The sequence below is a fragment of the Streptomyces silvae genome, from assembly GCF_016745505.1.
GTDB lineage: Bacteria > Actinomycetota > Actinomycetes > Streptomycetales > Streptomycetaceae > Streptomyces > Streptomyces silvae.
This window is the reverse complement of the sequence record NZ_JAERUC010000072.1, coordinates 1-43,921: the sequence shown is the minus strand read 5'-3', so window position 1 is coordinate 43,921 and position 43,921 is coordinate 1. Positions and strand designations below refer to the sequence as shown.

The window sequence follows — 43,921 nt, the reverse complement described above, 5'->3', positions numbered from 1 at the left end:
TCTCCCAGCCGACGGTCTCCCATCACCTGAAGAAGCTGCGCGAGGCTGGCCTGCTTACCTCGGAGCGACGCGGGACCTGGGTCTACTACCAGGTAGCCCCGTCCGTCGTGGCGGCCATGGCCGCCATGCTTGACCTGCGCAGCTGACCTGCCCGCTCGCCCCTGCGGGTCAAGTAGCGCAGTCGGGAGGGCAGCAGTTCGCCAGGTACGCCTGGAGCGCGGAGAGGCGCTGGGCCATCGTGGCACCGTCGGCCCGGTAGTAGACCTGCTTGCCGTCCTTGCGGGAGATCACCAGGCCGCCGCGGCGCAGCAGGCTCAGATGCTCCGAGGCGGTTGAGGGCTTCAGTGCGCAGCGCTCGGCGACCTCGCTGACCGTCAGCTCGATGCCGCCGGTGAACTGCTGCAGTACCTTCTGGCGGGTTTCGCTGGCCAGGGCCTTGAGAAAGTCGGCCGTCGCCGGTTCCAGCGGGTGTGTACCAACGCCGTCTTCTGTCACAGCTTCCTGCCCAACATTTCGTCACTTCCCGAAATAACGACTCAATCGAAGGGTCCACGATCTCATGGAGCATGCCGATCTCATCGTCATCGGCGCTGGACAGTCCGGCTTGGCCACCGCGGCCCTTGCCCCGCGTCATGGCTTCACCCGCGTTCTGGTCCTGGAAGCCGCAGAGAAGCCGGGCGGGTCTTGGCCGCGTTACTACGACAGCCTCACGCTGTTCTCCCCGGCCCGGTACTCCTCCCTTCCCGGCATGCCGTTCCCCGGCGACCAGGACCGCTACCCGCGCCGGGACGAAGTCGTGGACTACCTGCGCGACTACGCCAAACGCCTGCCCGCCGACATCCGCACCTCGACCTCCGTCACCTCTGCAGCGCAGCAGGACGGTGCCTGGTCCGTGCTTGCCAGCGACGGGCGGAAGTTCACGGCCGGGGCGGTCGTCGCCGCGACCGGCGACTACGGCACGCCCTTCACTCCGGACCTCCCTGGCCGCCAGGACTTCGGCGGCCAGGCACTGCACGCCGCTGACTACCGCAGTCCCGACGTGTTCGCGGGGAAGCGGGTCGTCGTGGTCGGCGGAGGCAACTCCGCGATTCAGATTGCTGCGGACCTCGGCGTGGTCGCTGACACCACCCTGGCCAGCCGGCGCCCGATCGGCTGGTTGCCCCAGCGCCCCCTCGGCCGGGACCTGCACTGGTGGCTCAAGCACACCCGCCTCGATATCGCCCCGATCCGACGGCTACCGGCGAAGGTCCCCGTCTCTGTGGTCGATGACGGCCACTACCTGGCTGCACTGGACCGGCACGGCGTTGAACGCCGCGACATGTTCGCCCGGTACACGAACGAGGGCGTGGTGTGGGCCGACGGAACGAGAGAAGCCATCGATACAGTCCTGCTCGCCACCGGCTACCAGCTCACCTTTCCCTACCTGCACAGCAGCGGCGCCCTCGGCTCCGACGGCGCACCGCTCCACAAGGGCGGCATTGCCATCACCGTGCCGGGCTTCGGTTTCGTAGGCATGGAGTTCCAGCGCAGCTTCTCCTCCAAGACTCTGCGCGGCGTCGGCCGCGACGCGGGGTACGTGCTGTCCCGTCTGCAGAGGCGCTGAGCGACAGCGGCTCTGTGCGTGAGAACTGGTTCTGGCTCAACTTCTGTTTTAGCCGCGAGGCGCCTCAGGCTCCTTTTGCGAGGTGGCGAGCGCTGAGGGGGCGAACTTCTTGCGCCAGGCCAATGCGACGTACACCAGGCCGATCAGGACAGGGACCTCGATCAGCGGGCCGACGACGCCCGACAGCGCCTGGCCGGAGGTGACGCCGAAGGTGGCAATGGCGACGGCGATGGCCAGCTCGAAGTTGTTGCCCGCAGCGGTGAACGCGAGCGTGGCGGTGCGGTCGTACGCGAGGCCGAGGCCCTTGCCCAGGAGGAAGGTCCCGAAGAACATGATCGCGAAGTAGACCAAGAGCGGCAGCGCGATCCGCACGACGTCCAGCGGCTGGGAGGTGATGGTCTTCCCCTGGAGCGCGAAGAGGATGACGATCGTGAACAGCAGCCCGTACAGCGCCCAGGGGCCGATCTTCGGCAGGAACTTCGCCTCGTAGTTCTCGCGGCCCATCTTCTGCTCGCCGATGCGGCGGGTAAGGAAGCCGGCAAGCAGCGGGATGCCGAGGAAGATGACGACGTTCAGCGCGATATGCCAGACGGACACATCCAGGCCCTGGCCGTCGCCGAGGTTCATCCAGCGCGGCAGCAGGTCAAGGTAGAACCAGCCCAACAGGCCGAACGCGAACACCTGGAACACCGAGTTCAGAGCGACGAGAACAGCTGCGGCTTCGCGGTCACCGCAGGCGAGGTCGTTCCAGATGATGACCATGGCGATGCAGCGGGCGAGGCCGACGACGATCAGGCCGGTGCGGTACTCGGGCAGGTCGGGGAGGAAGATCCACGCCAGGGCGAACATGACCGCGGGGCCGACGACCCAGTTGATCACCAGCGAGGACACCATCAGCTTGCGGTCGCCGGTGACTGTGTCCAGCCGGTCGTAGCGGACCTTGGCCAGCACGGGGTACATCATCACCAGCAGACCGAGCGCGATCGGCAGGGAAATCCCGCCGACCTCGATCTTCGCGAGCGCGTCGTTCATCCCTGGGATGAGCCGGCCCAGCCCCAGGCCGACGGCCATGGCCAGCAGGATCCACACCGCCAGGTAGCGGTCGAGAGTGGAGAGCTTCTTGACGATCGAGTCGTCCCCCGCCGGGCCGGCACCCTGGGTGGAGACCGTGGTGGGCTCAGTGGAGGTCACGGGCAGGCCCTCTTGTTCTCGGCGGCTGTGCGGGCGGACTCGGCGAGTGCCGCGAATTGCTCGGAGAGCCCGGCGAGGACCTCGGGTCGCAGCTTGTAGTAGGTGAAGCGGCCACACGGCTCGGTCTCCACCACGCCGGCTTCGCGCAGGACCTTCATGTGGTTGGACAGGTTGGTCTGCTTCGCGCCGGTCTCCTCGACCAGGTGCGTCGTACAGAGCGTCTCGCGCGCCAGCAGGGTCACGATCTGGAGGCGGAGCGGATCGCCCAGCACCCGGATCAGATCAGGATCGACTGAAGTCAGCATGCACTGATACTCTCACATCACCACTCGCTGATACCAGCGGGGGCTGAAGTCATTGGCGACTGGTCCCGCCGTGCGACGAGAGAGAACGATCACCATGGCCGAGTCTTCCGGCAAGCCGTCCGTCCTGTTCGTCTGTGTCCACAACGCCGGCCGCTCCCAGATGGCCGCTGCCTGGCTGACTCACCTTGCCGGGGACGGCGTCGAGGTCCGCTCCGCCGGCTCGAACCCGGGCGCCTGCGTCAACCCTGCTGCCGTCGAGGCGATGGCCGAGGTCGGCATCGACATCTCCGCCGAGACCCCCAAGGTCCTCACCACCGACGCGGTCCGCGAGTCCGATGTCTGCATCACGATGGGCTGCGGTGACACCTGCCCTGTCTTCCCCGGTAAGCGCTACCTCGACTGGAAGCTCGAGGACCCCGCAGGCCAGGGCGTGGAAGCCGTCCGCCCCATCCGCGACGAGATCAGGACCCTCGTGGAGGGCCTGATCGCCGAGATCGCCCCGGAGGCCACGGCGTGAGCGTGATACGTGACGTCGTCATCATCGGCTCCGGCCCTGCCGGCTACACCGCTGCCCTCTACACCGCCCGTGCTCAGCTCAGGCCCGTTCTCTTCGGGAGCAGCATCTTCGTCGGTGGTTCCCTGACCACTACCACGGAGGTCGAGAACTTCCCTGGCTTTCCTGAGGGCGTCGACGGCCCCGAACTCATGGCAAAGATGCGGGCCCAGGCCGAGAAGTTCGGCGCCGAATGATCGACGACGACATCACCGACGTCGACCTCACCGGCCCTTCAAACTCCTCACCGACTCGAACGGCACCGTCCACCAGGCCCGGACGGTGATCGTCGCGACCGGCTCCGGCTACCGCAAGCTCGGCGTCCCAGGTGAAGAAGAGTTCTCCGGCCGAGGAGTGTCCTGGTGCGCCACCTGCGACGGCTTCCTTTTCCGTGACCGCGACATCGTCGTGGTCGGCGGCGGCGACACCGCTATGGAGGAATCCACCTTCCTGACTCGTTTCGCCAGGTCCGTGGCCGTCGTCCACCGCCGTTCCGCCCTTCGCGCTTCGCGCTTCGAAGGTCATGCAGAACCGCGCCTTCGCCGACGACAAGATCTCCTTCGTCTTCGACACCGAGGTCGCCGAACTCCGGCAGGAGGGGACCATGCTCGGTGGCATCGTTCTCCGGGACGTCCTCAGCGGCGCCACGCGAGAAGTAGCGGCCACCGGACTGTTCATTGCGATCGGACACGACCCGCGCACCGAGCTCTTCCGTGGTCAGCTCGACTTGGACGAGGAGGGCTACCTCAAGGTCTCCTCACCCACGACCCGGACGAACCTCCCTGGCGTCTTTGGTGCAGGCGATGTCGTCGACCACACCTATCGGCAGGCCGTCACCGCTGCCGGCAGTGGGGCCTCGGCCGCCCTGGATGCCGAGCGCTATCTGGCAGGGCTCCCCTCCGGCGACCTGGCTGACGCATCCATAGCCTCTGTCGCGGTCGCCTGATCCTGAACCGCAGGACGTCTGCGGGATCAATGCCCTGTCGCCCCGCCCTCGAAGGGAAGGCTAGGCGGGTCCCGAGCCGCCTGCTGGCCCTCGCCAGTCAGTCAGTGATGTGACCTGCCCGTTCACGAAGTTGCTGAGCCTCGGGAACCGCGCTGTACCGGCGCAGGCGTACGCGCATGTCCCGCAGTGCGGCCTGGACGCTGACCGAACGGATGCCGTCGGCGCAGCCAAGGAAGTCGCGCCAGGTGGCCATGGCGCCGTCGATGTCTCCTTGGCGTAGGCGGACCTCCCTCGACTGAACCTCACCGCGCACTACCGCGCCTGCCACGCGGTGGCCCCCGGCATGGTCGAAAGGCGCTGGGGCCGCATCGTGAACATCAGCAGCGTCAACGCCCGCGCCGGCCGGACCAATCTCGTCGCGTACAGCACCGCGAAGGCAGGGCTCCTGGGCCTCACCCGATCCCGCGCCCGTGAGCTGGGCCCGTACGGAGTCTGCGTCAACACGGTCCTGCCCGGCGCCATCCAGGTCGACGCCGAGACCGCGATCCCCGCCCGCCATCGCGCCAGCCCGGAGGACCAGATCAAGCGCCAGTGTGTTCCCCGCCGGGGGCGGCCCGAAGACGTGGCGGCGCTCGTGGCGTTCCTCGTCGGGCCCTCCGCATCGTTCGTCACTGGGCAATCGGTCCACGTCGATGGCGGCTGGCTGATGCACTGAGACCGTCAACAAGCAAGGAGACAGAACCGAATGATCGAACGGGTCCGAGCCGTCCTCGTCACCGAGCACGACACGATGCTGGTCATCCGCCGTACCAAGCCCAAAGTCCCCGTGTACTGGGTGCTTCCCGGTGGAGGTGTCGAAGCCGAAGACGAATCCCGGGAGGCTGCCCTTCACCGGGAGATCCACGAGGAGATCGCAGGGAAGGCGGACATCGTCCGCCTCCTCCACACGATGGAGTCCGACGACGAGCGTCAGCTGTTCTACCTCACCCGCATTGCGACCTGGTCCTTCGACGACCGCAGCGGGCCCGAGTTCAGTGCCCAGGGCCGGGGCGAATACGCACTGGAGGAGGTCCCGCTGACCATGGAGGGGATCGACAGCATCGATCTCAAGCCCGAGGAGATCACCCACGTTCTCCGAGGTGCCCTCGGTGACGGCTCTCTCTCGGATGCTGCTCCAGCTTGAGCGATGAATCGTGGCGTGCCAGTGGGGTCAGTGCTCTATGTGCTGGTCTCGCTGGCAGGTGCATGTGGCCTACGCCCCGACCGCCAGGGTGCTCATGGGGCGACGTCCGGGCGAGCAACGTCCCATCCGCTCACGCAAACGGCCCCGGACGAGAAGTCCGAGGCCGAGCAAGACCCCTCCCTGGGGGAGAAACCCCAGGTCAGAGCGGTAATGCGCTGTGCCCCCGGCAGGATTCGAACCTGCGACACCCGCTTTAGGAGAGCGGTGCTCTATCCCCTGAGCTACGAAGGCGGGGATCTGTCGGAAAACGTGTCTGAAAGTCTGCCGAGGTAGGCGGACTGCTTCAGGCTTGCTTGGCGACAGGTCGCGGTGGAAGCCGGTGAGGGCTTAGCCACCGCGGTCAGTGTAGCGGGTGGTGCGTGATCCGCAGGCGGATGTGTGCGCCCTGGCTCAGGCGGCGACGGTGGAGTTGATCTTGGCGCGCGCGACGGAGTTACTGAGCCAGGCGTAGCCGATGTAGATCAACATGCCCGCGTTGGCCCCGTATGCCGGGACCCTCTTATGGGGGTAGCTCTGGTCGAAGCGGGAGTGCTGGGACTCGCTGTCTTGGCGGAAACCTTTGAGGCGTCGGCCCGCGTGGGTGTCCGGTGGGACCTGCCGCAGATGTTCTGTCCGGTTGAAACGCTGTCGCTTGGTCGACGGGTCAATCTGGCGGTCCTCTGGGGTTTCGTCGACTCGGACGCGGGTGGTGTGGTTCGTCACCCGGCAGGGGATGGTCAGGCGGTGGTAGAAGCGGGTCCGTGTCCCCTGCCGGTATTCGAGCTCTTCGACGGGTAGCGGGGTGTAGTGCGTGGTGCCGTCGACGGTGATGTGGCGTTCGCAGACGCGCCCCTCGGCGACGTAGAGATCGTGGCGGCAGGGCCCGTCCTCGTAGCGGTGCAGGGATTCGGGTGTGAGTCCGCCGTGCTGGGTGGTGAAGACGACGAGGCCGTCGGCGATGAGCGGGGCCCGGTGGACTCCGCGGAGGGCGTTGTCGTAGGTGATGGCACGAAGGCCACCGGCTCGGCTCAGGATGTACTGGGCGAGCTTGACGAAGGCGGTGCCTTCGTCGCCGCGCTGGGGGTCGTGTTTGGCCGACTTGTGGCGGATGGATTCGATGCCCAGGATGACGCGGCTGTGCGGGGTATTCGCGAGACGGATGGCCGCAGAGAGGAATTTGTTGCCGTAGACGCGAGCGCCACCGCCCTCGACGGTATTGCCGGCGTCGGGATCGACACGGTGGTGGCGGATCTCTCCGGTCACCTTGTTAACGGTCGTGCGGTGCCGCTGAGAGGACGGCGGGCAGGCGACGGTTGCGTCGGCGTGGATGACCTGGTGGCGTTCGGGGCAGCTCCGGCTGACTCGCGTGCTGGTCTCGCTCATCATTCCGTGGTCGAGAGCCTGCTGGATCCACAGGTCGCGGCTGATATCGCGTACGTCAGCGAAGGCGGGCTTGAGTTTCGTGTGGAAGAAGTAGTTCCACTGGCCCCTGCTGGGGCCGACAGGCTGAAGAGAGTCGGCGAGCTCGTCGCCCATGTGGGTACGGATGCCTGCGCGGACGAGGTCCCACCAGATGGGACGCTGAAGGTGACACGAGGTGGCTCGGGCGGAGCCGAACAAGGAGATCGCGCAGAGGAAGACTAGATAGACGACAGGCGGGTGATGGGCAGGCCGGCCAACGCGGCCAGGCCCGGGGAGGGCACGGGCGGCGGCGTATAGGTCGGGGTTGTCCAGGAGGTACTCGAACCGCTCGTCGGCGGTCAGCGGTGGGGCCTCTGGACTCTTGGCCGGCAGGGGGTCGGTTGCCGCTCCGAACGTGTCGTCGGGGATGGTGGCCAGGACGTAGTCAGGCTTCTTCTTCACAGGCTTGCGCCTGGCGCGCTTCTTGGGGGCGGTCATGCGGCATCGCCTCCCGTGTGCCACTGCAGATCGGCCAGGGCGGCAGCGACATCGAGGGAGGACAGGCCCAGGCGGCGGGCGACTTCGGAGAGCTGCCCGGTTTCATTGAGGATCTTGCGGGCTACATAGCGGGTGACATCGCGGGGCTCGACCTTGCGGGATTGAGTGGACAGGCCGCTGCGGCGCGCGATGTCACCGAAGCCCGAGCCGACGCTGGACTGCACGACGCTGGGCGCGGAGGTGGCACTGGCCACGAGCTGGTGCGGCTGCGGACCTCGCTTGCCTAGATGGGCGGCGCGCAGTCCCAGGACATGGACGCTCCACTCGTCGAGCTGGCAGGTCCGGGCGAGCGTCCGGGTCGAGCCGCTGGTGTGTACTGAGCCCGCGTCGAGTTCTAGGTCGGCGGTGGACGCGGCGCCAGTCTCGGCGCTGGAGAATCCAGCGAGCAGGAGGGCAAGCAGGGCTGCGTGCCGTGTAGCGGGCATGCCCCGTTCGGAGTGGAACTGCAGTTGGGCGACTTCATGTAATTGCAGGTCGGCCCCAGGCCGACGGGGGCTGCGGGCAATGGGCGCGGAGTCGACCATCGGCGCCGCCTTGGTCAGTCCGAGAGCGCGGGCGTGCGCGAACAGGGATGTGACCGCGGAGCGCCGTTGTCGGCGGGTTCCTCCTGCCGGGGTGGCGATGATCCCTCGGTGCCGGTCGTGTCCCGGGGCATTGACGAAGGCTTCGGCCAGGGCTGGGGTGATGTCATCGAGATGGGTGATCTGGTGAGCTCGGGCGAAGTCGAGCAGGCGTTCGCTGACTTCGATGTACTCGTCGACGGTGTCGATGCTCATCACCCCGTCCCACGCGAGTTGCTTCCAGACGTGGGAGACCTGCAGCAGTGCCTCCTTGGTCGTCGGCCTAGCCATGGAGGTTTCCCGCCGTGACCGTGTGCCGTGCGGGTGAATCCCACCCGCTGTATTGCGAGGTCGCGCTACCGTGGGCAGCGTTCCTCTCCTTGCGTGAGGGCATGCCGAAGCCCCTTCCGTGCGGCCGTGCCGCGTGGTCGATGGTGGAGGTGGGGTCCGGCAGCGCCAACCCGGCCAAGGGATGAAGGCGCTGCCGGACCATTTTTGAGAGGTCAGAGGACGGGCTGCCCCCTGAGCTTGGCTGTCAGGGCCGCAAGGCCACGAAGGTGCCCGTGCAGTTGCATCAGCTCCTCCGAGCTCAGCCGGACCAGGTCTGCGAGCAGGATGGGCGGGCACAGCAGAGCGAGGAGATCCAGCTCGGCGTATGTGGCCGAGCGGGAGTCCATGCCCAGCCCTGTTGATTCTTGCCGGGGCTGAGGGAACAAGGTGATCCCGGGACTTGGGGCGTGGCCTTCCTCAATTTCGTTCTGGAGAGAGGCGTCCTCTTCAGGCTCTGGGCCGGATCTGCGACCTAGCGTGTGACCGGGGGAGGCTCCAACCTGTGGTCCGGTCGGGGCGGCGCGCTGCGGGCGTTCCGGGGGAGTGAGGGCTGCTCCGCTGCCGTTTCCTCACCGACCTCCTTCGGTTGACTGCCATGAATTTCTTCGTGCCAGCTCATGTGGGATCTGTCGAAAACGCTCCAGGCCCAGGTCAGCGCCTTAACGCGGACGCCTCCAAAACGGCCCACCCGGGATTTCAAAACGCCCCCGGCTTGTACGCACGCGACCCAGCGCTGGGGTGCCCGCTGCGGGGACCGGCTCGAAGGCATCAGTACAGGACCTCGTCGTGCCATGCACCAATCGATAGCAGTTCGCGCTGCGCTGGCCGTCATGTGCACTGCGTGGCATGCGCCTTTCCGCACTGTGGGCCCTGTCCTCGATGCACCAAGTAGTGCGGGACGCCGGTCTCAGGGTCCTTGCGGAGCTTCATTGTGAGGTCCCGGTAGGCGAATCCCGCATCGATCAGATCGGTGGGGCGGGGGTGCCACAGGGAGGCGATCCAAGTCCTTCGCGAACCAGCCTTCCGCGGGCAACCCTAGTGATTGCGGCCGTCACGAGCGTGGCAGTGCCGGTAATCCACGCTCGGCGCATGGATGGCGAGCGGAGCCGGGAGCCGGGAGTGATGAGGGCGCTCCAACTCAGGCCCAAGGCGCCGGCTCCGTCGGGAGTCGACCCCTTGGACCTTCAGCGGGGAGGCCCTACTCCGACAGGTTTCTCCATCGGCGGGACAGCACGTCGGCTCGGCGGACCGAGTCCGGGGCCAGGTCGTGTCGGAGGTCCAGGCGCAGGCCGCTGTAGATCAGCTTCCACTCGTGGAGCAACTCGGCGATCGGCGTGGACCATTCCGGGACGTCGCACTCCGTGACGCTCTCCGCCAGCGACATCGCCCGGTCCGAGGCGAGCGCCACCTCGAAGTGCTTATTCCCGCGCTGGAGGAATTCCTGCCACCGGTTGTCGCTCTGGCTAGCGAAGAAATCGGCCTTGTGATCAGGATAGTGCCGCAGGCGGCCCGGGTGAACGCGTCGTCCAGCAGGTTAACGGCCCGTTCGGCGAACGACTCGGCGCGCGACCAGTCGTTCTGGTGTATTACCCCCGGGCAAGCAGCCATGAAGTCAGATGGCGTCCCAGGCCCCTGGCGTTCTCGACGGCCCATCGCCGCTCGAGCCACTGGCCGGCCCAGTCCAGCATGCGCTGGTACTCCTAGAGCGTCACGTCGATGCGGATCGATGCCAGATCACGGTTGGTCTCGGGATCGACGGCCGTGCCTGTGTGGGTCGACTTGTGCGGATCGATGCCGATCAGCATCAGCGGCGGTCCTCTTTCTCGGACGTCGGGTCAGTGGAATCCGCAGCTGACATCCCGACTTCGAGAAACGTGGGGTGGCCGATGCTCATGCCTCTGTTGAGTCAAGCCGCGAACGGACACCGGGCAGGTCGACACACCCAAAGAGAGCCAGCCCTCGCGGGCGGCAGGAAGTATTCGCGTCAGCCTGCCCGGCGTCCTGCGGCACGTTACGAGCGGCCAACCCGATCAGAGAGACCACGAATGGCGTGATCACGGCTAGCGTGAGTGAACGTCAACACAAGGGAGGGGCGGCGTGAGACGGCACAAATCACCCTGAGGTGGGCGACGATGGGTGGGCGGGTGCGAGCCTTCGGTGCGGTGGGCGGAGACCCTACTTCTCGTGATCGCAGACCGGATTGGCGTACCCGGGCGGGGTGACTGTCAGAGGTGCCGTTTACGCTTCAGCCTGCCGGATGTGAGCGCCCTGTGAAGGAAGTGTGATGTCAAGGCTGAGGGTGGGGAATTTTGTTCGCTTCTCCGGTTCTCCGGGGGTTGGGCGAGTCGCGGCAGTCGAGGGCGACAAGGCGAAGGTCGACTTCTTTGAATCGATAGCGGAACCAGTTGCGCAGACGCAGTGGGTAGCCGAGGGGCTGTGTACCCCGGTGAGCCTGCCAGATGAGACCCGCGTCTATCGGCGTGATCCGAGCACGGGCGTCTGGCTCGTGGGGCGGGTGCAGGGGAGCGACCCAGGCGTGTACTACGTTCGCTTCCCCAACCACCCGAATGTACATCCGCCTGTGCGAGCAGCGGAGTTGCACGTGCGCTGGGATCAACCGGTGAAGAACCCGGTGGCAACGTTGGGCGCTGGAGGCAACGAGTCCGGTTACTACCATGATGCCCGCCTGCCGATGCTGCACGGCCTCATCGCCCAGCGCGGCGCCAGCGGAAGCATTCCGGCGCTGCTGTCTTCTGCTGCCGAGATCTACCCCCACCAGATCCAGGCCGCGCTGACCGTTCTTTCCGACCCCGTGCAGCGCTACCTGCTGGCCGATGAGGTCGGGCTTGGGAAAACCGTCCAAGCGGGCTACATCCTTCGTCAGACGCTGATCGACAACCGGCGCGCGCGGGTTGTCGTACTCGCACCGGCGCCCTTGGTGAGGCAGTGGCGCAGCGAAATGCTGGAGAAGTTCTTCATCGATGACTTCCCCGAGGCACACATCACCTTCACTGCTCACGAAACCCCGGTCAAGTGGGCTACCTACCGCGACGCCGACCTGCTGATCGTCGATGAGGCGCATCTCCTCGTCCACAACATCAGGGAACCGATGCAGTCGCCCTACCGCGAACTGTGCGGCATCGCCCACTCGGCCACGCGCCTGCTGCTGTTGTCGGCCACCCCGGTGACCTCTCATTACGTCACCCACCTTGGCCTGCTGCACCTCCTGGACAAACACCTGTACCGCTGGGACGACCGCGCCGCCTTCGAAGAGCGCTACCGGCGGCGCAAAGACTTTGCCAACGGCGCCTTCCAGTTGGATGCCTACTTCCCGGCACTGCTGCCGATGACCATCCAAAACCTGCGCGAATTGGTGCCCCACGATGGCCACTTCGACCGTCTGGCCACCGAGGTGCTGGCGCTGCTCACCGACGACGACCAACTGGCGGACGAGGAGCAGGCTCCGGAACTGGAAGTGCGCGTCGAGGCACTGAGGGCTCATCTCAGTGAGACCTACCGCCTACATCGACGAGTGATCCGCCACCGCCGCGCCTCCGTGCTGCGCGACGACGAAGCATCGGCTCTGGTGCCCTATGAAGTGCGGGGGCGTACCCGCCCGCGCCTTCTCGCGGTGGAATCCGGGGAGCAGCAGTTGGCCCAGGCGCTGCTGCTGCAATGGCGCACCCTGATCGCTGATCACCGGCTGGACACCGAAGCCGACGAAACCCAGCACAGCGCCTACGGCATGGCGCTGGCGGTACTCGCCTCACGGGCCGGGGCCCTGTTCAAGGACGTGCTGTCTGCCTTGCGCTGGCGCGTGCACCACGATGGCCAAGCCGCCGACCAGGCAGGACTCACCGATCAGGAACGCGGCTACCTTGCCGCGCCGGCCCCGGTGCCCGGCGAGAGTGACCTGCTGGACGCCTACACCCAGGAGTACGCCGACCACTCCGGTGTACCGGCCAGTACGGTGCTGGCTAAGGCGTTGCTGTCGGTGGTCCGACCCGGAACGAGGGCGGTGATCTTCTGCGGCCCGGGAAGCCTGGCCGGGCAGGTCGCCGATGTGCTGCGCGAGCAGGCCCCCGCGGCCGTTGTGGGCCTGCACACCGTCGACATCGGATCGGACGCCTGCGAGCAGGCCGTGCTGGCCTGGCGCACGGCACGCGACACCACGCAGTCCCAGATCCTTGTCGTTGACGCATCCGCCGAGGACGGGCTGAACCTGCAACTCGCCGACACGGTGGTGCACGTGCGACTGCCGTGGTCTCCCAACCGGTTGGAGCAGCGGATCGGGCGCGTGGACCGCTACCGGGGAGTGGAATCGCTGCGCCAAAACCGACCGGCGCAGCAGTTCCGCGTGGGCGACCGCGAGGGCGATGAGGCGTTCTGCGGCGCGTGGGCCCGTGTGCTTCACGAGGGATACGACCTGTTCACCGCATCTGCCTCGACCCTGCAGGACACCATTGCCACTGCTCTGCCCGGTGTGTGGGCGCAAGCCCTCCTCGACGGTCCGGGGCGGCTGACCTCGCTGGCGCCCAGCATCCGCGAAGAACTGCGCCAGGCCAAGCGGGATATCGACACCATGGACATGCTGGAGTCCGTACATGGGGCGTCGGAGCAGACACGCCAGATTGCTGCCGCCCTGGATCGCCTGGAACAAGACTGGCAACGTCTGCGGACGGGCCTGGTGCACTACGCCGACCCAAACAACGGTGGACTGGGCTTCCGGCACGGCACGCGTACCGTCGCAGGCCACCAGCGCGATTACTTCGACGTCGCTTCCTCACGCCCGCTGATCGACCCACGCCGCTACAAAGCAGCTGCCGAGCGCATGCATGCCGACATGACACAGGGGGTCTTCAACCGGTCCACCGCGTTGCGGGCTCCGGGAACCAGGCTGTTTCGCGCGGGCAACCCCTTCGTGGACCTGCTCGCCGACATCGTTTTCACCGATGAATGCGGTCAGGCCACAGCTTTCCGCCGCTTCGACCCCGCCTGTCGCGGAGCCGATGAGGCCTACTTCGGACTCGAGTATCTCGTGGAGGCGGACATCAGTGCCGCACTGCGCCGCCTCGAAGAGGTACCGGAGGCCCGGCGCGCGCTGAGGCGGCAGGCTGATCGCCTCATGCCCCCGTTCACCCTCAAGGTGTGGACGCGCGCGGGGCACCCCACGGCTCTGACCGACCCGGCGGTCTGCGCCTGGCTGAATGCTCCCTACGGCAAGGACAAGGACGGCAAGGAGACGAAGAGAGATCAGAACTACAACGTCACCAACCAAGGCCAACTGCTGGCTGTGTTCGGTGGCTGGCAGGAATACCGGCATGCGGCACAAGCGGCCGAGGACGCGGCCCGGGCCCACCTGTTCCAGGCGACCGACCTCGTGAGCAGGTGCACCACGGCGCAGGAGCAGGCACGCCAGCAACTCGCCGTCGCAACCGCCCAGGCCCAGGCGCGCCAGGCAGCCGGTCATCTGCTGGGGGATACCGAGAGCTATCTGCTGGATGTTGCCGTGGCAGGCGATCTCGTGGAGGGGCTCAGCCGCCCCTCGGTGCGCGTGGTTGCTGCCACCTGCATCGTGCGGGGCGGCTACCGCAAGGCGGCGCACCATGAGTGATGCGTGGGCGCAGGCCCAGGAATTGTTTGCCGCATGGCCCCAGATACCGTCGAAGCCGGCTGCCGGCACCCTGCGACGGCTACAGGACGCCCTGGCCGACCAGGCAGCGCAGCACACCCAGGCGGTCGCCTGGGGCGACATTGCGGCGCTGACCCGCCAGGTGCTGTTGGAGGCTGCCGTCAGGGGAAACCACACCGGACTCGACGTCCCCCTGGATCCGGCACTGCCCAGCCGCGAGCAGTGGGAGCAGATGGCCTGCCGGACCCTGCCGACCGAGCGAGGCCTGCGGGTCTTCGCCCAGCCGTGGCACCCGCGAGCGCTGACGCCCGAAGCACAAGACAGCGCTCAAAAGGATCTGGAACAGGTCTACCTCGGAGTGGACTCGCCGCACCGGCGACACCTTGAACCCCGGCCTGCCGATCCCTTTTGGCACGAGGCCCTGGGATATCAGGAGTACGTCTCCGTCGGACAGCAGCAGGCGGCACGGGCGGTCGCGCTCGCCCCCGCCGGCACCACGACGATCGTGTGCCTGCCCACCGGACACGGCAAGACCGCGGTCGCGCAGGCTTCAGCCCTGCTGGCCGGTGCCCGCGGGGGAGTGTCCGTTGTGGTCGTGCCCACCGTCATCCTGGCCCTGGACATGGAAGCCAGAACGCAAGCCACCCTTGAGCGGCAAGGCAAACGAAGCCCGAGCGGACGCTACGCCTACACCAGCGGTATGCCGCAGGAGGTCAAGCAGCAGATCTGCGACGACGTCCGCACCGGTCGGCAGCGCCTGCTGTTCACCTCGCCCGAAGCAGTGGTGACGGCGCTGAAGAAGCCGCTGGAGGATGCCGCCGAGGCGGGACTGCTGCAGTACTGCATCATCGATGAAGCACACCTGGTCGAGCAGTGGGGCACAGGCTTTCGGCCCGATTTTCAAACCATGGCCAGCCACCGGCGCACCTGGCTGCACAAGGCCCCCGCAGGGCAGGCCCCGGTGACTGTGGCCATGAGCGCCACCCTCACCAGCCGACAGGTGACCCTGCTGGAACAACTGTTTGCCGAACCAGGACAGGCACAGGTGGCCTGGGCGGCGCAATTGCGTCACGAGCCCAGCTACTACGTCGACACCTGCCCGGACCCTGAAACGCGGCAGGAAGCTGTCATCGAGGCCGTCGCCATGCTCCCGAAGCCTCTGGCGCTGTACACGACGCGCGTTAAGGACGCCGAAGCCTGGGCTGAGCGGCTTCGCTCAGCTGGCTTCCACCGCGTGACCCAGGTGACCGGCAACTCTAAAGACGATGAGCGTCGTGCTGCCTTGGAAGGCTGGGCGGGCTCCACGCCTGCCGGGCCCAGCCCGACCCGGTTTGACGTGGTCGTCGGCACCTCAGCCTTTGGTCTGGGAGTCGACCTCGCCGACGTACGCACCGTCGTCCACGCCTGCCTACCGGAAACCACCGACCGCTACTACCAGGAAGTCGGCCGCGCAGGGCGCGACGGCAACCCCTGCATCGCCTACATGGCCACAGCCCCCGGGGATGAGGAGTTGGCCGAACGCCTCAACCGCGACCCGCAACTGACAACCGGTCGTGCCTGGAAACGATGGCGGGCCATGTGGCGCGACCGCACGGCCACCCCCAGCGGCGCCTACCGGATCAGCCTTGATTCCCTGCCCGCCGATATGCCCGAAGGCTTCAACCAACATCGCACCTGGAACGAACGCATCCTCAACCTGATGGTCAGAGCCGGCCTGATCACGGTGACCATCCCTGAGCCGCCTGTGCGCGCACCCGAGGAAACCGACGCAGCCTGGCAGCAGCGATCCGATGCGTTCTACGCCGCGCTGGGCAAGCAGTTCGACATCATTCTCGCCGACGGCCAAACCAATGACCTTGCCTACTTTGGCGCCCACTTCAACCAGGTGCGCCAGCAGATCATCGCCGACCAGCACAGCGCGGGCGGGCGACTGCGCACCATCCTGCGCAGCGAACGCTGCTGGGGCGAGGCACTGGCAGAGCACTACCGCGTGCCGTACCAGGGGGGCACCTTGCCCACCGCAGTCACCTGCCGCGGGTGCCCGCACTGCCGCAAGAACGGCCCCGCGCGGGGGAGTGCTGCCGGCTACTACCGACTGGCCGTAGAACCCCGACCCCCGGTGCCGTCCTGGCCCACCAGCAGCGCAGATCCCCTGCAGCGCTTCAGGACAGACTTGCCGTGCCTTTCCATCTACTGGGAAACCCAACAAGAGTTCAACGACCTCATACCCGAACTGCTCGAGCGGTTGGCGGCACGAGGGATGTCAGCCGTGGGCGGTCCGGGGACCAGTCGCCTTTCCACCCGACGACTGCAGCGCGACATGCGCCCACATCCCCTCATCGTGGACTCCGACGGAGACCTCCTCGACCGCTACACCAACCCCCTGGTCTGGCTCATGGACCCGGAGGATTCCGTCATGGGGCCGGAAGCAGCGATGCGCTTTGAGTCCCAGGATGTGACATACCTGCTGCATCCCCGGTCCCTGACGCATCCGGACCGCCCCAAAACCCCTCTCATTGCCATCCACCGTGCCCACCTGTGGGTACGTACTGCCCTGGAGTCTTTCTGATGGCCCTGCTGAATGTGGAAGCCTCGGTACCACCTTTTATGTGGGCCGTGGTTCGACTGCTTGCCGCAGAAGGCAAACCACTGCCCGTCGACCGGGCACGGTCCTTCTTGACTCCGCCCGCGCTCACCGAGGGCAAGGAGAACAAGACCTTCGATCAAACCGTACGCACCCTGCGGGACCTGGGACTGATTGCAGAGGAAGACAACTACATCCGGCTCGCTGGACATGCTGTGACCGTGGATGGCACGGACTTCGCCGCATTCGCTGCCTGCCTTCGCCGCGCTGTCTTGGACAGTGACCTCAACGCGGGACTGGCACAGGATCCCGCGCAGACCGGTCCGCGGGACCTGACCCGTACGCTTGTGTGGTTCTTGTCCCGAGACCCCCTGGGCGAGGCCGCCACCTGGGATATTGCTCAGCTTGAGCAGTCTGAAGACCTCAACCCTGAAGCGGGCACCGCTTCCAAAAATGACACCCGCTGGAATCGCTTCGTGCACTGGGCCCCCGCTCTGGGCTTCGGAGCGACTCCCTTGCTGCCCACCCCGGGCAGGGGGCCCTTGTCGCCGGACTGCACAGCAGCCATCAAAGAGACCATGCTGACGATGTGGGCGATCGGGGAACGCGTCAACGCCGTTGACGCCGCCCAGGCCCTGCGCACCGCCCTACCGGTGCTTCCCGGCGGTGAGTACGCCACGGCCTTGGGCATCCCCGACCCAGGAGCACGATCGGCTGGCCCTGCCTTGTCCTTTGCCCTCCTGCGCGGTGAAGACGAGGGCTGGCTCGTTCTGCAGCAAGATGCGGATGCGCAGCGCATCCTGAGCCTTCACGACCCCGACCGCCCCTCCCACTACGTGTCCGACATCGTCATCTCGGAGGACCAGAATGGCTGACCTTCGCGGCTTTTTGTGCTGGAAGCCTGAAACGGCAGCTGCGACGATCAACACCGAAGCAGTCAGCCCTTCCCGAGCGGTCTTCCTGGCCACGCATGCACCGCTGCGTATTCGCCGCTCCCGCTTGGACGGGCGCTCCGTTTTGGACGACGGCGCCCTGGTCGACGAGAAAACCGTCCGCGATGAGTTCCTTGCACTGAAATCCGACACCGGTGCGCTTTTGGTGCCGATTGTGGGTGACTCCGGCACCGGAAAGTCCCACCTGGTGCGCTGGGTAGGCGAAACGCTGCCCGACTCGGCCAAGCGCAAGGTCATCTACCTGGAAAAGGCCAAGACGAGTCTGCGTGCCGTCATCGACGCCTTGCTCGCCGACGTCCAGGACGGCAACCTGGCCAAACTGCGCGACGACATCCATCGCTTCACCGACAGTATGGATGTGGCCACGCTCAGCAGGCGACTAGTCAACGCACTGAGTGAATCCCTGGCCGCCACCACGGTCCGCGACGTTCCGCAGCACGCCCGTTTCCTGGCTGGCCCCCGCGGCCTGACCGTCATCTTGCAAGACCCCCACGTGAGCGCCTCCATGCTCGCCCAGGGCAAGTTCATCACCGCCCTGGCAGAGCAGTTGCTGCATGACCGCGCGGATGGCGAACCAGACCGTCCCATGGCCTTCACCATCGACGATCTGCCGACCGACCTGCTCGATCTCCACCAGGCCGCCCAGATCACGATCAAGCTGGTCGGCGCGATCTCGGGTAACCCCCTTGCGCAGCAGGCTGCCGTTGACCTGCTGAACCAGCATTTGGAAACGGCCGTCAAGCAGGTAGCCAGCCTGGGCTCCGGCCGCCTGCAGGACGCCATGCTCAAGGTGCGGCGGGAGTATGCCCGCGAGGGCAAAGAGATCGTTCTGCTGATCGAAGACTTTGCACTCATTCAGGGTGTCCAGAAAGATCTTCTCGATGCGGTCATCGAGGCGGGTAACCGCTTTGGCAGCGCAAGCCTGGCGCCCATCCGCACGCTCATGGCTGTCACCACGGGTTACTTCAAGGACCTGCCGGAAACCGCCCTGACCCGTGTGCGGGCAACGGCAGGATACGTCTACAACCTCAATGTGCCCTTCACCCAGGATGATCAAGGCGAGGAAGAGATCGCCTCGTTCGTCGGGCGGTATCTGAACGCTGCCCGCCTTGGACGGGACGCCTTGGAAAGCGCGGACGACGGACAGGTCGCCAACTACTGCGAATCCTGCCCTCTGATCACCCACTGCCACGAGCAGTTCGGGGCAACCTCTCAGGGCTTTGGGCTCTACCCCTTCAACGAGTCTGCGCTGGTGCGCACCATCCACGCCACCGCCCCACGCAGCGACCCTTACGCGTTCGTCCCCCGCACCGTTTTGGGAAGTGTGATCCGTCCTGTCCTGGTCGAGCACGCGACCGCGCTCAAGGAAGGCTCCTTCCCCGACGCCCGCTTCCGCTCTCAGTTCCCCACGGCAGCCGTTGATGACCCACTGCCTGCCGAAGTGCAGGAAGTGGTCGAGGCTGAGGACCACCTGGACGCCGCTCGCCGCAAGCTTGTCCTGGAATTTTGGGGAAACGCCCCCACCCACGCCGGCGCCCTGCCCAACGCCGTCATCGACGCCTTTGCCCTGGAACACCGCACCTTCTCCGGCGACAGCACAGCGATCAAACAGACACCGAAAGCCCAGGTAAAAGCTGAAGGGGACAAGAGGAGCACCGTTACCAGCACGCCGACGACGACCGATCCCGTCTCCGCTGAATCAGACCTTCTACCATCGCTTCTGGCCAAGCTCAAGGCAGTGGATGACTGGCTCACTCGGGACCAGGTGCTCCTGCAGTCCGTTGCTCTGGAGCTGCGCACCGCACTCATCGGCGCGGTCGTCCAGCGCTACCGCTGGATCGATCCCTTGATGCCGGAACAATCTCAAACCACCGCCCGCGCCGTGTGGCCCGTCAACGCCCGTGTGGTCTCCATCGAAGGGGCAACGGAGAACCTGGTCGGCGCTGCGACCGCACCCATTCGTATCAAGCGGACCGCGCGAAACAGCCGTTACCTGCACAGCATCCTGCTGATGAAGAACGGCCACCCCGCGCAACGAGCAGAGCACGTACGCCGGTTGAGTGCCGACGCAGACCGCTACGCTGCGTTTTTCACGACGGCCCTGCAAACAAGCCTGCAGATCACCGCCGACGAACTGGTCCTCGGGCTGAGGGCTTCGCTCATCGGTGCTGTGTTGGCTGGCGTTGCATGGCCTGGCATGGACGAGGCCGACCTCTTGGCGGCAGCCTTCCATGACGGGCGTTCATGGAAGCGTCAGGACGCAGCCGACCGCGATCCTGCATGGAACAAACTGCTGGAGTCCCACCTCCCCAACAGGCCCGCCCTGGTCGAATGGCTTCGCAACGCACTGGGCGTGGCTCAGGGCAACGGGCAACCGCGCATGATCGACGCTGCCCGAGCTCTGCCGCTGTTGCGTCAAGCGTGCACGCAGTGGGACTGGCAGATGGAAGGGAAGGAGCCGCCCCCGGACCACGTGAAACCGGCCGTCAAGAACTTCGCCAACTGGATCGACGTCGTCAACAACCAAAACGCCTCCCTGCGCAGCCAGTTGGACGTCATTCGCCAGCATCATCCGCGCGGTACTACTTCCGCGCAGGTCCTGGCCGCAGTACGCGACGCCCTCGCGGCGGCCGAGGACGCGAGCATCTCGATCCCTAGGGCAACTTTCAAGCAGATCACCGAGTTGCTGGAAGGTGCCCGCGACGTCGACTGGAAGATCCTCAACCAACTCGAGGACGACCTGCGTAAAGTCGACGATTCAGACGCCACCGATGCTGCGCGTCACGCGGCAGGCATCACTGCCGCCGCGCGAGACCGTGGCGCGACCGTGCAGGTCGTGCGGGAGTTTCTCGTGGCCAGCGACACGTGGCTGACCGCTGCCTTGGACCACGCAGAATCTCGAACCAACTCCCACGGCGACGAAGCCGTCCGGGCAGTTCAGGACATTCTGACCGAGTGGCAGGCGCTGAACGTAGAGGGAGAAGGCCGATGAGCGGGCCCCTGTCTGTCCTGCAAAAGGCAGAGCGCCTGCAGGCTGAAGCACGCCGTCTCAACGAGGGAGCCAAGGGAGAGGAGGAAGCGCGACGCATCAGCGAACGCATCAGCGTCTTGCGGACCCACCTGGTCACCTTGCAGCGCCACCTCCGTATCGCTCGCTCCCTGATGACGCAACCCGCAAGCCCGGACATCGACCTGTCCGGAGTCGACTCCGGCCTGGCGGCATTCTCCCGCCAGTGCGAGGGCGGCGGCTTGCCCCTCAACGCTGCCTTCACCCGCGCATCGACCGCAGTACAAAAAACGGTAGAGCGCATCGCCCGGGACAGTCAGGAAGCCTGGCGGCAGTGGACGCAGACGCAACTGGCCGGACTGGAACTGGCCCGGCAAGTCATGCTCTCCATCGGCGAGCAAAACCGAGCGAAGTCACTGCACCAAGACCTCGTCAAAGCCGCCCGGACCGCAGAAGTCGATGCATCGGCGATCACCCTGTTTGCCAACGCGCATGCTGAACTGGCCGAACTGCTCAGCACCGCACCGGCCCCCCCGCCGGAACTGCAGACACTCCTGGACCGCCTGGCATCTGGTACCTCACAGCTACTGAAGGACATCACCGACACAGAAATCGCGCTGCTGCGCCAGTGCCAACTCGATGGCGACCTGGAAGTCCGAAGGAGGCGAGCGTGATCTCACCTGCGATGGCGCGCTTTTGCAACCTGGTCCTCAACGCCCTCGAGGACCGCGAACTGCCTCTCGTGTCGTGGGGTATCACCGACGGATCCCTGACCGAGCATGAAGTCCTCGACGTCATAGAAACCTTGCTGCCCAAGGCCCCCGCGGACATTGCGCAGATGTCGAGCGAGGAACTGCTCTATGAGTTCCGCGACCGGGCCTGGCTCTTCAAAGTGCCCGACACCTCCCCTGCGCAGTACCGCACACGCCTTGCAGAGACCGTCCGACTCGCAGCACAACTGCGGCAACTTTTTCCCTGGCAAGCGCGGGATGAATCAACACCGTGGTGGCAAAGCGGCAAACGACTCGTGGCCGACTACCGCCTGCACACCGCGCCACGCCGCTACCCCCAACGCAACATCCCAGCAGCCACAGCACTGAAGGAACTGGACAGCCAACCAGGCTGGGGAGCCGTTCAACACCTTGTGGCGCAAACCCACATCGGCGCCCGCGACCTCGCCCGCTTCCAGTTCGAGGCCACCGCAGCGGTGACTGGCGCCCTGCAACGCCCCCACTCGAGCGGCGTCATCGTGGGCGCCGGCACCGGCAGCGGCAAGACCTTGGCCTTTTATCTGCCAGCCTTCGCGGCCATGGCCGCGCGCGCCCGCCCCAACACCTTCCGCCTGCACACGCTCGCGTTGTATCCCCGCAAGGAACTCCTACGGGACCAGTTGCGCGAGGCACTGAGCACCGCACGCTCACTGGAGCCTGCCCTGCAGAAGTTGGGGCGCCGGCCATTTCGACTGGGAGCCCTGTACGGAGACACGCCGTACCGCCAAGACGACGACCGCCTGCAACCCGGCGCCACGGGCCGTACCGCCTGGAAACGCACACGCGATGGCGCCGTCTGCCCTTACCTGACCTGCCCCACGTGCGAGCGCGGTGAACTGCTGTGGCGCGATGCTGATCGCCAGAACAATCAAGAGCGCCTGACCTGTCTAGGCTGCCGTGCCACCATCCCCCACGGCGTCCTCGCCCTGACCCGAAAATCTCAGGAAGACACACCTCCTGACCTGCTGTTCACTACAACCGAAATGCTCAACCTGAACAGCGCCGGAGGCGGGCTCAGCCGCCTGCTGGGCTGGCAAGGCGGCGCAGTACCGTCCCTCGTCCTGCTCGACGAGGTACACACCTACTCGGGGATCCACGGCGCCCAAACCGCCCTGCTGCTACGCCGTTGGCAGTACGCTGTCCGCAAACCGGTGGCCTTCGTCGGCCTGAGCGCCACCCTGCGCGATGCTGCCGGCTTCTTCGCCCGCCTGGTAGGACTGCGCGACAGCCGCGTGGAATACATCCAGCCCACCGATGACAGCATGGACCACGAGGGCCGCGAATACGCCCTGGCCTTGCGCGGCGATCCGATCGCAGGCAGCAGTCTGTTGTCGACGTCGATCCAGACAGCCATGCTCTTTGGACGCATGCTCGACCCGGAAGAGGACGCGGCACTCTACGGCTCCACCGGATTCCTCTTCACCGACGACCTGGACGTCACCAATCGCTTCTACGACGACCTCAGGGACGCCGAAGGAGGACAAAACCGCTACGGCAAGCCAGGGAAGAAGCCGGTTCTTGCAGCGTTGCGGGCCCCGACGCGCGCCCAGCACCAAGCACGCTACCGCGACGGCCAGTCGTGGGACCTCATGGAGAAAATCGGCCACGTACTCGCTGCAGGCAGGGCCAACCACGCCTTGCGCATCGCACGCACCTCCTCCCAGGACGTCGGGGTCGATCTCCAAGCGAACCTGACGGTTGCGACGGCCTCCCTCGAGGTCGGATTCAACGACCCCCGCGTGGGACTGGTACTCCAGCACAAGGCACCCCACGACGCGGCAGCCTTCATCCAGCGCCGCGGCCGGGCCGGCCGCCAACGCGCCATGCGCCCCCTCACCGTCATCACCCTCTCCGACTACGGTCGCGACCGTCTGGCCTACCAGGCCTACGAAACGCTGTTTCAGCCCGAAGTACCCGCACGCCACCTGCCGGTCCACAATCGCTTCGTCATCAAGATTCAAGGAGCGCAATCACTGCTGGACTGGGCCGGACGCAAGATCCGCCCCAGCCATAGGTGGGCCGACCCTCGAGGGCTGCTGACCGCACCCAGCGGGGGAAGCCGCAACAAGGAAAAGCAAGCCGCTGGTGAAGCCTTGGCGCACCTGCTGGAGAGTCTGCTGACCACTCCCGCTCTCCAAGACGACCTGGCCCGCCACCTCAAGGCGTCACTGCACCTGGCCGCCGACGACGTACAAGCCCTGCTCTGGGAAGAGCCGCGCTCCTTGCTGCTCAGCGTCGTTCCCACCGCGCTGCGCCGGCTGAAGAACGACTGGCAAGTCCTCCAGGACAAGGACCCCGGCGCCGAACCCAGAGCGATGCTCCCGGAGTTCGTCACACGCACCCTGTTCGACCCCCTGAACGTGCCCGAAGTCGCCCTGATCCTGCCCTTTGCTGCGCAGCCCACAGCCAACACTGCTGAGCAGGACAACGCCGATGAACTGCTGCCGATTGCCAGAGCCCTGCGCGAGGCCGTACCGGGAAGAATCAGCCGCCGTTATGGCCACCAGCACGACGACCACCGCACCTGGCTGCCCATCCCGCCGCTGGGCCAGGACACCCTGGAACTCGACAGCAGCCTCGTGCCCGTCTCAATCGCCGAAGGCCGCTGGACCCCAACCCTCCCCGGCCAAGAACCGTCAGACGTCGTCGTCCTTCGCCCGCACCGACTGCAATTGAGCAAGCCGGACAAGCAGGTCGCCGACCGGTCCCAAGGATTTCCTCTGTGGGGCTCACAACTCGTCGTCGAAGCCGGCGCACGCCCCCTGCCCGCCGATATTCCCCACCCCTCGCCCTGGGAACAACGCATCACCAGCGTGGGCTTCGCCACCCACGAGGCAGGCAACCCCATCGAGGTGCGCCGCATGACATGCGGATCGCGCTTTGAGGTCAGCTACGACGGGGGCACCACCGACGCACGCACCGTGCGCTACACCGTGAACGGGGAACCGGCCGCACTCGGTTTCCGACTGAACGTGGACGCAGCCTCCTTCACCGCGGCGCCCCTCGACACCAGCCACCCCCAGGTCGCCCAGTATCTGACCTCGCCCCAATGGCGGACCCTCGCCTTCTTCCAGGCCGTCGACAGCGATGCCGCCCTCAGCGAGGTGACCAACCAATTCCAGCGAGGCTGGCTGGCCCTGGTCTACCTGACGTCGTTCTCCTTGCGAGGCTCGGCAGAAGACAGCCCCGCTCCGGCGTCGATCCGCCAGACACTCGCCACCGGAACCTGGCGAGACGACCTGGGCGAGATCCTCAGCGTGCTCTACCGCGACGACCCGGCTACATCGCCCGCACAGAGCAACGAACGCCTCATCGCCACCCTCACCGATCTCAGCCAGCAACCCGTTGTCATCGACGCACTCGACCGCGCCGGACACCTCCTCGTGGCCTCGGACATCGCCGAGCGCACAGCCGACCTGGCACGACGTACCTACACCGACACCATGGCCGCAGCCATCTTGAGCGCCGCCCTTCGCGCCTGCCCCGACGCCCAAGACGGCGACCTGATCGTGGACGTGGAACTGCCCGCACACAGCCACAACGCGGCTGCGATCTGGCTCAGCGAAACCTCCATCGGCGGCCTAGGCGTCATCGAGCAGCTCTCCCGGCACTACGCCGAAGACCCGCGGCGCTTTTGGCGCCTGGTCGAAACAGCACTGACCCCCAACGACTACGAATACGTCGACTCCACCGTCACCCGACTCCTGCGCCACGTGACCACCCAACCCAACGGCAAGGCAGCACGTGCCATGGCAGCCCTACGGGCCCACACCTCCGCCGCCGAATCCAACCAAGCGCTGACAACACTGCGCGAGGCCTGGAGCGACATCGACGGCCCGCCACGCCACAGCGCAGTGGCAGCACTGTCAACCCGACTGCTGCGTCCCGGCAGCACTCCCGCCACCGACGCCAGCACACTGGCATTGGTCGAAGGATGGCAGTCCCTGGAACAACGCCTGGGCGTGGAAGTCGACGCCCGCGTCATCGCCTACGCCGTCGGATCAGGCCGCATGCCCACCGGCCCGGGACCGCGCCTTACCGCCGACCAAGCCTTCAGCCTGCTCTGGCCGCGCGGCCGCGACGCCCGCAACCACCATCTCCAGCACTACCAGCCCTATCTCGACCGCCCCGCCAGCCTGGACCGACTCCTGGCCACCGCAGCACACGACGAACAACTGCCCCACATCGACGTCACCGAAGAAGGCTGGGAAGAGCGCTACCAAACCGCACTAGCCCAACACGCCGCCGTCGTATTGACCGCAGACACCCAAGCCACCACCGCACTCGCCGACGCCATCGTCCGGGTGCCGGCCCTGCCGATCGACCGAGACGCGATGCGCGTACACGGAGAAATGCAAAGCATGAGCCGCCACGGCCAGCAATGGCACGTACGAGTGGACATCCGAGAGGCCACACAATGAATGGACTCCAGCGCCCCGTACGCACCGGCGGACCCACCGGTGAAAACCCCGACACCATTCTTGCCACGGCCCTGATGGGAGAACTTCTCTTCCCCGGACCCAGAATGTGGCTGGTCTCGCCCTGGATCAGCGACGTCCACGTCCTGGACAACAGCCACGGATCATACGACGACCTGTTCGGCGACACCCCTCCCAGCGCCTGCTCACTATCCGACCTCCTCGCCCGGATCGTGACCGCTGGCTCCGCCCTCACCGTCGTTACCCGCCCCGATCCGCACAACGCCCACTTCCTCGCCCGACTGCACCGCCGCACCCCTACCCAATCCGTCCGCGTGGTGCAAGACGCCTCCGTCCACGAAAAGACCATCTGCGGCCGTGACTGGATGCTCACCGGGTCAATGAACTTCACCGTGCGCGGCTTGTTGGAGAACGACGAAGCCGTGACCTACAAGGTAGGCGGCAGCCATGCAGGCCAGGCACGCCTCGAACTCGCCCAGCGCTGGAAGGAGCATCAGTGACCACCACACGCCAAAGCACCCCGGCCTGGACCACACAAGACCTGAACGACCTCCTTCAACGCTTCTTCGGCCCAGGCAACGACGCATGGCCAGGAATGGACCCCGACCCCCGCAAGGGCGAACGAGCCCGGCCCTTCGTCGACCTGCTGCGCCGCAGCACTGACGTGCCCATCGTCCTGCCCCGCTACCAGCAAGCCCAGGACCGCTTCGCCATCTACGTCACCGTCCGTGACGAAGCACACGCGGCGCTCATGGCCCACGTCATCACCGCATTCGCCGGACCGACATACCTCATCAACGCCGGCGTGCGCCCGTGCGTGCTCGACGTCAACGACCCGATCGAGTCAGCACTGCTGGACCTCGCCGGCCCAGCAACCACCTTCCGCCTGGAAACCCAACCCAACCGCCGCTACCGCCAGAAACTGACCGACGTCGCCCTGCTCATGCAGCACACACTGGCCAGTCGCCCCCCTCGCCTGTGGCGCGTAACCAAACCTACTGGGCGACTCCTGGCCGAGTTCGACGCTGCCCTGGCCGCCGGCGGCGAAGCAGCCTCCCAAGCAACACTCGAGCAGTTGGCAGCGCAAGGCGGCATCAACGCAGTCAACCTCGCCTACCTGCGCATCAAGCGGCTCTCCCGCCTCGGCCTCGACCAGGAACTGCTCAACTATCCCGATCTGGGCGACATCATGCGGCAAAACCCGCCAATCCCCGTCAAGGAGGCAGTACTTAACGCCGTCTACACCTGCGACTTGCAAGAACCACTCACCTGCGGTGACTTGCCAGGCGCCCAACAAGCCCTGCGCGATCGAGGCTTCCTCGCCCTTGCGCCCTTCGAAGAAGCCCAAGCCTCATACTCCACCGAAGCGCTCACCGTCCTCCTCGTTGCCGCAGTGAGCCGAGAGGACCTGGCAAGCACCCAAACGGTTCTCGATACTCTCCAAAAGAGCACTTCGCTCGAATCCCTTCCCTTGGGCCTTCGCCACGCTATTGCCACGTTGCACAACGTCCAGCCGGACGGGATACCAACCCACCAAACAAGCAACCCCACCGAAACGCACGTCCCCTCCGCCCCCGCGTCCCTGACGCACAACGCGGACGCGACACCCCCACCAGCAGCTCCCACCTCCTGGGCGGAGTTGATGAGCGCGGTCGCCGACGGCCATGCCAACCTGACCAGCATCCTGGACCAGGAAGCGTGGGCCGACTGGCCATCACCGGTCCAAGACGACCGGCACATCGCCACGGTGCTGGAGGATCTCCCTGACGACAGCCAGGCAAAGATCTGGCGATACGTGGGTGCCTTCATCGATAGCGTCGGTTACGGCCAGCCTGCCCCCTTGAGTGCACGCGCCCTGATCACCTGCGCGCTGGCATACGACTGGCTCGGCCCGGGAGACCTGCTGGCCGTGCAGGCCCTCACCGAAATTGTGCTGCGGTCCAGTCCTTCCTCCGCTATTTACCAACAACTGCTGGAAGAACTCGCCGACACCTGCGAACGCTGGGTTGCCCCCGAACGAGCCGCCATCGCACTGGACTTCGCCGACCGCCTCGTCATGGAAGCCAGCCCCGAGCCAAACGCGCGAGACACCTTCGCCCTGGCGCTGCTGCTACCACTGAGCGTGCACCAGGGGCGCTTGGACCCCGGCGACCTGAGCATGGCGCGCCGTCTGTCCACGGAACTCGGCATTGAACTGGACTGGCAGAGCCAGCCCAGTGAAGGCGAAGCGCAAGACGCCGAAGCGGAACTCAAGGCGGCAACGGGGCGCCAACTCCTGCTGTACTCCCTCGACCAACGGGTGCTGGATCGAGTCACCGAGACACTTCAGCAACTTGTCCCTGGCCTCAAAGTGACCGCTTCCCACGACAGCGTAGGAAGTTCCCAACTGCGTCAAAAGGCCCGACAGGCAGACGTGATCGTCTTGGCCACCCGCTGTGCCAAGCACGCCGCCACAGGGTTCATCACACAGCACGCAAAATCAGCTGTTACCGAATATGCGGACGGCAGTGGTTCGGCCTCTCTTCTGCGCGCGGCAATACACGGCTTGCTCCGCGCCGGCAAGGTTTGAGGCAGAAGCCCGCCTCGCTTACGTTGCCGTCACCCGGGCCCGCGACCGCCTCGACCTCGGCGTGTGAGGCTCATGAAGTCATCGCTGCTGGTCGGCACCCGCCTACAGGCTCGTCGACGGGGACTTGTAATGCTGCCCTGATGATCGTGTCCCTGCTCTACCGCACCGCATCGACGCCCACTCGACCGGACTCCCTGCAGGCACCACACGCCGCACCCACTTCGCCGACCTCGACCTCACACCCCGACCCCGCCGGAAGCCCCGCACACACCACCCGCGAATCGGGCGACAGAGTCCCACAGGGCCGGGTCGGTGTCGGTGGTGCGTGCCATCGTGGATTCGCTGCAGGATCGCTCCGCCCAACTGGCAGCCGCCGAAGACGGGCGCAAGCACGGCAGATGTGGGGCATTCACCGTGTCCGGTCCAGGCACGGTGAACCCAGTCGGCCGGTCAGCCCCGCACGGTGCGCACCAGCAGGTCGGTGAGCAGGCGGATGTCGTTGGGGGTGTTTTGCAGGCCGTTCCAGCGGCGCTGTTCGCCGTCGGGGAAGCGCCACATGCCGGAGGTCCAGGCGGTGACCGGCATCAGGCTCAGGATGGCGTTGCGGACCCGGTCGCAGTCGACGTCTTCGGCGGCCATGCCGTCGGTGAGGCTATCCATGACGAAGCCCATGGCTTGGATGCCTGCTCCGTGGCTGAGGCGGGACTGGCGGGGCGGGAGCTTCCAGGCGTCGCTGAAGGTTTCCTGCACGATGGTCCAAAAGGAGCGCAGGTGCAGCAGCATGCGTTCGACGTCGCCGGAGCCGTCTTCGGGATTGCGGTACTGGTAGAGGGCCCCTTCGAAGAGGCTGTGTTCCAGCATGCGCAGCAGGCTGGTGTCTTTGATGTTGCCGTGAGGGGAAGTGGGGCTGGCGACGCGGCCGTAGAAGGGGCCCTTGCCGTCGGTGTTGAGGCGGGTCATCAACTGCGCTGGCAGGCGCTTGCGGGCGTAGGAGGGAGGGAGGTGTCCGCTGGTTTCGGGCAGCAGTTCGTGGATGAGGCCCTTGGGTAGCGGCTTGGTGGAGTTGACCAGGATGAACTGGGAGCGCTGGTCTTGTTGGTCGTCGGCGATGAATCCGACGGCGGCTACGGGGAATTCGGCCAGGTCCGCGTCGCGGATGGCGGCGCTGCGCTGCTGTCCGTCCACGATCAGGGCGGGCTTTTCCTCATCAGGAAGGGATTCGTCGACGGGGATGACCAATTCTCCCGGGACGGAGTAGTCGACGCCGGCAGCCCGGCGTGCTCCGGTCTCGAACCTGACGGACTCGTCGAACGCCAAGACCAGGGCGTTGGGGAGCATGGCGTTATCGGACTCGAGGTAGCGGCGGATTCCCCGGACGTGGCTGAGGACTTCGGGCCGCTGATAGCCCTGCAGGCTGCTGCTGTCGTCCCGCCGGACGCGGGAGACGGCGGCGAAGCTGTGGATCTTCTTTCCGTCGACAGCGAAGCAGTAGATTTTTCGGTCTCCCTGACGCACTTCAAGTGCAGGGAGCCTGAGTTCATAGCGGTCGGCCATCGCATCTCCTGACATGGATAAAAAGTAGAGGGCGGATCTTACCCGAAGGTGAGTGATCGCATTTTCGCTTCGAGCACGGTCAAATTATGGAATCCGCGACGCTTGTTTCGCTCACTCCCCCGGAATATCACGATCTCAATTCCGTGCTTCTCGCACAGGGCGCAGGGACAGATGCGCCAGGGCGCATCGCTCAGGGTGCGCTCGTACACTTCGAGGTAGCTTTTCTTTTTCGGCCCGAGTACGAGGGATTCGTAGGTTCCGAGGGCAGTCAGGACCTCCTCTATGGACGTTTCCTCGCGATCGAATTCGCGCAGGGCGCGCAGGCTGGCTCGCTCGGCGGTGATTGCTTCTGCCTGCGACACGTTCCCGGACAGGATGAGCCGCTTGAGTGCGGGGTTTCCGTCGACTTGGGGGACCCTGATGGCCGTGTAGGAGTCGGTGGCCGAGTGGTAGTTATTGCGGTCATCCATGAAGGCCTGACGGAAGGCGGAGGTACTGTCGAAACTGGTCACGCCGTGGCGGGCGAACTGTTCCATGCTGTCCACCCGGTTGATGCCGAGGAGATGCAGTCCTGTTCCCGGGGAGCGAATGTCGTCGATGGCGCGCAGACAGGAGAGGATTTCGTGCGATTTGAGGGGCACCATGCCGCCCAGTGCGATGCGCCGGTAACCCATCTTCTGCAACTGCTTCACGCTGTGCGCGTAGCTTTGCGGGCCCCAGCCCTGTGCTGCACCGACCGGTTCGAAGTGCGCGCCTGATTTTCGTGTTGCGGTAATGAATTCTTCGGCAAGTTCCAGGGAGATTTGCTGCCGGGTGACCCAGGCGTCTTCGGGCTGCTTATCAGACTCTTCGGGAATATATCCGAAGATAATGTGGTCGATACTAATTCCCGCATCGAATCCACAACGGCCGTAGAAGTCCATGACTTCATCCACCTCGTAAGGCGGACGCTCTTCGTCTATATAGTTGAAGGCGCCACAGTCACCGATGGTGGCACAGGCTTCGGGGAGACGGAAGAAATTTCTCACGCCCAGCCGGTAGAAACGCTCGCGCTGCGGGGAGGAGTATTTTCCCGAGCCTTTCACGGATCCGTCGACGATCGCCTTGCTGACGAGGATCCCGTCGTAGGGGATCGGCGTCACAACCTGGTGAGCGTAGACGTCGTCCCGTTGGCGCACTCGGTAGGGCGAGTACTCGTCGTTGACGAAGTCGTAGGTGGGGCTCACCAGGTCCTGACTGTCAGGAAAATAGAATTTCACGCGGCTTTTGCCTTTTCCTGCACATAGATACGGAGGAGGTAGTTCGACAGGGTGCTGATGTGGCGCGGGTTGTTCTGGAGTTCGTTCCAAGGGATGTTCAGGTCCGGCCAGCGCCCGTCGGTCCAACGGCAGTGCGGTGCGACTAGTGCGAGTTCGGCCCGTGCCTGCTCGAGCGCATGGGGGGATGCAGGGGGGATGGCCATCATTACGCGGTCCATGAGACGCCCCATGGAGCGGATGCCCACTCCGTGCATCAGCCGACTCCGAGTCGCCGGCAGGCCCCACGCTTCCGGGAAGGTGTCCCGGACGGCATTCCAATAGATGACAAGAATCTGCCGGATGGTGGCGGTGTCGACGGTGCCGTTGGACAGATTTTTGTAGGGGAAGAAAACACCCGAAGGGGAGTTGAGGGATTCCTGTATGGCCGTGGTGAGGCTGTTGTCGGTGACGACAGCCTCCGCTTTCTGCTCGGCCGTGGTGGAAGGGCGGCGCACCAACCCGTGGAAGGGCGAATCCTTGTCCTGATTGAGGGCTTCGACCAGGACCGAGGGGAGTTTCCTAGCGGACAGTTTGGTCGGCAGCACCGTGCCGACTTCGGGAAGCAGTTCGGTGACGAGGTTGGTCGGCAGCGGGGAGACCGTGTTCACGCGCAGGAACTGGTCTCGCTGGGTTTCCAGGTCTTCGGCGACAAACCCGGCGATGGTCACGGCCAGGCGGGTGTTGCGGGTGCGGGCCAGAGCGAGGCTGCGCTGCTGGCCGTCGACGATCCAGGCCGGCCGGGGGGCATCGAGGGAATCGGGCAGAGGGATCTCCAGCGTCCCGGAGGTACACAGGCCGTCGCTGCTGCTGGGGCCGGGGCTGGACTTGAACCGCACACTGGAGGGCAAGGCGAGGATCAGTCCGTTGGGAAAGAGGACCTCGTCACTGTCGAGATACTCCAGGATCTGCTTGACGTGCTGCTTTTTCTCGGGGCGCTGGTAGCCGATGAGCCTGCCGGCCTCGTCCCGGGAGATCCGCGCGACGTCGGCGACCTGGTGCACCTCTTCTGCCGCCAACGTGAACACATACAGCGGGATCGTGGGGTGCTGCTCGATCCGCAGGGCCCGACGCTTAAGCACAGTGAAAGTCATCAGCGGCCAATCGTTGATGTGTACAGGTCTGCGAAGCGCCTCTGTTCACAGGCCATCCCCTTGTCTCTGAAGAGACGCAGCAGACGAGTGCGGGAGGAGTCGGGGTGGAGGGCCTTCATCTCTTTGATGAAGGCGATCACCAGCTCGTCCGACATAGGTGTGCGTGCGTAACGTTCGGGCCGGGCCGCCTGAGAGGCCCAGGCATCCCAACGCGCCTGCGCCTCAGGGCTGATGAGGCGGCCCGGCGTGCAGTGCTCGAGCCAGGAGGCTGCCATGCGGGTGTTCAAGCTGGTGAGGGTTCCGCCGAGGGCCTGCCGCAGGGCGGCATTGGCCGGCACACGCAGCACCCCGTCCAGATCGCAGGCGCCCCCGATCAGCACCACCTCGGCGTCGGCGGCCGCGAGCCCGCGCAAGTCCCGCTGCATGGCCTGGGCGTAGGTCTCCGACAGCACCACCAGTGCCCGTCCGGCGGCCGTGGCGATCTTAGACAGATCGCTGGTGCCGTCCAGGTGCTGCAGGTGATCCCACCACCGGGATGCTTCAGGACTGGAGAAAGCCACGGAATCTGCGTGTCGTGGTACGAAAGTCGCTGCATACGACGGCGCCAGGCTGGAGACTTGCCGTAGGCCCAGGCCGGCCGAGGCTACATAGAGACGAGGGACAAACCCTGCTCGAGCTGCGGCGTCGGTGAGAGCGAGCGCACGCCGCCACTGATCCCCCTGGTAGAGGTCCTGCAGTTTCGCCTGCCGGCCCTGGACTGCCTGCAGGCGGCGTGCCCATTCCGCGGCTCGCTGCGGCAGGTCGCCGCTGGGCAGGGTGCGGGCTTGCAGGTCCGCGGGGGGTGGTGAGGCCTTCCGGTCCGTGCACGTGACCACGATGGGCAACTCGTTCACTGCGACTCGACCCCTGGCTTCCGTAACTCGATTTTTGTTGTGGTTACTGTAGCCGGTAGTTAGGGGGGTAGGCTGCACCTGCCTCAACTGAGGAAACTGGACTGCAGATAGGGGAGTGACAGCATGGACCGTCCCGCGATCGTGTTGCTGAGCGGCGGCCTGGACTCGACCACGGTGCTGGCCATCGCCAAGGACCAGGGATTCACTCCCTACGCGCTCAGTTTCCGCTACGGCCAGCGGCACAGCATCGAGTTGGAGGCGGCTCAGCGCGTGGCGCAGACCCAGGGCGTGGCCAGGCACGTCATTGCCGACATCGATCTGCGGGTCTTCGGCGGCTCTGCCCTGACCTCAGACATCGAGGTGCCCAAGCACGAGACGCTGGAGGACGTCGAGGAGGGTGGGGTGCCGATCACGTATGTGCCGGCCCGCAACACGATCTTCCTCTCGTTCGCGCTGGCGTTCGCCGAGACGGTCGGTGCAAGTGACATCTTCACCGGGGTCACAGCCGTGGACTACAGCGGCTACCCCGACTGCCGCCCCGAGTACATGGAGGCCTTCGCCACCATGGCCAACCTGGCCACCCGGGCCGGGGTGGAAGGAACCTCCAAGATCACCCTGCATTCCCCCCTGATCGCGCTGTCCAAGGCCGACATCGTGCGCGAGGGCCTGCGACTGGGCGTGGACTACTCCCTTACTTCCTCCTGCTACGACCCCGACGAGCAGGGGCGGGCCTGCGGTAAGTGCGACACCTGCCTGCTGCGCCTGAAGGGCTTCGCTGAAGCCGGCGTGAAGGACCCCGTCCGATACCAGAGCGCCTGAGCATGACCTATCTGATCAAGGAAATCTTCTACACCCTGCAGGGGGAAGGCAGCCATGCAGGGCGTCCGGCGGTCTTCTGCCGCTTCTCCCGCTGCAACCTGTGGACGGGCCGGGAACAGGACAGGGCCCGCGCCATCTGCCAGTTCTGCGACACCGACTTCGTCGGCACCGACGGTGAAGGTGGCGGCCGCTTTCGCACCCCGCAGGACCTGGCCGATGCCGTGGAGGCCGCCTGGCCCACGACCGATCGAGCCCACCGGTTCGTGGTGTGCACCGGCGGAGAGCCCCTGCTGCAACTGGATGAGGGAGCCATCGAGGCTCTGCACGAGCGCGGCTTCGAAGTCGCAGTGGAAACCAACGGCACTCGCCCGGCCCCACGAGGAATCGACTGGCTGTGCGTCAGCCCCAAGATCGGCTCCACTCTGGTCCTCACCCAGGGTGACGAACTGAAACTGGTCTACCCGCAGGCCGGCGGTGACCCCGCCCAGTTCGAAGAACTGGACTTCCGGCACTTCAGGCTGCAACCGCTGGATGACGCTCACCGTGAGACCCATACCCGTGCCACCGTCGAATACTGCATGAAGAACCCGCGCTGGACTCTCTCCCTCCAGACGCACAAGTATCTGGGAATTCAGTAATGGAAATCTTTCGCGAGTTCACCTTCGAAGCAGCGCACCGCCTGCCGCGCGTACCTGAGGGCCACAAGTGTGCCCGCCTCCACGGCCACTCCTACAAGGTGATCGTGCACGTCGAAGCCCCCGTCGATGCAGAACTGGGCTGGGTGATGGACTTCGGCGACATCAAGCGGGCCTTCAAGCCCATCGATGCTCAACTCGACCACTACTACCTGAACGACATCGAAGGCCTGGACAACCCCACCAGCGAGAACCTGGCCCGCTGGATCTGGGACCGGCTGATCGGCGAACTTCCCGCACTGTCCGAGATCACCGTGCGGGAAACCTGCACCTCCGGTTGCACCTATCGAGGCGTGTAAGGCATGCACGACATCCAAAACGAAGCCGACCGCCGCGGCATTTCCATCGACGAGGTGGGCATCAGCGGCCTGCGTTACCCCCTCACCTTCGACGACGGCTACACCCGGCAGCAGGGCATTGCTGACATCAGCGTCACCGTCGGCCTGCAAGCCGACCGGCGCGGCACCCACATGAGCCGCATGATCGCGCTCGTGCACGAGGAAGTCGCCACGCTGACCCCGCAGGAGTTTCCCATCGCCCTCAAGCGTGGCCTCGCCCTGCTCGATGCACCGGCTCTCACCCTCACTCTGACCCTGCCCATCGCCACGACTGTCACCGCCCCCGCCAGCCAGCGGGAATCCTGGCAGGCCCACGACGTCACCGTCACCGGACGCATCACCGCTTCCGGATGCACTGTCACCACCTCGGTGACCACGCACGTCACCAGCCTGTGCCCCTGCTCCAAAGCCATCTCCGACTACGGCGCCCACAACCAGCGCAGCGAGATCACCCTGGAGATCACCGGCACCGACGACACCCCTTATCCCCTGCCCGTCCACGAGATCATCCAGCTGTTGCGCGCCACTGGCTCCGCTCCCGTCATCCCGCTTATCAAGCGGCCCGACGAACGCGTCGTCACCATGCAGGCCTACGACCACCCCGTCTTTGTCGAAGACATCATCCGGGACATAAGCCTCACCTGCCGGGACAAAGGACTCACCCACACCGTCACGGCGAAGAACCTGGAAAGCATCCACAGCCACGACGCCATCGCCACCCTCACCTACAACCACTACTGACCAGCCACAGGCGACCCCAGCCACCACCACGAAACGATCAATGTGGCGACTCCCCGTCCGGGTACCAACGGTCCAGTGGTCCAGTCACCGCCAGGGCGAGAAGCCGACCCCCGTGCATCAATCCAGCCTGAGCAGCGCCCCTCGCACGCCCGAGCATGCGTGGCCCTCCCGCGGCGGGACCGCCGGCAGACGCCAGGCGCTTGCGCTACATGAATCGCTCCGGCCCAGATGAAGGCTCAATCGGGCCTGCCCGGCGGACGCATGTTGACCACATTGGTGGTCAACCTTGGCCGCCCCTCCACCAGGCCGCTCAGGGTGGTGCACCTAAGCCCGGCCCTCCCTGCATGACAGCTCACCCGTCCGACGCTTCAATATTGCTACTCAAGTAGCAACACCTCAAGATTAGGGCATGCCGTCCTCCACTGCCCCTTGGGTCCCATGGCCCCGCTTGGACCGCCGCACCTACCTCCTTCTGCTGGACGACCAGAGTCGGCTCCTTCTGTGCGGCGGATGCTGCAGCGGCTGGACCGTCCCCCAGGTGCGCATGACAACCAACGCCAACTTCCTGGAGTCAGCTACCCGGTTCCTGCAGGAGCGATTCGAATTGGCGGCTCCACGCTATGGATCGGTGTATGGCATCCGGCAGTCGCGCACCGGTGAAGACTGGGAGTTCGACCGAGCCACGGCTACGCGGGTCTTCATCGTCCACATCAGCGACGACGAAGGATCGGCGATTGAGAAGCAGTCGGTCGCACACACCGGATGGAGTATCGAGGAACTGCGCAGGCGGAGAAGGGAAATCTCCCCAGAGGGTATCGTCCTGCTGGTCACCGGTTACGTCGAAGGATGGATTCCCGATGGCCCCATCACTCTCCACTGAGAATGGTGGCGCCGCAGCGCCAGTCGACACGCCCTGGTCAGCGATCTGCTTACCTAGCTAGGGGGCCATCGCGGGGATCGCATCTGTGTGACCGGCGAGATCGGGCCCTGCGCAGATAGAGGCAGCGCACCCAGCAGTGTGCCCGGACGTGATCGCCTGCATGTTGGTCACCACCCTGGTCCGCCAAAGCGAGTTCGCGGGCCACGATCCACACCCACCTCTGGCGTAACTGCGCCCCAGCAGCAGACTTAAGACTGCCTTTTCGGGCGCATCACACTAGGTCTGCGCGTGGCAACGACTTCGGGACTCAGACGATCGACTTGATGGTCTTGTCCGCGTACCGCAGCGTCTCATCGATGGCCTTGTCCATCTCGCGCAAAGCGTCGGGCTCTGCCGAGAGGAGAGCACTGACGGGGATGTTGCTCACGGCGAGGAGGCATGCCGCCACGGTCAGGAACTCCTTGTACCGTTCCTGCCCCTCATGCCCGACCGATTCCCAGTCCCGGGGCTCCGGCGGCAGACTCGTCCTCCACTTCTCAAGAGCGTGGGTGCCGTGGACCCTGACGTATTCCATGATGACCGCGGCGCGTTGTAGTACGTCGATCATCGCGTCGAAGCCTTGCTGTGACTGATCCAAAGCCTCCTCCGCAGCCTCGACCTCGGTTCGGAGACGCTCCTCCTCCTTCTTGTTCCGGCGCTGCCTCAAGACATAGAAGCCGGCGCCCGCCAGCGCTGCCGCCGGGGCGGCGACCATGCCTGTGAGCAGGAGAATTCCACCCGCCATGCCCGCACCCCCTGCAGCGAGCGTGCCTCCTCCCAAGAGGGCCAGGGTCGCGTTGGTCGCGGCAACCCCGTACAGCGTCGAAATAGCTGCTCCAGTGGAGGCGGTCCCGAACAATGCGGCGGCAGTGAACGCACCGTAGGCCGCAGCGCCGCCGACTGCCACCCCGGCCGCACCTCCAGTGGCGGCACCGCGGATCGCGTTGGCGATCCCGACGGACATGGCCTCGATACGTATCGCAGTAGGGATCTCGCCCGTGCTCTCGCTCTCCTCCTCACTCGGCCTCTCTGGCTCGGGCGCCCCGCTGACGCTCTCGGCCAACTCCACGAACCTCAGGAAAAACTCGTCGCGGGCGACGTCATGGACATGGTTGAAGGCTTCCCCGGATTCTTGGGTCATCTTCGACCGCTCGGCCGCCTTTTCGGTGATCTCAGCGTGACGTCTTTTCGTCTCCGCGACCTGGTCGCGCAACTTCACCGGCCGCTGGCCCCGCTGACGAGCGAGAGACCTGGTTCGGTCCCCCGCCTGCTGCTTGATCTGCTCGGGTGTCAGTTGGAGCGCGAGGGCGATGGCGGCTAGACGGTGCTCCCCGGGGCTTATGAGCCCACGCTCGATCCGGGAGATCGAGACCGCGCCCCCCTTCCGGTAATCGGCCCGCTTGGCCAACTCTTCCTGGGTCATCGATGGTGTCTGGGCCTGGCGTTGCTCGCGGATCACGAGGCCCATCGCCTCTGCGCTGAAATCATTCATCGGTTCCGGTCTCTTTCGACAGCGGGCTGTGGCGACGCCAGGAGGACTGAGCCTCACGTACTAGCGCACCACCGGAGTGGAAAGCCTCGGCGCTATCTTCCGCGAACTGCTTGGCCGCCTTCACAACGGCCGGGTCACGACAGACCTTGTCGGCGGTCTGGATGTTCTGGGTGGCAGTGAGGGTCAGGTGGGCAAGGTTGAGGCGAGACATGGCAGTGGACCTTTCGTCGCTGATAATGCCTACGCGTGTGCAACATAGCGTCACGAGCAATAGTCAAGACTTGTGGATGGGGCCTTCCGGCTTGGGTCCGGTGATCTCGGCTGCTGCCCGGCGGGCTTCCTCGCGCACGTCCGCGTCGGGGTGGTGGAGGAAGGACTCGATCAGCGGCCGGGCCTGCGGATCGCGCGTGGCGCCGAAGATGTAGACGGCGTGCGCGAGGAGTTCGCCTGTCATCGTCGGCAGAGCTGGGGCCAGCGGTTCGACAAGATCGAGGGGCAGGCTGTGGTAGCTGAACGCCTCGCTGATCGAGTTCAGGGCGGACTCACGGACCTTGGTCACGGGTTCGTTGATAGCCAGGCTGATGAGGCATCCAACGACCCGGCGAGCGGAATCTGCGTCGAGCGCGGTGCCACGCAGCAGGTCGCCGAGCACAGCAGCGGCGATGTCTCGCTGGTCCGGATCGCGGTCGGTCAGCGTTTCAAGAGCCACGAACATCTCCTTCACGCGGCAGCCGCCTCGGGTCGCTCGACCAGGATGCCGTTCTCGAACCGGGCTCCCGCGCGGACCAGGGCGACGAGGTGGGCGCCGGTGATCGCGCGCCAGCGGGCCTGTGCGGAATCGACCAGCTTGAACACCATCGCCAGCGCCGCAGCCGGGCTGCCGGCTCCGCGGGTGACCTTGGTCCGCAGCTTGACCGTGGAGAACGTCGACTCGATCGGGTTCGTGGTCCGCAGGTGGATCCAGTGCTCGGCCGGGAAGTCGTAGAACGCCAGCAACTCGTCCCGGTCGTCGGCGATCTTCGCGACTGCCTTGGGCCACTTGGCGCCATAGGTCTTGGCGAACGCCTCGATCGCCTTCTCAGCGTGCGCGCGGTCCTCGGCGTTGTAGATCTCCTGCATCGCCTTCGTCGCGCCCGGCTGTGCGGACTTCGGCAGTGCATTCGTGATATTCCGGGCCTTGTGGACCCAGCACCTTTGATGCCGGGCCGTGGGGAACACCTCGGCCAGGGCCCGCCACAGGCCCATCGCGCCGTCGCCGACCACCAGCTCCGGGTCGCGCATGCCGCGTCGGCGGCAGTCGCGCAGCAGGTCCGCCCACGACTCCGTGGACTCCCGCAGCCCCTCCGCGAGCGCGATCAGCTCCTTCGTGCCGTCGACCCGCACGCCGAGCAGGACCAGCACGCACGAGTGCGCCTGCCCGAGGCGGACCTTGGGGTGCACGCCGTCGGCCCACACGTAGACGAAGTCGCGGTCGGACAGGTCGCGGGCCTGGAAGGCGGCGTGGTCCTCGCCCCACTGCTTCGTCAGCCGAGTCACGGTCGCCGGCGACAGTCCGGCCGCGCCGCCGAGGAACTGCTCCAGTGCGGGCACGAAGTCCCCGGAGGAGAGTCCGTGCAGGTAGAGCAGCGGTAGCACCTCGCTGACCTTGGGAGACTTACGGCACCATGGCGCGAGGATTTTCGAGGAGAACCGCTTGCGCTCGCCGGTCGTGTCGTCGACCCGCTTGTCGTTCACGCGCGGGGCCCTGACTTCGATCGGGCCGGCGGCGGTGGTCACGGTTCGCGGCTGGTGGCGGCCTTTGCGGACCACCAGACGACGACCTTCCTCGTCCCGCTCAGCGGCCAACTCGGCTATGTACTGGTTGACTTCCGCTTCCAGTGCGGCGGCCAGCATCCGGCGGGCGCCCTCGCGCACGATCTCGTCGATCAGAGAGCCGGACTGGGTGGAGCCGTCGTCGGTGACTACGCTGAGCACGGGCGTACCTTCCCGACCCGCGCTGCGAACGCGGGCCTACTCGGTGACCATCAAAGGATCATTCGGGAAGGTACGCCCTCCGCGTGCACTCCCGAAACCGATCCACAGGTCTTGAGCATTGCTCTAGCGTCTCACTTAGTGTGCGCTGTCCGCACTATGGCGACATTGACTGCAACGGCGACACGCTCAGTGTCTGAGACCGCCTGAGCCGCAGGGGCTAGCGCAGCGCGTCGCAGGTTCTTTGCCGGTTGCCGGTGACGGTGGGTGAGGTCATACGGCTCGGCCGAAGGCGTCCGGGTGGCCCGGGTGTTGAGTGTGGCGTTCGAGGTGGCGGGCGTGTTCGGCGTCGGCGTCGTAGCGACACCGGTAGGGCGGGCCGTTCGGTTGTAGCGGACGGTGTAGGCGGTGATCTGTGTTTCCAGGTCGTCGCGGGAGGCGAAGTCGCCGCGGCGGAGCAGGCGGCGGTGAGATCCAGCCGCTCGAGGAGCGCCGCTCCCAGGCAGAAGGGACGCTCCACGGCTCACCGCCGCTGGCGTCCGCGCTGTTTCGAGGATGAGGCCGGCGACCTAGTCGGGCTCGCCGCGTGCTCGTTCCTTTGGCCGGCCGCAGGGTACTCCCACTCCCTGTTTCTGAAGGAGCTCTACGTCCGCGACACTCTTCGCCGCAGGGCGTCGGCGCCCGCCTCATGAACCAGCTTCTTGACCGCCTCCGCACGCTCTGGGTGCAGCCGAGTCGAGTGGATGACGGACCGCGACAACTAGAACGCGCCTGTCTTCTACAAGTCGCTCGGATTCACGGAGTTCAATGGGAAGATCGTCTACCGGGTGGGCGCCAGTACGAAGTGACCAGCAACCGCCGGACTGTTCGGTGGCACCCCGCTGCCCCGCGGCCCTGCCGGCGCTGTGCACCACCCAGATCGCCAGTTGGGGCATCATCTACTACGCGTTCCCTGTCCTGCTCGCGTCTAACGGCCGACACCGGATGGTCCGGCAATGCGGCAACGGCCGCTTCTCCCTTGCCGTTCTGGTCTCCGCCGTCGTCTACCCATCGGCCGCGTCCTCGTCCGAAGAGGTCGAAAGCCCCGCCTTCGCGGCCGTCAACCGCTGGTAAAGCCTTTGCCGAGTCGCGCCCTGGCCATCGTCACGCTGGCCGGCACTGCGCTCGCAGGCCCCTCGGCGGCTACCCCCAACTCTTTTCCGCCCTCGCAGCCGTGTCACTCGCGGCGGCACTCGTGGCGTCAACGTTCCCAACAAAGGTGAAATCAACGCCTGATCAGGAACAACAGCAGAGCGCACTTGAGAGTAAATTAGTACGCGTCATAGGCCAGCCCGCTTCCAGAGAACCTCCAAGGACGGCAGGCCCATCTGACTCACGCTCGTTGAGTCAGATGTTCCCGCAAGTCAACGAACGGATTCGATCGCAGACGGCCTATGCCAATCAAGATCAGTCACCTGTGCGCTCTCGGCTCAGAAGGGCAGACGGGGGGCTTATGACGCCCCTACTGTTGCGCCATGAGCCTGATCGACGGCGCCTCGCCGTCCGCGGACTGGATCGCCATGGACATGGAGGCGATGCTCCGGGAATGCGACGCACTCATCCTGTCCAAGGATGAGCTCATGCGCCACCTACAGGAGTCCGTTGAGGCCCTCCAGCGCGAGATGGCCAAGGCCTCTGAAGCGCGCGAACAGGCAGTCCTCCAACGCCAGAAGGCCAAGGAGTGGCTTGGCAGCTTTCAGGCGACGATCCAGCAAGGGGCGGCCCTACGGGCATCGCAGACACAGGCCCCCATCCAACTGAGGCTCGTACGCCCCGCACCGGAGCCCGCACCCGCCCCATCGGCGCCAGTCGACCCCGTCCGGATCGAGGGCGCCCGTTCGATCGCAGCCATGCGGATTATCAGCGGCGACGCACAACGGCCGTGGAGCGCGTCGGAGGTCGCACGGCTCCTCGAAGGGGACGCCTCCGGAGCCGTTCGGCGGACTCGGTGTCTGCTGGAGCACCTGCAGCGACTGTCCGTACTGCACAAGGTCTACAGCCCGGATGGCAAGCGGGCGTACTACCGGGTCGCGGCCTCGTGGGAGGCCGCCTAGACGAAGGCGGTCCTCACAGGCGACCGCCGCACCAGGCACGGCCAAGGTTCCTAGGCCAACACCGTGCAGGGTGCGGCGGTCATAGAGCGGCTTGGCCGCCACCTTCGACGCTAACGGTTCATCCGGGCACGCGCGGGGTGTTCGGCTATTTCACCCACACTGGATGGTCGATCAGACATGCCCTTCTCCCTGCTTCGTTCGAACCACGACCCAGCCGTAATGAGACTATTCGACCGCGCCTCATTTTTGGGGTGGCAGCGGCTGCTGCCGGGCGCCGTTCTCGTCCACGGGCCAGTCGATATGCCGGGGCCAGAGCATTTCGCCGAGCGCCGCCTCAAGGCTCGCCACCGTAAGCAGATCGGGCCACGCCTTGCCCGCGAGCACGTTCGCGATGACCTGCCGGTTGATCCCGGCGGCGGCTGCCAGGGCGTTCGCACTCAGGCTCTGCCGTTCCATAGCCTCCGAGAGTGCCCGGGCGATGGCCTGTCCAACCTGGGCCGGCCGATGGTCGTCCATCACCGCGTACGGCCAATCGGCGTCCAGCGCGTACTCAAACGGTCTCTTGTTCCGTCTCGTTCCTCCAGGCACGCGACCAGTGTGGCGGAAGGGTCGCCGGGATGCGTACTCACACAGAGCATGCTACTCAAGCACCAGGGGTGTGTGGAGTGGATACGCCACACACGTTCTTTCTCAGAAGGCCGTTCGGATACGGCCACAAGGCAGTGTGGAGGTGAGTGGTGATGGTGCAGGGGCGCTCACTGCTGGCGCCGAACGAGCGGCTGTTGCCGACGTACCGGTTGCGCGCAGACGACCAACTCAGAGTGATGCGCGCCGCGTGCTCGAGCACCGACGCGTTCATCAACGCGGACCGGCTGGCGGCAGCTACCGGACTGACCGCAAAGAATTGCGGACTCGTCCCGGCATTCCTGTTCACCACGGGGCTGGTGGAGAAAGCGGGCGGGCATTTCTCGAGGTACCGGCCGACGAGCAGGGGCCGGAGAGTGGCCGCCGCCTGGCAGCACGGCGAGGCAGAAGGCCTTCTCGCTCTTCGGGAAGCTTGGAAGGGGCAGTGGTTCGCCCGCAGCATGAAGGAGCGCCTTGAATCCGGGCCGGTGGCCCGCAATGGGCTCCTCGCCCGGCTCCTGACGGCGGCCGGCGCGGAAGGCCACCGGATGCGCCAGGCGGAGGCCCTGCTCGACGTGCTGGTCGCCATCGGCATGATCTTCCCAGACGGCGACGGCTTACGAAGGCGCGGGATCAGTGTAGCGGGTGGGTGTGCTGTGCGGCGGGGTGTGGGGGTGTGGCCGTGGCGGGGTGGGGAGTGGTGGGTGGGGCGGGGGTGCGGGGGAGGGGTGGGGGCTGTCGAACGGGCAGGGTGGTTTGTTTTCAGTTCT

General features: G+C 65.8%; 36 protein-coding genes, 1 tRNA gene and 2 pseudogenes. 21 read left to right on the top strand and 18 right to left on the bottom strand.

Annotation, left to right across the window (positions count from 1 at the left end):
• Nucleotides 1-146, top strand: a 146-nt coding sequence (locus tag JKV81_RS09560; RefSeq protein WP_202075397.1) for an ArsR/SmtB family transcription factor, incomplete at its 5' end; no start/stop codon positions are given.
• A gap of 22 nt (nt 147-168) precedes the next feature.
• On the opposite strand, the gene JKV81_RS09555 is transcribed toward JKV81_RS09560, so the two are convergent.
• A complete protein-coding gene (locus JKV81_RS09555) occupies nt 169-495 on the bottom strand; it encodes an ArsR/SmtB family transcription factor (RefSeq protein ID WP_241748471.1) in 327 nt (108 codons plus the stop codon).
• A gap of 64 nt (nt 496-559) precedes the next feature.
• Between JKV81_RS09555 and JKV81_RS09550 the strand changes: the two genes are divergently transcribed.
• Nucleotides 560-1,603: a flavin-containing monooxygenase gene (locus tag JKV81_RS09550; protein ID WP_202075396.1), complete on the top strand. Its 1,044-nt coding sequence runs from the start codon at nt 560-562 to the stop codon at nt 1,601-1,603.
• Between the two features lie 48 nt (nt 1,604-1,651).
• On the opposite strand, the gene arsB is transcribed toward JKV81_RS09550, so the two are convergent.
• Nucleotides 1,652-2,794 (bottom strand): ACR3 family arsenite efflux transporter, encoded by a 1,143-nt coding sequence (gene arsB / locus JKV81_RS09545; protein WP_129264044.1) that lies wholly within the window; start codon nt 2,792-2,794, stop codon nt 1,652-1,654.
• A complete protein-coding gene (locus tag JKV81_RS09540; protein WP_103492416.1) occupies nt 2,791-3,099 on the bottom strand; it encodes an ArsR/SmtB family transcription factor in 309 nt (102 codons plus the stop codon). The genes arsB and JKV81_RS09540 overlap by 4 nt, the downstream gene beginning before the upstream one ends.
• 94 nt (nt 3,100-3,193) lie before the next feature.
• On the opposite strand from JKV81_RS09540, the gene JKV81_RS09535 reads away from it, so the two are divergent.
• Together JKV81_RS09535 and trxB are read left to right on the top strand one after the other, a co-directional pair.
• Complete coding sequence (locus tag JKV81_RS09535) at nt 3,194-3,616, top strand: arsenate reductase ArsC (RefSeq protein ID WP_129264042.1); 423 nt, start codon at nt 3,194-3,196, stop codon at nt 3,614-3,616.
• Nucleotides 3,613-4,598: pseudogene (gene trxB, locus JKV81_RS09530) on the top strand (thioredoxin-disulfide reductase). Before JKV81_RS09535 ends, trxB begins: the two are co-directional and overlap by 4 nt.
• Before the next feature lie 97 nt (nt 4,599-4,695).
• Here trxB and JKV81_RS09525 read toward each other — a convergent pair.
• Nucleotides 4,696-4,851 (bottom strand): hypothetical protein, encoded by a 156-nt coding sequence (locus JKV81_RS09525; RefSeq protein ID WP_202075395.1) that lies wholly within the window; start codon nt 4,849-4,851, stop codon nt 4,696-4,698.
• Nucleotides 4,852-4,893: 42 nt separating this feature from the next.
• Here JKV81_RS09525 and JKV81_RS09520 point away from each other — a divergent pair, with 42 nt between their 5' ends.
• Together JKV81_RS09520 and JKV81_RS09515 are read left to right on the top strand one after the other, a co-directional pair.
• Nucleotides 4,894-5,313: an SDR family oxidoreductase gene (locus JKV81_RS09520; RefSeq protein ID WP_268980688.1), complete on the top strand. Its 420-nt coding sequence runs from the start codon at nt 4,894-4,896 to the stop codon at nt 5,311-5,313.
• A 30-nt stretch (nt 5,314-5,343) separates the two neighbouring features.
• The gene (locus JKV81_RS09515) at nt 5,344-5,781 is read left to right on the top strand and encodes an NUDIX hydrolase (protein WP_129264038.1); all 438 of its coding nucleotides are present in this window, start codon (nt 5,344-5,346) and stop codon (nt 5,779-5,781) included.
• Nucleotides 5,782-5,999: 218 nt separating this feature from the next.
• Here JKV81_RS09515 and JKV81_RS09510 read toward each other — a convergent pair.
• From JKV81_RS09510 to JKV81_RS09490, 5 genes are all read right to left on the bottom strand, one after another.
• Nucleotides 6,000-6,072, bottom strand: a tRNA-Arg gene (locus JKV81_RS09510).
• Nucleotides 6,073-6,231: 159 nt separating this feature from the next.
• Nucleotides 6,232-7,719 (bottom strand): hypothetical protein, encoded by a 1,488-nt coding sequence (locus tag JKV81_RS09505; RefSeq protein WP_236056026.1) that lies wholly within the window; start codon nt 7,717-7,719, stop codon nt 6,232-6,234.
• Nucleotides 7,716-8,630 carry a site-specific integrase gene (locus JKV81_RS09500; RefSeq protein ID WP_202075394.1) on the bottom strand — a complete coding sequence of 305 codons (915 nt, stop codon included), beginning with the start codon at nt 8,628-8,630 and terminating at the stop codon, nt 7,716-7,718. The genes JKV81_RS09505 and JKV81_RS09500 overlap by 4 nt, the downstream gene beginning before the upstream one ends.
• 212 nt (nt 8,631-8,842) lie before the next feature.
• Complete coding sequence (locus tag JKV81_RS09495; RefSeq protein ID WP_202075393.1) at nt 8,843-9,016, bottom strand: hypothetical protein; 174 nt, start codon at nt 9,014-9,016, stop codon at nt 8,843-8,845.
• Between the two features lie 851 nt (nt 9,017-9,867).
• Nucleotides 9,868-10,077 carry a hypothetical protein gene (locus tag JKV81_RS09490; protein ID WP_202075392.1) on the bottom strand — a complete coding sequence of 70 codons (210 nt, stop codon included), beginning with the start codon at nt 10,075-10,077 and terminating at the stop codon, nt 9,868-9,870.
• An 876-nt stretch (nt 10,078-10,953) separates the two neighbouring features.
• Between JKV81_RS09490 and dpdE the strand changes: the two genes are divergently transcribed.
• The 8 genes from dpdE to dpdD are packed head-to-tail and all read left to right on the top strand — an operon-like array spanning nt 10,954 to nt 28,623.
• Nucleotides 10,954-14,283: a protein DpdE gene (gene dpdE / locus JKV81_RS09480; RefSeq protein WP_202075391.1), complete on the top strand. Its 3,330-nt coding sequence runs from the start codon at nt 10,954-10,956 to the stop codon at nt 14,281-14,283.
• Nucleotides 14,276-16,870, top strand: coding sequence for a protein DpdF (gene dpdF, locus JKV81_RS09475; RefSeq protein ID WP_202075390.1), 2,595 nt, complete (start codon nt 14,276-14,278; stop codon nt 16,868-16,870). The genes dpdE and dpdF overlap by 8 nt, the downstream gene beginning before the upstream one ends.
• Nucleotides 16,870-17,760 carry a protein DpdG gene (dpdG, locus tag JKV81_RS09470; RefSeq protein WP_202075389.1) on the top strand — a complete coding sequence of 297 codons (891 nt, stop codon included), beginning with the start codon at nt 16,870-16,872 and terminating at the stop codon, nt 17,758-17,760. The genes dpdF and dpdG overlap by 1 nt, the downstream gene beginning before the upstream one ends.
• Nucleotides 17,753-20,830: a protein DpdH gene (gene dpdH, locus JKV81_RS09465; protein ID WP_202075388.1), complete on the top strand. Its 3,078-nt coding sequence runs from the start codon at nt 17,753-17,755 to the stop codon at nt 20,828-20,830. The genes dpdG and dpdH overlap by 8 nt, the downstream gene beginning before the upstream one ends.
• Entirely contained in the window at nt 20,827-21,519 is a 693-nt protein-coding gene (locus JKV81_RS09460) for a hypothetical protein (protein WP_202075387.1), read from the top strand. The genes dpdH and JKV81_RS09460 overlap by 4 nt, the downstream gene beginning before the upstream one ends.
• Complete coding sequence (gene dpdJ, locus JKV81_RS09455) at nt 21,516-26,036, top strand: protein DpdJ (protein WP_202075386.1); 4,521 nt, start codon at nt 21,516-21,518, stop codon at nt 26,034-26,036. The genes JKV81_RS09460 and dpdJ overlap by 4 nt, the downstream gene beginning before the upstream one ends.
• Nucleotides 26,033-26,554 (top strand): phospholipase D-like domain-containing protein DpdK, encoded by a 522-nt coding sequence (dpdK, locus tag JKV81_RS09450; RefSeq protein ID WP_202075385.1) that lies wholly within the window; start codon nt 26,033-26,035, stop codon nt 26,552-26,554. Before dpdJ ends, dpdK begins: the two co-directional genes overlap by 4 nt.
• Complete coding sequence (gene dpdD, locus JKV81_RS09445; protein ID WP_202075384.1) at nt 26,551-28,623, top strand: protein DpdD; 2,073 nt, start codon at nt 26,551-26,553, stop codon at nt 28,621-28,623. The genes dpdK and dpdD overlap by 4 nt, the downstream gene beginning before the upstream one ends.
• A 450-nt stretch (nt 28,624-29,073) precedes the next feature.
• Here dpdD and dbpB (JKV81_RS09440) read toward each other — a convergent pair whose 3' ends face one another.
• Genes dbpB (JKV81_RS09440) through JKV81_RS36135 form a run of 4 tightly spaced genes read right to left on the bottom strand, consistent with a single transcriptional unit; the run spans nt 29,074 to nt 33,126 of the window.
• A complete protein-coding gene (dbpB, locus tag JKV81_RS09440; RefSeq protein ID WP_202075383.1) occupies nt 29,074-30,177 on the bottom strand; it encodes a DGQHR domain-containing protein DpdB in 1,104 nt (367 codons plus the stop codon).
• A gap of 38 nt (nt 30,178-30,215) precedes the next feature.
• A complete protein-coding gene (gene dpdA / locus JKV81_RS09435; RefSeq protein WP_202075382.1) occupies nt 30,216-31,436 on the bottom strand; it encodes a tRNA-guanine transglycosylase DpdA in 1,221 nt (406 codons plus the stop codon).
• Nucleotides 31,433-32,566 (bottom strand): DGQHR domain-containing protein DpdB, encoded by a 1,134-nt coding sequence (gene dbpB / locus JKV81_RS09430; protein ID WP_126932151.1) that lies wholly within the window; start codon nt 32,564-32,566, stop codon nt 31,433-31,435. The genes dpdA and dbpB (JKV81_RS09430) overlap by 4 nt, the downstream gene beginning before the upstream one ends.
• Nucleotides 32,566-33,126, bottom strand: coding sequence for a hypothetical protein (locus JKV81_RS36135; RefSeq protein ID WP_236056023.1), 561 nt, complete (start codon nt 33,124-33,126; stop codon nt 32,566-32,568). Before JKV81_RS36135 ends, dbpB (JKV81_RS09430) begins: the two co-directional genes overlap by 1 nt.
• Before the next feature lie 456 nt (nt 33,127-33,582).
• Between JKV81_RS36135 and queC the strand changes: the two genes are divergently transcribed.
• The 5 genes from queC (at nt 33,583) to JKV81_RS09400 (ending at nt 36,932) form a co-directional block, all read left to right on the top strand.
• Nucleotides 33,583-34,278 carry a 7-cyano-7-deazaguanine synthase QueC gene (gene queC / locus JKV81_RS09420; protein ID WP_071339525.1) on the top strand — a complete coding sequence of 232 codons (696 nt, stop codon included), beginning with the start codon at nt 33,583-33,585 and terminating at the stop codon, nt 34,276-34,278.
• A gap of 2 nt (nt 34,279-34,280) precedes the next feature.
• On the top strand, nt 34,281-34,916 hold the full coding sequence (gene queE / locus JKV81_RS09415; protein ID WP_202075380.1) for a 7-carboxy-7-deazaguanine synthase: 636 nt from the start codon (nt 34,281-34,283) through the stop codon (nt 34,914-34,916).
• Nucleotides 34,916-35,272 (top strand): 6-carboxytetrahydropterin synthase QueD, encoded by a 357-nt coding sequence (gene queD / locus JKV81_RS09410; RefSeq protein WP_018551858.1) that lies wholly within the window; start codon nt 34,916-34,918, stop codon nt 35,270-35,272. Before queE ends, queD begins: the two co-directional genes overlap by 1 nt.
• Before the next feature lie 3 nt (nt 35,273-35,275).
• A complete protein-coding gene (locus tag JKV81_RS09405; RefSeq protein WP_202075379.1) occupies nt 35,276-36,052 on the top strand; it encodes a GTP cyclohydrolase I FolE2 in 777 nt (258 codons plus the stop codon).
• 544 nt (nt 36,053-36,596) lie between these two features.
• Entirely contained in the window at nt 36,597-36,932 is a 336-nt protein-coding gene (locus JKV81_RS09400) for a hypothetical protein (protein ID WP_202075378.1), read from the top strand.
• 307 nt (nt 36,933-37,239) lie between these two features.
• On the opposite strand, the gene JKV81_RS09395 is transcribed toward JKV81_RS09400, so the two are convergent.
• The 4 genes from JKV81_RS09395 to JKV81_RS09380 all read right to left on the bottom strand — a co-directional run bounded on the left by JKV81_RS09395 (nt 37,240) and on the right by JKV81_RS09380 (nt 40,437).
• Nucleotides 37,240-38,463, bottom strand: coding sequence for a helix-turn-helix domain-containing protein (locus tag JKV81_RS09395; RefSeq protein WP_202075377.1), 1,224 nt, complete (start codon nt 38,461-38,463; stop codon nt 37,240-37,242).
• The gene (locus JKV81_RS09390) at nt 38,456-38,674 is read right to left on the bottom strand and encodes a hypothetical protein (RefSeq protein WP_202075376.1); all 219 of its coding nucleotides are present in this window, start codon (nt 38,672-38,674) and stop codon (nt 38,456-38,458) included. The genes JKV81_RS09395 and JKV81_RS09390 overlap by 8 nt, the downstream gene beginning before the upstream one ends.
• Before the next feature lie 63 nt (nt 38,675-38,737).
• A complete protein-coding gene (locus JKV81_RS09385; protein WP_236056032.1) occupies nt 38,738-39,178 on the bottom strand; it encodes a HEAT repeat domain-containing protein in 441 nt (146 codons plus the stop codon).
• A gap of 5 nt (nt 39,179-39,183) precedes the next feature.
• Nucleotides 39,184-40,437, bottom strand: a complete 1,254-nt coding sequence (locus JKV81_RS09380; protein ID WP_202075375.1) for an IS256 family transposase — start codon at nt 40,435-40,437, stop codon at nt 39,184-39,186.
• A gap of 1,511 nt (nt 40,438-41,948) precedes the next feature.
• On the opposite strand from JKV81_RS09380, the gene JKV81_RS09375 reads away from it, so the two are divergent.
• On the top strand, nt 41,949-42,527 hold the full coding sequence (locus JKV81_RS09375) for a hypothetical protein (RefSeq protein ID WP_202075374.1): 579 nt from the start codon (nt 41,949-41,951) through the stop codon (nt 42,525-42,527).
• 240 nt (nt 42,528-42,767) lie between these two features.
• Here JKV81_RS09375 and JKV81_RS09370 read toward each other — a convergent pair whose 3' ends face one another.
• Entirely contained in the window at nt 42,768-42,983 is a 216-nt protein-coding gene (locus JKV81_RS09370) for a helix-turn-helix domain-containing protein (RefSeq protein ID WP_236056020.1), read from the bottom strand.
• A 284-nt stretch (nt 42,984-43,267) separates the two neighbouring features.
• On the opposite strand from JKV81_RS09370, the pseudogene JKV81_RS09365 reads away from it, so the two are divergent.
• Nucleotides 43,268-43,921, top strand: a pseudogene (locus JKV81_RS09365) (hypothetical protein); the annotation flags it as partial.

Coding starts and splice junctions, on each gene's coding strand:
- queD (WP_018551858.1), top strand. CDS start 34,916: ATGGAAATCTTTCGCGAGTTCACCTTCGAAGCAGCGCACCGCCTGCCG.
- queC (WP_071339525.1), top strand. CDS start 33,583: ATGGACCGTCCCGCGATCGTGTTGCTGAGCGGCGGCCTGGACTCGACC.
- JKV81_RS09500 (WP_202075394.1), bottom strand. CDS start 8,630: ATGGCTAGGCCGACGACCAAGGAGGCACTGCTGCAGGTCTCCCACGTC.
- JKV81_RS09495 (WP_202075393.1), bottom strand. CDS start 9,016: ATGGACTCCCGCTCGGCCACATACGCCGAGCTGGATCTCCTCGCTCTG.
- JKV81_RS09390 (WP_202075376.1), bottom strand. CDS start 38,674: ATGTCTCGCCTCAACCTTGCCCACCTGACCCTCACTGCCACCCAGAAC.
- JKV81_RS09400 (WP_202075378.1), top strand. CDS start 36,597: ATGACAACCAACGCCAACTTCCTGGAGTCAGCTACCCGGTTCCTGCAG.
- JKV81_RS09460 (WP_202075387.1), top strand. CDS start 20,827: ATGAGCGGGCCCCTGTCTGTCCTGCAAAAGGCAGAGCGCCTGCAGGCT.
- dbpB (WP_202075383.1), bottom strand. CDS start 30,177: ATGGCCGACCGCTATGAACTCAGGCTCCCTGCACTTGAAGTGCGTCAG.
- JKV81_RS09405 (WP_202075379.1), top strand. CDS start 35,276: ATGCACGACATCCAAAACGAAGCCGACCGCCGCGGCATTTCCATCGAC.
- JKV81_RS09505 (WP_236056026.1), bottom strand. CDS start 7,719: ATGACCGCCCCCAAGAAGCGCGCCAGGCGCAAGCCTGTGAAGAAGAAG.
- dbpB (WP_126932151.1), bottom strand. CDS start 32,566: ATGACTTTCACTGTGCTTAAGCGTCGGGCCCTGCGGATCGAGCAGCAC.
- dpdF (WP_202075390.1), top strand. CDS start 14,276: ATGAGTGATGCGTGGGCGCAGGCCCAGGAATTGTTTGCCGCATGGCCC.
- dpdG (WP_202075389.1), top strand. CDS start 16,870: ATGGCCCTGCTGAATGTGGAAGCCTCGGTACCACCTTTTATGTGGGCC.
- JKV81_RS09375 (WP_202075374.1), top strand. CDS start 41,949: ATGAGCCTGATCGACGGCGCCTCGCCGTCCGCGGACTGGATCGCCATG.
- JKV81_RS09395 (WP_202075377.1), bottom strand. CDS start 38,463: ATGAATGATTTCAGCGCAGAGGCGATGGGCCTCGTGATCCGCGAGCAA.
- JKV81_RS09535 (WP_129264042.1), top strand. CDS start 3,194: ATGGCCGAGTCTTCCGGCAAGCCGTCCGTCCTGTTCGTCTGTGTCCAC.
- JKV81_RS09540 (WP_103492416.1), bottom strand. CDS start 3,099: ATGCTGACTTCAGTCGATCCTGATCTGATCCGGGTGCTGGGCGATCCG.
- JKV81_RS09515 (WP_129264038.1), top strand. CDS start 5,344: ATGATCGAACGGGTCCGAGCCGTCCTCGTCACCGAGCACGACACGATG.
- JKV81_RS09550 (WP_202075396.1), top strand. CDS start 560: ATGGAGCATGCCGATCTCATCGTCATCGGCGCTGGACAGTCCGGCTTG.
- dpdK (WP_202075385.1), top strand. CDS start 26,033: ATGAATGGACTCCAGCGCCCCGTACGCACCGGCGGACCCACCGGTGAA.
- JKV81_RS09370 (WP_236056020.1), bottom strand. CDS start 42,983: ATGGAACGGCAGAGCCTGAGTGCGAACGCCCTGGCAGCCGCCGCCGGG.
- queE (WP_202075380.1), top strand. CDS start 34,281: ATGACCTATCTGATCAAGGAAATCTTCTACACCCTGCAGGGGGAAGGC.
- dpdH (WP_202075388.1), top strand. CDS start 17,753: ATGGCTGACCTTCGCGGCTTTTTGTGCTGGAAGCCTGAAACGGCAGCT.
- JKV81_RS09385 (WP_236056032.1), bottom strand. CDS start 39,178: ATGTTCGTGGCTCTTGAAACGCTGACCGACCGCGATCCGGACCAGCGA.
- JKV81_RS09525 (WP_202075395.1), bottom strand. CDS start 4,851: ATGGCCACCTGGCGCGACTTCCTTGGCTGCGCCGACGGCATCCGTTCG.
- dpdE (WP_202075391.1), top strand. CDS start 10,954: ATGTCAAGGCTGAGGGTGGGGAATTTTGTTCGCTTCTCCGGTTCTCCG.